Raw genomic sequence first — 56,809 nt, forward strand, 5'->3', positions numbered from 1 at the left:
GGCGTGTGATCGATAGAGAGCACGCCTCGCTGACTCGCGAGGGGCGAGTGAGCGAGTGTGCGAGCGAACGAGTCGGTTGGGGAGGGTGAGGCCGGGCGGGACTGATACGGTTTACTGTACGTCATTTCCGTCGCACCCGCGACCCGGGCGGCGGGTGCGCCGGTAAATCGGTACAGTAATCCGTATGAAAGGGGCCGGTGGGCTCGAGGAAGGCGGACGAAGTAAGCACCGCAACGAGCAACGCGAGTGAGGAGCACAACGAGTTCTCCGACTCGAGCACGCCGAGGGCTTTCTGGGTGCCCGAAGTCACAAACTCAGAAAATGTATAATTTGAAATAATATACAAAGCCCGATTATGTTTATTCCCGCCACGCTAGACTCACACCCGGTGTCGAACGGGACTCGAGGGCAGACCACCGCGGCGGTACGTTCGTATTCGCTGCAACGGGGAGTGGAATTTATATGTGTGCTGGCACACCTGATAGATATGCTTCCAGTGCTGGGCGACGCCAGTATCTATCTCCGTGTGTGTTCGTCGACGGTGATCGGGTGACGATGCGAGAGACCCTCCACAAGCAGGTTATGGCGAAACGAGAGACGCTTCGAATCTACGGTTACGGGCTCTGTATGGGGAGCGCCGACGCCCTCCCCGGCGTCTCGGGCGGGACCGTCGCGCTCTTGCTCGGCTTTTACGGCCGGCTGATCGCGGCGATCACCGCGCTCACGCCCTATCGCGCGGCCACCGTCTTGCGTGGTTACGATCCTGACAATCGCGAGCACGCACGCGAGGCGCTCCTCGAGATGGATCTGCAGTTTCTGCTCCCGCTCGGCGTCGGCATGGTAACGGCAGTCGCCCTGATCGCGGGCACCGTCTCCGCGCTGGCCGACAGCCACCCCATCGCCGTCTACGGCTTCTTTACGGGACTGATCGGCGCCTCCGCGATCGTTCTCGGTCGAAGTCTCGAGTTCTCGTCGCTCGAGCACGCCCTGGCGGGCGCGGCCGGAACCGGACTCGCCGTACTCGTCGCCAGCAACGTGATCCAGTTACCCGGCAGCGGCCCGACGCTGATCTTTCTGGCCGGCGCGCTCGCGATCAGCGCGATGGTTCTGCCCGGAATCTCCGGTGCGCTCATCCTCATCCTGCTCGGCCAGTACGAGTTTCTCGCGGGCGAACTGACGGCCCTCCTCGAGTCGCTGGGCGGACTCGCCTCGGGCAACGGCTCGCTCGCGGCCGTCCTCGAACCGGGAACGACCGTCACCGTCTTCGTGGTGGGCGGGTTCGTCGGCTTGCTCTCGATCGCTCGGGTCGTTCGGCGCGCCCTCGAGTGGCGTCGCCAGCTAACGCTGCTCTTTCTCGTCGGGCTAATCGCCGGCTCGATACCCGCGCCGCTGCACAACATCGCGGAGGTCCATCCCTGGACCACCGAGATCGCGATATCGACCGGTGCGTGGGCGCTGCTCGGCGCCGTTATGCTGTTCACGCTCGACATCCTCGCCGGCGGGTTCGACCCCGAATAACCGGCTCGTCTGTCGTCCGACAGTCACGGTTCCGAACACAGCGGCAGCGGAAAACGGTCGCGTCGCCGGCAGCGATCAATCGTGTCGGAAACTTCGCTGCCCCGTAAACGCCATCGCGATGCCGTGCTCGTCAGCCGCCTCGATCACGTCGTCGTCGTTGACAGAACCGCCGGGCTGGACGACAGCCTCGATACCCGCTTCGGCCGCCTCCTCGATGCCGTCCGGGAACGGGAAGAAGGCGTCCGACGCCATGACCGAACCCTCGGCGTCCTTGCCTTCGGCGTGTTCGTCGGCCTTCATCGCGGCGAGGCGAACGGCGTCGACGCGAGAGACCTGTCCCATGCCGATCCCGACCGTCTCCGTCCCGTCGGCGAAGAGAATACCGTTCGATTTCACGTGTTTGAGCGTCTGCCAAGCGAAGACCATCGACTCGAGTTCCTCGTCCGTGGGCTCTCGCTCGGTGACGACCTCGAGGTCGTCGACCGAGATCGACTGCAGGTCGCGTTCCTGGACGAGGCGGCCACCGACGAGCGGTTTCTCGGTGAAGCGTTCGGTTCGCTCGCCCAATTCGCCGACATCGAGTACGCGAAGATTGTCCTTCTCGAAGAGCACCTCGAGGGCGGCCTCACTGTAGCCGGGCGCGACGACGACCTCCTTGAAGGAGTCGACGATCTGCTCTGCTGTCTCGGCGTCACACTCGCGATTCAGGGCGACGATCCCGCCGAAGGCGCTCATCGGGTCCGTCGAGAGCGCCTTCTCGTAGGCCTCGGCGAGTGAGTCGGCGGTGGCACAGCCCGCGGGATTCGTGTGCTTGATGACCGCCGCGGCGGGCTCGTCGAACTCCTTGATCAGGTTCAGGGCGCCGTCGGCGTCGTTGTAGTTGTTGTACGACAGCGCTTTCGCACCTTCGTTCAACTGCTCGGCGTGGACGACGCTGGCCTCGTCAGTGGTGTAGTCGGCGTAGACCGCGGCGTCCTGATGTGGATTCTCGCCGTAGCGGAGCGTGTCCGCTCGATCGTCGGAGACGAGCCGTCGACCTGGCAGCCCGTCGTGATCTTCGTCACCGACCGTCGCCACGTCGGTCTCGACCGTGACCTCGCCTGCCTCGAGGTCGACGTCGACCGCGCCCTCGGCGAACCACTGCACCGCTCGCGGGTACGCGCGGAACTCCCCTTTGTAGAGGACGCGTTCTTTGAGACTCTCGGCGTCGTCGCCCTCGTAGACCGGAATCGGTTCCTGGGTGACGACCGGGCCGGCGTCGACCTCGGTCTCGACGACCGCGCCGTCGTCGTCGGTCGCGTCCGTCACGACGTGGACCGTACAGCCCGTCACCGAGACGCCAGCCTCGAGGGCGTCGCCCCAGGCGTCCATGCCGGGAAACGACGGGAGCAACGAGGGGTGGACGTTCAGCGTCGTCGGCACCGCCGAGAGGAAGGTATCCGAGAGGATGCGCATGTAGCCGTCGAGACAGACCAACTCGAACTCGTAGTCGGCAAGCGCCTCGAGGACGGCTTCCTCGTGTTCCTGACGGTCCATCCCGTCCTCGAGCGGAACGACCTCGGTCGGCATACCACGCTCGGCGGCGGCCTCGAGCACCGGCGCGTCCTCGCTGGTGGCGAGCACGACCGCGAGTTCGGCCCCGCCTGGCTGTCGATCCGCGATGTTCAACAGGTTGCGCCCTCGGTTGCCGGCCATCCCGGCGATTCGCGTCATAGACGTATGCCCAGCCGCGAGGACAAAAGCCGTTGCGGTCTCGAGTCCGTATATACCCACGTTCGTGCATCGATACTGCGCGAAAGGCGCGTCCAATAAGTCCGATATGCACGCTCGTGGGTCTGGCGGATCGCGGTTTCGATACCCCTTTTGCACTGGAACGGAACGAGACCGACAATGACCGATACGGATACGCTGTACGCCGTTTCGCCGCTCGATGGCCGGTACAGTTCTCGGACCGCGCCGCTGTCGCCGTACGCGAGCGAGGCCGCGCTCATGCGCGCTCGCGTTCGCGTCGAGGTCGAGTACCTGATCGCGCTCGCAGACCTCGAGGCGACCCCGCTCGAACTGACGTTAGAAGACCGCAACCACCTCCGGGCCCTCTACGAACACTTCGCCGAGGAAGATGCCCGCCTGATCAAAACACTCGAGACGGAGGGCCACGCCGGCTTCGAGGCGACGAATCACGATGTCAAAGCGGTGGAGTATTTTGTGCGCCACCGCCTCCCCGACGACAGCGACGCCTCGGCGTGGATCCACTTCGGGCTGACCAGCGAGGACGTCAACAACCTCGCCCACCGACTGCTCGTCCACGATGCCGTTTCCGAGGTGCTCCTGCCGGAACTCTACGACGTGCGCAATACCCTCGCCGAGATGGCTCGCGACTATCGCGACCTGCCGATGCTCGCCCGGACACACGGCCAACCCGCGACGCCGACCACCTTCGGCAAGGAACTGGCCGTCTACGCCGCGCGGCTGGGTCACGCAACGGGTCGCATCCGCACCGCGACCGACGACCTCCGTGGGAAGCTCGGCGGCGCGTCGGGCACCTACGCCGCCCACGTCGCGGCCTACCCCGACGTGGACTGGCAGACCGTCGCCGAGGAGTTCGTCACCGATCAGCTTGGACTGAAATTCGAACCCCTCACCACCCAGGTCAACCCCTGTGACGACCTCGCGGCCGTCTTCGATGCCGTCCGCGGGGCCAACGACGTATTGCTCGATATGGACCTTGACATGTGGCTCTACGTCTCCGATCGGTACCTCGGTCAGGAGGCCGTCGAGGGCGAAACCGGCTCCTCGACGATGCCCCACAAGGTCAACCCGATCGACTTCGAGAACAGCGAAGGGAATCTCTCGAAGGCCAATTCCGATCTCACCTTCCTCGCCGACTACGTCACCACCTCCCGGCTCCAGCGTGACCTCTCGGATTCGACCGTCAAGCGCAACATCGGCGCGGCCTTCGCCCACTGCCTGATCGGCTACACCAAAGCCGCCGCCGGCCTCGAGAAGGTCGTCCCTAACGATCACGTCATGCGCGAGGACCTCGAGTCGACGCCCGAAATCATCGGGGAGGCCGTCCAGACGATTCTCCGCCGGGAAGGCCAGGCAGACGCCTACGAGCAGGTCAAGGCCCTGACCCGCGGAAAGTCAGTTACGCTCGAGGACTTCCGCGACCTCTTCGACGACCTCGAGGTCTCTACAGATGTGCGTGAAGAGCTTCGCGAGTTGACGCCGGTGGGGTACACCGGCGTGGCCGACGAGTTAGTCGACGACCTCGAGTAAGCGCGGCGCCAGCAACCTGTCTGCCGACGGTCACCGGTATCATCCTGGCTGGAACGCCGATTCCGTCCGTCAGCCGACAGCCGCCCCGAGAAACGTGAAGGGCTCGGTAGGAGCGAGCTGATCGGATACGTCCCCGGCGAAGACGGTCGATTGGTCCGGGCCGAGCTGGAGTTGCTGGGTATCGGCCCCGGGTGAAAAATCGACCTCCTCGAGGTCGACCCAGAAGGCGTTGGGCATCAGGGCCGACTCGAAGTAGTAGATCAGGTCGTCGTGATCCGCGACCGTTCGCCACCGCGTCGAGGAGATGTGTGGCTCGTTCGGCGTACTGATGCCGTGGGGGACGGAAACGTTTCGGATGACGCTGAAGACGCTTGCCGTTGCCATCCGTCGATCCTCGACTTTCGGGATCGCATCGACGTAAAAGCGCGCCCTCGTGAATCGATCGGCCGGCCGATTCGTTCCCGGTAACATGACCGTGCCGCCGATATCGTTCCAGTACTCGGCCAGCGCGAGTTGCTCGTCGAACGTCGGCGAGTTGGTCATCACCTGATAGTCCCGGCTGTGATGGACGACGAGCTCGCCGTCGACGTACTCCATGATCGCGCTGTCGCCGGTCGCATCCGAGAGGGACAGATGAAGCGCCGCCAGACGGTCTTCGCCGGGGACCGAATCAGTGACGACGACGAACGCCTCGTCCCGGACGTGTTCGACGGCCTCGGCCACGGTCGCGAAGTTGTCGAGCATATACTGGGCCCACAGCGAGATCGAAATTGCGGGGGTCTCGCCGTCCCAGTCGGGATACTCGGACTCGGGCAACCACAGCAGGTTGGCTACCAAGCCGGCTTCGTTCATTCCATCGGTCGTGGCGACGTCGTACGCAGTTGCGACCACGCTGCCGTAGTCGGCCGTCCACGCCATCGATGCCGGTCCGACTTCGCCGCTGCGCTCGAGGCCTCGAGGCAGCGTCCAGACGTTGGTACCGATATCTCGCTTCCAGTCCATGGATCGGGCCGTAAGCACGCGCTCGCCGGTGCCGAGATAGACCAGTCGCGTACACATCAGGCTGGGACCTCCTCGGCCGCGAACGTTTCCCGGCGGGTATCTTCTTTGTCCGGCGAGCGGTTCGTCCGGATCACCTCGGGATCGTACGGTGCAAGGTCCTCGACGACGCGGTCTTGGGAGACCTCGTGAGCCAGCATGAACACCGCGGAGTGACCGGGTTCGATCGTGTCGGCCACCTCGTCGATGAAGTCGTCGTCGATGCCGACGTTGGCAAACTCGCCGGCGAGTGCACCCGAGCCGACTAGACTGTTTGCGTGTTTTACTCTGGCGTGGCCACCTTCATCACGGACGACGACCGCTGCGTCGTCGAGCTGTAACAACTCCTGTTTCTGGAGGTCGTAGAGATCGTCTCGAAGCTCTCCCGCGCCGTCCATCGAATCGAACGCGAGTACGATTAGCTCTTTCATCTGCAGTGGTTGCACACCGATACAGCTGTTAAATGTTTCACACGATGAGCGGGAAGACTGTGTTGATGAAGAGTCACCGAGATCAAACGACCACTGCGAACAACAGGACCGCGAGCCCGACCATCACCGTCGCGTGTTTCGCGCCGGCGCGAACGTCGCCCGTGCTCAACTGTCCGGCTATCAGCCCCGAAAGCACCCCCTGGACGAGCGTCGCGTGATAGAACAGCGTCGTGTAGGCCGCTCGGTCCGCCTCGGAGACGCCACCGAGTCCCTCGACGGCGGTCGCCTCGGCGGCCTCGCCGGCACCCGACGCCGGAAGGTTCGGCAGGAGATACGCCGACAGCACCGCGACGATAAACAGGAACACGAAAAAGGCCACGTAGACGACGACCATGTACTCGACCATCACCTGTGCGCGCTCGCGTTTGAGCCGCCGATCGGTGGCCGCCTGCTGGCCGGCGATCCGAAGCACCGTCGCGAGATTCCCGCTCGCGTTCATCGCTTCGGTGAGGACCGTGACCGCTCTCGAGACCGCTCGCGTTCGTACCCGGTGGTCGAACCGACGGAGTGCCGTCTCGAGGTCGGCCCCCCACTGGATGTCGGCCCAGACGCGGTCGAGTTCCGCGCTGAGCGGCCCCAACTCCGAATCCCGAACGTGATCGATCGCCAGTACGATCGACGTGCCGGCTTCGTTGACGCTCGCGAGACGGTCGAGCAGGTCCGGCACCGCCCCTTCGATGGCGTCGATGCGGCGACGATGAAGTTCGTAACAGATCGCGAACGTAGCGAGAACGAACAGCGCAGCGAGCGCGATGGTGTCGTCGATGGCAGCCACGTCGAACCCCTCGGCGGTTACCGCCGAGGGGAGTTCCCAGAGGACCACCACGAGTGCGATCGGAACGGTCATCGCGAGGACCAGGTTCGGGCGCTCGAGCAGCGTCTCGAGCGGGTTGCCGAGCTGGTCACGGGTGGCTCGGAGCCGTTTGTAGTACGCGAGGCGGTCGATCGTCTCTCGTGCGTGTTCGGGAAGAGCGCCCGAAGGGACGCCGCCGTCGGGCTGTGGCCGGTCCCGGCTGTCAGCCAGTCCGGGTGCGACGACGTCGGGTTCGTCGGTCGTGGCCGTTCCGGGAACGATCGAGTCGGTGACCATGCTCAGGTAGATGATGAACACCAGATTGCCAAGCGGCAAGATGACGTAGATGAGCGCCTGTAGCGGCTCGAACGTGCCACCGACGGCGATGCCGATGACGATGAGAATGGTGATCAGAAAGAGCGGCCCGGCGACCAGCACCGTCACGTAGGCTTCCGCGAGCGTCCCCAACAATCCCAGTACCTGCTCTTGCTGGGACTCGGCTTCGTCCTGGTAGTCGTGGTACTGGCGCTCGAGGAACGCAGAGAGGCTGTGGCCGCTCTGGAGGACGCTGACGAGGTTCTCGGTAAACTCGCCAAACTGCGAACTCGGCGAGTGCCGTCCCATTCGCTGGAGGGCGGTGACGACGTCGACGCCGAAGGTGTCCATGTGACGGACCGCGACCGAAAACTCCGCGGCGGCTTCGCCGTAGGTCTCTTCCTGACGGGCCACGATGTGGATCACTTCGGGAATCGACATCCCGCTTCGGGAGAGGGCGTAGACGAACGCGATCGTCGAGGGGAGTGCGGTTTCGATCCGGCTAGCACGGCGGTCGGCGATATAGGCGGGGTACCACCAGCGAAGCCAGTAGATCGCCGTCCCGACGATGGCACCGATCGTAAAACAGGCGACCGAAAAGAGGCCGAACAGTTCCCAGGCCGACAGCGCGGGGAGGCCACCGAGGTTCGCCAGGAACGTAAGCGGGCCGGGAAGCGCCGCCGCCAGCGTCTCGGGATCGATCGCGAGCACGAGCAGGACGGCCCAGATGAGATACAATCCGAGGATCGAACCGACGATCGCGGCCGTCCCGGCGTACAGCATCGTCTTCGAACCGTACTCGCGGTAGGTTACCGGCAGGTGTGCCGCCCGGAGGGCCTGCTGCCGCTGGGGATGTTCCCGGCGAAACTCGTCGATGTAGCCGCCGAAGATCTGAATCGACGCCCGCGTCAGAAGTCGATCGACGCCGGTGTGGACGGCCGCGAGGGCGATCGGCACGGTAAGACACGCGGCGACCACCAACGGGACGACGTTCGTCAGCGTCATTCGCCGATCGTCTCGAGGACACCGTCCTTGTCCGTGTAGTACTCGTTGACCAGCGCGGTAAAGCGTCGGTAGTCGGTGATCTCGTTGGCCCGGAGATACTCGAGAAACGCCTGCCGGTTCTCGAGTTCAGTCAGCAGTTCGGTCTGGTCCCAGCCCCGCTCGTCCCGGATCGCCGTCAGCAGCTGACTGCCCTGGGACTCGAAGCTGTCGGAGTCGCTATCCCAGGTGTAGGCCGTCGAGTAGTCGAGTTCGCCCGTTCGCTGGTCGATACCTTCGATCTCCGCGAGCACCTTGTTGCGCCGGACACGGCCATCCTCAAGTCGGGTGAGCGTCTGCACCGAGAGGATGTCGAGGCTCTGGACCATCGGCCGCGGGACGTTGATGGGTTCGTTCTCCAGGCGATTGATCACCGTCTGGACGGAGTCGGCGTGCATCGTCGAGTAGGTCGTGTGACCGGTGTTCATCGCCTGGAAGAGCGTGATCGCTTCCTCGCCGCGGACCTCCCCGACGACGATGTACTCGGGACGGTGTCGCAGCGCCGAGCGCAGGAGATCGTACATCGTGACATCGGTGCCCTCGTGGAGTCGCTCGCGCGTGACCGAGGAGAGCCAGTTGTCGTGATACAACTGGAGTTCGCGGGTGTCCTCGATCGTCAACACCTTCGACCGTGGCGGGATGAACATCGAGATGGCGTTCATGCTCGTCGTCTTCCCCGAAGCGGTGCCGCCCGCGAAAATGAGACTCTTGTTGTGCTCGATCGCCAGCCAGAGGTAGGCCATCTGCTCGACGCTGAAGGTGCCGTACTCGAGGAGATCGATCGGCGTGAACGGCTCGTCGGCGTACTTGCGGACGGTAAAGGCAGAGCCCCGTGGCGTTACTTCTTCGCCGAGTGCCAGTTCGGCCCGGGAGCCGTCGGGCAGGGTCGTCTCGACCATCGGATCGCCGATCGAGATGTGTCGCCCGGAGTGTTGGGCCAGCCGGACGACGAAGCGATCGAGCTCGTCCTTCCCGAAAGCGACGTTCGTCTCGATGTCGGTGTACTCCTCGTGGTAGACGAAAATCGGGAGATCGTAGCCGTCACAGGAGATGTCCTCGACGTGCGGGTCGTGCATGATCGGATCGAGCTGCCCGTATCCCCGGAAGTCCCGATGGATGACGTAAAATAGCCGGTAGAACGTCTGCATGTCGATCTGGGCACCGTACCGCTCGAGGTACTCCGTGATCGTCTCTCGCAGCAGCGTCTCGACATCGTCGGTCTCGCCCCCTCGGTAGAGCAACGGATCGCGAATGTCCTCGAACAGCGTCTCGAGGAGTGCCCGTTCGTCGGCCCGGAGCGTCGGTTCGACGACACGGTACTGGTGGTGATTCTGCTCGGGATCGTAGCCGATCGTCACGAACGCAAACGGCGCGTTAACCCAGTACCGATCGACTTCCTCGAGACCGTCGACTTCGTCGGATTCGACCAGTGGACCGTGACCGGCCGGATCGTACGCGACGACGTCGAGTTCGATCCCGCGAACCGCCTCGAGAATACGCCGAGCAGTTCGGTGGACGCGCTCGAGCGTCGTCGCCGGTGATCGGTCGCTCTCGGTGGCGGCGGTATCCGTCCGTGGGTCGCTGTATTGAGACATCGTCGTGCCCACACCGGCGGTTGTAGCGAGATATCGCGTCGGGGGCGTCTTAAATCGGGTGGCCAGATCGACGGCCGATGGCGTCGATTGGCCTGCCGGGGTGCGTTACGTTCATACGGTGGGAGCGCTTACCGCCGGTACGGAATGAGGCGCGAGCACTTTACGTTAGACGTTAGCAATGTCGACTGGGTCGAAACCGATGGCGAACCAAAAAAACCTGCCGTATCGATCGAGTTTACTGGCCCAGAGTCGATGCTTCGCGAGCGCCTCACCGGGACCGACGGCGACGTGCTCGCAGCGAGCGAAACTGATGTCGCGCTTCGACTTCAGGAGCCACTCGGGGACGATGCCGACGGCGTCGTCAGCGTCACGAACCGCATCACTGGCGAGTTCATTCTCGAGCTCAACGAGGCGGCCGACGATGTCTTGCAGTTCATCGCCGCCGCTCGCGGCTACGGCGAAAGCACGAACGACGACGATGGACGGTACGACGTCTCGATTACGCTCGAGGGCGCGGACGAGCCGTTCGTCAGCTACGACAAACAAACGTTTCTGGTCTACGACGAGGAAGGGAGTCTCCTCCGCCAGCACAGCCTGATCCCGAGCGGCGTCGAACTCTGAGACGGACTGGTGTCGTTCGATACCGGTGATCGCTCGAGCGAGTCCACCGATCACCGGAAACCGCGACACCAATCCGTACGATAGACTGCGATACCACGAGCCACGAGCCCGAATACGGCGCCAATACCCGATAGTTCGCTGCTGTTTCCAGCGGCTCGAACTCCCGGGGCGTTGGAACGGACCGGCAATTATAAGTGTTTTAGGCACCCCTAAAGAAAACTGTATGCCAGCGGAAGCCGGCGGGTCGACGATATCGAACGAACGGTTCGGCAGGACGACGACCAAGAAACCCACGGAAGCGTCGGTGACCAACGACGACATCGTCCTCGAGCTCGACGGCGTTGGTAAGGCTTACGGCACCGAGACGGTTATCTCCGACCTCTCCGTCTCCGTCCACGACGGCGAGATTCTGACCCTGCTCGGTCCATCCGGCTGTGGCAAAACGACGACGTTGCGCCTGATCGCCGGCCTCGAGAAGCCCTCGGACGGACAGATTCGCCTGCAAGATGTCGATGTCGCGGGGAACGGCCAGTTCGTCGCTCCCGAAAATCGCGGGGTCGGCGTCGTCTTCCAGGAGTTCGCACTCTTCCCGCATCTCACAGCCCGCGAAAACGTCGCGTTCGGCCTCAAAGAGTGGCCCGCCGAAAAGCGTGAGACACGCGTCACGGAACTGCTCGAGTTAGTCGGCCTGGCGAGTCACGGCGAACATTATCCCGAAGAACTCTCCGGCGGCCAACAACAGCGTATCGCCCTCGCGCGGTCGCTCGCACCCGAACCCGAGATGCTGTTGCTCGACGAACCGTTCTCGAATCTAGATGTCGACCTACGCGTCGAGATGCGCGAGGAGGTTCGCCGAATCATCAAAGAAGCCGGCGTCACGGCTATCTCCGTGACCCACGACCAGGAAGAGGCGCTATCGATCTCCGATCGGGTCGCCGTGATGAACGAGGGTGATATCGAGCAGATCGATCGCCCCGAGCGCGTCTTTCAGGACCCGAAATCGCGTTTCGTCGCTGGGTTTCTCGGCCACGCGAGCTTCCTCTCTGGTGCCGTCGAAGGCGACCACGTCGATACGGCGATCGGGCGCGTTCTCAGAGACGACGTCAACGGACTGGCCCACCACTACGACGGAACCGAGATCGACCTACTCGTCCGTCCCGACGACGTCACCGCCTACCCCGCCAGCACTCCCGAGTCGAACGGGCAGGTCGTCTACCGACGGTATCTCGGTCCCACCGTTCTCTACCGGGTCGAGCTCGATTCGGGCGAAACCATCGAGTGTATGCACAACCACTCGGATCGGATCGATCTCGACGAACGCGTCGCGGTCAGGGTGACCGCCGATCACGACCTCGCCTGGTTCCCCGCAAACCAGCGCGAGACGTCGACTCCCGACTCCGCCGACTGAGACGGGTCACTGCAAGTCAGTTCCGGTCCAACCACGACCGTCTGTGAGACGTGCCGTCCGTGGTCGCCGTCACCTTCGGACCCGCCGTCTGCTCGTGTTGGTAATGGCCAGCAGGAATACGTCCGACGTGCGAACCGCCGATTCGAGGGCATTTGAGAGCGTCCTGCACACAATCCTTAAGCCGAGACCGTGCTTACAGGTGAGCATGCACAAGGACGAACTTCTCGAGCTCCATGAAGAACTCGTCATCATCATGGAGTACTTTTCAGAGCGCGAGGAGGTCGACGAAACGCTCTTCGACCCCTACCGCGAACTCGACGTTGATCCCTCACACGTCCACAAATCGAAAAGCGAACACAAACACGCGGTTTTCGTCCTCGGGAACGCACTGGCAAAGGCAATGAGCGAAGACGAGTTCTCGAGTGCCGGCCGAATCGGGAAGCGAATGAAAGAACTCGCCGAAGACGCCGAGTCGAAGATCTGAGTTCGGCGACAGGAGTCGCTTGGCAGTCGAGGACTGGAATATATCTCGCGGACATCCTTCCTAGAATTCACCACGTTGGATCACTAGGCGAAACGTATTTGTTCCGGTCTTCGCTTGTTGAACTATGGACCCGCGCACGAAAGAGCGCGTCGAACAATGGGACTCTCGCCCGTTCAGTGACGGTTACGATGGGCTTTCTGATCTCGCTGATACTGGCTTTTCCGGTGCCCTCTGTGTTACTGACACGTGGCTGTTCATGCTCAACGGCCGCATCGTCGGCATCTTTGGCGGCGACATCGAAGACATCGACGGCGGTTCCGGCACCGTCTACCAGGCCCCCCACCCGTCGCTCCCGCTGTTGTGTTCGATGGAGGAACGCGGCGGCGAAACGCGGGCGCAATACTACACCAACGACACGCCTCTCGAGGAAGTCGACGATACCCTTCAGGACGGCTCGTTTACGGGCTACGTCGAGCTGAGCGAGAACGTCCTGAGTGGCGATTACTACGCCGTCTACTACGGCGGCCGACGCATGGCCGCTGCCTACATTGGCAATGCGGAACGCCTGATCACCGGCGAGGAGGCGTTCGATCGAGCGGCCGGCGAGGTCGGCATCTACACCGTCATCGACGTCGACATCGAGGTTACTGACGTCCCCTCGAGCGAGAGCCAGAGCGGATCCGGAGCGGCTTCTGGCACCGCCACGACGACCGATAGTGGAACCGATGCCGGCGTCGGACCGAGCGGTTCGACACCGGACGAGGGGCCAAACCAATCGCCACCCCGTGTCGACGATTCGCTCTCGGGCGTCGGCCCGACTGACTCGACCGACGACGGCCTCCACGCCGGGGACACGTCCGAACCCACCGCCGACCCGACGGCGTCCGGGATCGAACCGATCGATATCTCGGGGTCGAATCAGTCGTCATCCGAGGCGAAGTCGTCGCCAGACAACTCGATAGAGGGGATCACCGGCGGAGAGTCGCTCCTCGACGAGACCGACGACGAGGGCGTCACGACGAGTGACACACTGTCGACCGAACCCCACGACGACGTCGATCACGGTGGCAGTACTGACGACGAGACCAGCACCGACTACGACGCGTCTGGGAGTCCCGTCGAGGACCCGGACAGTGTCGACAGTCGGTCGACTGGATCGCCGACCGAGTCGGCCACCGACGAGCCCTCGAGCGCCGACGCCGAGACGCCCGACAGCGCCACGCACGCACAAGAATCGGCCGACAGCTCCGAGGGGCCGGCTGGTCAATCCTCCACGCTCGATCCGGACGAAGTCGAGGCGGCCGCCGCCGAACTCGAGGAAAGCGAAATCTCCTGGGACGAAAGCGAGGGGATGGTCGAGGCGGATCAGGGAGCGGAGACGGCCGAGGACCGGCGCGTCGGGCAAGGCGATGTCGAAGAGCCCACGGTCGCTGCGACGGAGACCGAGCAAACAACCGACGACGCGGCGGCGGATCGCTCGAGCGAGGACGAGGCCGAGAGCCAGCAACTCGAGAAGGAGTTCGACGCCGAAGAACAGTGGCGAGAGACCCGACGCATCCCGTCGATTGATCCGGAGAAAACGGCCGATCCCGACACCTCGCCAGCCGACACCGCCAATCCAGACGCCGAACCCGCCTCCGGCGGTGCAATGTATGCCGCGGAGACCGCCGACACCACGACCCCGACGGCCGAGGCGAGTGGCGATGCGGCTCGCCCCCAGCAGGGCCAATCGACGTCCCGCCAGTCCGATCGCGGATCGAGCAACAATCGTCGGTCGAACTCGTCTCAACGGGAACCATCGCCGTCGACCGACCGACTCCAGGCGCGTCTCGAGCGACTCGAAGACCAGCGCGATCAACTGGCCGAAACGGCCGAACAACTCGAGGCCGAACGCGACCAGTTACAGGCCGAAAAACAGGAACTGGCCGGCCGCGTCCAACAGCTGCAGGCGCGGATCGACGAACTCGAGGCCGACCTCGAACGTGCCCGCTCGGAGGAGGCGTCGGACATCGCCCAGGCGAGCACGCAGTTGTCGCCACGCGATGCGCTTTCGGGAACGAACCTGTTCGTCCGCTACGATTCGAAGAGCCAGCCGACGCTCAAGACGGCCCACGACGGCGACGCGGACCGCGAAGAGGTCGCGTCGAATCTCCGTCTCGAACATCACACCGAGTTCGACGAATCCGATGTCGCCGTCGCGGGCCAGGCCTACGAGCCGTTTCTCACGTCGACGATGTCCCACCGGTTCGTCGACTGGCTCACCGAAGTATTACTCTACGAGATTCGAGACACTGGTCACGCCAACGGACTGGGTGATCTCTACGACGCGATTCCCCGGATCGACCGGGCCGAACTCCAGTCGACGGTCTCGCTTGCGGAGGACGATACCGAGGACGTTCCCGACGAGGTGACCTTCGATGTTGTCGCCTACGACAAGATGGGGAACCCGCTCGTCCTCGTCACGCTGAACGATTCCCGCGAGCCGGCGACCAAGGAGATGCTCGCTGGCCTCGAGGAAGCCGCCTCCGCAGTAAAAGCGAACTACCCCGAACTCGCGGCAGCGATCGCGGTCACCTCGAGTTACTTCGAACCCGGCGCGCTCGAGGTGACCGAACAGGCCACGACGGCGAGTCTCCTGAGCCGGAGCTCGAAGTCGAGTTACGTCAATCTCTCGCGCAAGCAGGGGTATCACCTCTGTCTCGTCGAGTCCCGCTCGGAGGGATTCCACATGACCGTTCCCGAACTGTAACTCCCACATGGACGGCCGTACTGTTCGTTGCTGGATGCTGCAGGCGTCGAACCGACGATTTGTATGCTGATCGCAACTGGACGGAGACACGACGACAGTGTCGAACGCGAGCGTGACACGGCGTTCGATGCGACTACGAACGCCGTCGACGGGAACGCATCCCGTCAGCTACAGAGAGAATTAGCCTTCGATTTCGGCGACGTCTTCGATCTTCATACCCTCGAGTTTGTCGACGATGTCGTCGATCTTGCCGTCGAGTTCGTCGACGAACTCTGCGGTGCGTTCGGTCTTGATCGCACCCTGGCTCGATGGCTCGATGAGGTTTTCTTCCTCGAGAACGCGAAGCGAGTACCGAACCTTGTGATGTGGGTAGCCGGTCTCGTTCGACATCTTGACGATCCCGATCGGTTCGTTTTCGATGACCATTTTCAGGACCTGCAGATGTCGTTCCAGCATATCAACTTCCTTCTCAAGTCGGTCTATCATGGCATTTGTTAACTTGTCTTTGGGCCTTTTAAAAGTTACTCTCGCACGCTGAGACGACCACTCTCAACGCGGGATTTGTTCTTGATAGTAGTTAACGCTTCGGATCACGGCGACGTTTCCGACGGCGTCGGCCCGGAAGCGCCGAGCAGGTGTTCATATGTGTGTATATCTGGCGGTGTCGACGCCGTCAATACCGTAATCTGTTTATCGGCCCGGCAAGAATCCGGCGCTGTTATGACCGTCACAATCGTCGGGTCGCAACTCGGCGACGAAGGCAAAGGTGGCGTCGTCGATCTCTACGGCGAGGCCGCCGACGTCGTCGCCCGCTATCAGGGTGGCGACAACGCTGGACATACCGTCGTCCACGACGGCGAGACGTACAAACTGTCACTCGTGCCATCGGGCGCCGTCCGAGGGAAGGTCGGCGTCCTCGGCAACGGCTGTGTCGTCAATCCGAGAACGCTGTTCGACGAGATCAACACCCTCCAGGACCAGGGACTCGATCCGGACGTCCGGGTCGCAGAGCGTGCACACGTCATCCTCCCGTTCCACCGCGTGCTCGACGGCATCGAGGAGGAGGTCAAAAGCGAGGACGATCAGGAAGTCGGCACGACCGGCCGCGGTATCGGCCCCACCTACGAGGACAAGGCCGGCCGCCGCGGCGTTCGGATCGGCGATCTGCTCGAGCCCGAGGTCCTGCGCGAGCAACTCGAGTACGTCGTCCCCCAGAAGCGCGCGCTCGTCGAAGACGTCTATGGCGTCGATATCGACGACCTCGAAGATCCCGACGCGTTCGACGTCGACGCACTCTTCGAGGAGTTTCGGGACTTTGGCCGCCGACTCGAGGAAGAAAACATGGCCGTCAACGCCAGCGCATTTCTCACGGACGCGATGGCAAACGGCGAAAACGTGATGATCGAGGGCGCACAGGGGACGCTGATCGACATCGACCACGGCAATTATCCGTACGTCACGTCGTCGAATCCGACGGCGGGCGGTGCCGCAACTGGAACGGGGCTCAGCCCCGGCGTCATCGGCGACGGCGAGATCATCGGGATCGTCAAAGCCTACCTCACCCGGGTCGGCAGCGGGCCGCTCCCGACGGAACTCGGCGGCGTCGCCGGCGACACGCCGGGATACGACGACGACAGCGACGGCCCCGACGAGGAGCTCGCGACCTACATCCGTGACGAGGGCGGCGAGTACGGTACGGTCACCGGCCGGCCGCGTCGGGTTGGCTGGCTCGACATGCCAATGTTGCGCCACGCCACGCGCGTCAACGGCTTCACGGGTCTCGCTATCAACCACATCGACGTGCTGGCCGGTCTCGACAAGGTCCGTGTCGGCCACAGCTACGAACTCGACGGCGACGAACTGCTTACGATTCCGTCGACGACCGAACAGTGGCAGCGCTGTGAGGCGTCCCTCCGACCCTTCGACGGCTGGCCCGAGGTCGACTGGGCCGAGGTCGCGAACGAGGGCTACGACGCGATTCCCGAAAACGCCCGCACCTACCTCGAGTACGTCGCCGACGAACTCGATGTCCCGATCTACGCGGTCGGCGTCGGGCCGGGCCGCGAGGAGACCGTCGTCGTCGAAGACCCCCACGAGTAACCCAGCGCTGGCTCGAACCGCTTCGGAGCGTTCCCGAAACCTTTTGCTGATTGCCCTACGCCTACGTACCATGAAGGAGTCGTTGCTGGAGATCCTCCGCTGTCCGCTCGACAAACACGAACTGGAACTCGAGGACGCCGAGTACGACGGCGAGGAGATCGTCGAGGGCACGCTCGTCTGTCCCGAGTGTGGCGAACGGTATCCGATCGAAGACGGGATTCCGAACCTGCTGCCGCCGGACATGCGCGAGGAAGCACCGGCCTGATCGGCCAGATCGATCGTGCCCGGATCCGAGCTCACCGTCCACGTCAACCGCGACGCGACAGACACCCTCGATCCCGACGTCGAGACACTCGAGACACGCGGGTCACTCGCCGTCGAGCTCCACGGGCACGAGCGGCCGGCACACGTCCACTGTCGACTCGAGGGCGCCCTCGAGCGAATTGCGACGCTCGAGCAAACGAACTACTACATCGAACCCGGTAGCGTCACGGCCGTACCGATCCGGATCGATAACGGACCGATCGACGACCCGATCGAGGGCCGCCTCGAAGTCGTCACCGGATACGGCTCCGAATCGGTGTCGATCGATGTCACCGTCACACCCCCGCCACCTTCGGTCGACGTCGACGAGTCGCTGACCGAACCGCGTCGTGACCGGTCGAACCAGTCCGCAGCACCCGGCGTCCTCGAGGGTATCGACGGTGCGAGCGGCCTCGATCCGGCGACGCTCGCCGTCCTCGTGCTTGGGATACTCGCGGTCGCCGTGGGGACGGTCTCGGCGGCGACGATCGGCGGCGTCGTCGGCGTCGTCGGTGCCGTCATCGTCGTCGGCGGGGTCGGCGTTGCGCTGTGGATGTTGTTTGCCTGAGAACTATCGTGGAGCGACCGAACAACGAGTGGTGTGTTTATAATCTGTCGAGTGGACACGCTGCCCATGCGAATACCCAGTGTATACCTGAAAACCGCCCTGTTCACGGTGGTCGTTCCAGGAACAATCGCTGTCGGGATTCCATCGCTCCTGGCGAGATGGCGACCGCACCCACAACTCCCGATTCGCAGACGGACCGGGAACATTGCCGGCGGTCTCTCGCTGGCCGCCGGGGTTGCCCTGTACGCGCAGACGGTGTTTCAATTCGGGAAGGGTGACGGGACGCCCTCCCCGACCGACGAGCCCGACGAACTCGTCACCGATGGCAGCTACGCTCATTCGCGAAATCCGATGTACGTCGGCGTGCTGTTGATCATCCTCGGACAGGCACTCCGGCACCGGTCGGTCTCGATCCTCTGGTGGGGCCTCGGTTGCTGGATCGGGTTTCACAATCGAGTGATCCGATACGAGGAACCCCACCTGGCTGCAACGTACGACGACGCCTACGAGCAGTATTGTGAGCAGGTTCCTCGGTGGCTCCCCACGAGTCGTCGTTCGTAACCGATATCGAGCCCGCCACAGAGCACGTGGCGGGCGTCGGTATCGACGGGCTGGCTCCGTATCGACGTGTCGTTACGTTTTACCCCCACCAGCCCGAATCGAGGGTAATGACTGCCCAAACCGTCCAGCAGGGCGACCTCGTCACCGTCATCGGTCTCGAGGTCCACGTCCAGCTGGAGACCGACACGAAGATCTTCTGTGGCTGCTCGACCGAACAGACCGACGAGCCCAACGAGCACGTCTGTCCCGTCTGTCTCGGCCTGCCCGGCGCACTGCCGGTGCTCAACGAGGGTGCTGTCGAAGCCGCCGTCAAGATCGGCAAGGCGATCGACGCCGAGATCCCCGAAGAAACCCGCTTTCACCGCAAGAACTACTACTACCCCGACCTCCCGAAGAACTTTCAAATCACGCAGTACGACGAGCCGATCTGTGCCGACGGCGAACTCGAGGTGGCCGTCGAGGGCACCCGCCGGACGATCACGATCGAGCGCGCGCATCTCGAAGAGGACCCGGGCAGCCTCCAGCACGTCGGCGGCGGGATCGACACCGCCGACTACACGCTGGTGAACTACAACCGCGCCGGGACGCCGCTGATGGAGATCGTTACCGCACCGGACTTTCGCAGCCCGAGCGAGGTGCGGGCGTTCCTCGCCGAACTCGAGGAAGTCCTCGAGTACCTGGGGGTCTTCGACGCCGAGCGCGACGGCAGTCTCCGGATCGACGCCAACCTCTCGATCATCCCCGAGGACGAAATCGAAAGCGGTGATATCGACGATATCGGTTCCAGCGCCCTCGAAACGGCCAATCGCACCGAGGTCAAGAACATCTCGAGTCACAAGGGTGCACAGAAGGCCCTGGCCTACGAGGAAACCCGCCAGAAGAACGCGATCGAGCGCGGGCGCGCGGTCGAACAGGAGACTCGCCACTGGGACGAGTCCCGCGGCATCACGGTCTCGATGCGCTCGAAAGAGGAGGAAAAAGACTATCGTTACTTCGAGGAGGCCGATCTGCCGCCGCTGCGGGTCGCCGACTGGAAAGACGAGATTTCGATACCGGAACTGCCCTCGGCCAGACGCGAGCGATTCCAGGCCGAGTACGGCCTCGACGAGGAATCGGCCTCGAAACTCACCTCGACAAAACAGGTCGCGGACTTCTACGAAACCGTCGCCGCCGAGTTCGACCCCGACCTCGCGGCGACCTGGGTCGCCGACAACCTGCTGGGCGAACTCAACTACCGCGATATGGAGATCACCGACCTCGAGGGTCGCTTGAACGAGGTAACCCGCCTCGTCGAACTCGTCGCGACCGACGAAATTACGGCGAAAAATGCCCGTGAGACGGTCCTGCGCTCGATGCTCGACGACGAACGGACACCCGAGGAGATCGTCGACGCGGAGGGACTGGGCAAGACCGGCGAGGACGAGGTCCAGCAGGCGGTCGTCGAGGCGATCGACGAGAATCCCGACGCCGTTTCCGACTACGAATCCGGTGACGACGGCGCGATCAACTTCCTCGTCGGCCAAGTGATGCAAAAGACCGGCGGCAGCGCCGACCCCGGCGATGTCAACCAGCTACTACGGGCCGAACTCGAGGCGTAGTCGGCTTCCGGTACCCAGCGAATTATGAGGGACCACCGGTTGGCTACTCGACATGGATCGTATCACGTTGGGCAACGACGAGTTCGAGGGGCAAAACAACGCGTACGTGCTTCTCGACGAGGATCGGGACGACCTCGCGCTGCTCGACACCGGACTTTCGATGCCATCGATCCGCGAGGATCTTCGAACCGGTCTCGAGCGGCGTGGCTACGGATTTGCAGATGTCGACGAGATCGTGCTCACCCACCACCACATCGATCATGCGGGCCTGGCCGGTGAGATACAGGCCGAAAGCGACGCGACGGTGTACGTCCACGAGGCCGACGCCCCGCTCGTTGCGGGGGCCCAGGAGACGATCGACACGGTCGAACGACAGCGTCGCAAGCGCCTCGAGTCGTGGGGCGTCCCGGCCGATGCCATCGACCAACTCGAGACCTTTTTCGAGAACTCCCAGTACGCCCGCGGCGAGCCCGCCGACGTGACGCCGATCACGGACGGCGACATCCTCGAGGTCGGCGGGTGGCACCTCGAGACGATCCACACGCCGGGTCACGCCGCCGGTCTCTGTAGTTTCGATGTCCTCGAGCGCCCGGACTCGGCGGCGGTCGACGAAGCGTTCGTCGGCGATACCGTCCTCCCGACGTACACGCCGAACGTCGGCGGTGCTGACGTCCGCATCGACCGCCCGCTGGCGACGTATCTCGAGTCGCTCGAACGCCTCGTCGACCGCGGGTACGATCGGTTCTGGCCGGGCCATCGCGACCCGATCGAGACGCCGCGCGAGCGCGTAAAAACGATCGTCGACCACCACCACGAGCGAACCGATCGAGTGCTCGCCATCCTCCGAGAGCACGGTCCCTGTGACCCCTGGACCGTCAGCGAGCACCTCTTTGGTGATCTCTCGGGTGTCCACGTCATGCACGGCCCCGGCGAGGCCTTCGCCCACCTCGACCAGCTCCATCAGGACGGACGCCTCGAACGCGAAGACGGCGTCTATCACCTGCTGGCGGACGACCGCGACGGGAGGGCGCCATCCTGCCGTCGGTGACGATCAGTAGCGGCGTCCCCGAATCACTCGAGGAGACCGCCCTGATAGTCGGCGACGGCCTCGCGGAAGTCGTCGGGAACCGCGATCGGTTCTTCGCTCTCGAGGGAGACGGCGACGTGGGTCACCGTCCCCTCGGCGACGAGGGAGCCGTCCGCGCGTTCGATCCGGTGCTCGGAGGTGAAACTCGAGGTGCCGATCTCGACGAGGCGCAACCGATTACGGAGTTCGTCGTCGAACTCCGCCCCATCGCGGTAGTCGAGCGAGGCGCTGACCGTGTGGATCTGCCAGCCGTCCGCTTCCATCCGGTCGTACTCGTAGTCAATCTCCCGCAGGAACGCCGAAACGGCCTCGTCCTGATATTCGAGCCGCGAGCAGGTTCGGCCGAGCTACAGCTCGCGCAACCGCTCGAGATCGCCGCCATCGTGGCCACAGAACACCTGTGCGTCGTGGCGGTGCTCGAGGTCTTTGACGAGTCGAACGCTCTCTACCCAGTGGCGTTTACTCCAGAGCAACCCGCCGCCCATCGGGTGCTCGTCGGTGTAGTTCGCCCGCGAGTAGGCTAAATCGCCCGCGAGGACGATCGTCCCGACGGCCTCGAGGTCGAGTTTGACCCCGAGGAGTCCGGGCGTGTGGCCCGGCAGCCGCAGTAGCTCGAGATCCTCGACGGCCTGCACGCGGTCCCGATGGACGACCTCCCACGCGAGGTCGTGATCGAAATCCGCCGGCAGGTAGGCGACATCCCCCTCGTCGGTCTTGGCGCTGTAGTAGGCGTATTTCAGCTCGCGCTCGTGGACGTAGATCGGGACGTCCGTTCCCGCGAAGGCGGCTAGTCCGCCCGCGTGATCGAGGTGGAGGTGGGTCTGGATCACCGCGTCGATATCCCCGAGGGCGTAGCCGGCGTCGGCGAGATCGTCCTCGAGCGGCCGGAGACCGGTGTGTTCGAACGCCGCGTAGAGGTCGGCCGGCCAGTGGCCCGAATCGGCGTCGGGATGGGAACCCGTATCCCAGAGAATCGTCGCCTCGGGATGCTCGATGACGAGGTTGTAGACGGGACCATCTTTCATCACGGCGTCGGGGTTCGGATCGCTGGCAGTTCCCTGGACGGCGCCCTCGAGAATGTTGTTCACGTCCGTGGTGATCGTCCCGCGTTCGATCGGCGTGATCGTCGCATCGACCATGCGTCGACAAAGGCCGACAGGCGTTTATACGTGGCCACCGCCGCCGAGGCGGACCGCGACGACCGATACTGCTACTGCCGGCCATACTGCTATCCCCCATCGCGTCGATCGGATGACATGGTCAGCGCGTCGACGGTCGTGATCCTCGCCGGCATCGTCCTGTTGTTCGTCCCGATCCCGCCGATCGCGACGATCGGTGGCATCCTCGTCATCCTACTGGGTATCGTGCTCCGGGTGGTATTCGATCTGTGACCGACCACAGATGAGCCGGGAGACGGACCGCGTCCGCAACCGAGACACGACCCGTGGGTGGGCGTGTTAGGTCCACGACTTAAGCCGCCGGCACCGAACGCTCAGACATGACATCGCGACCCCGCGTCGCCGTCGTCGGCGCTGGACTGGCCGGACTCGTCGCCGCGCGTCACCTCGCGGGTGGTGGCCTCGAGGTCGAGGTCCTTGAGCGGCGGGCGACCGTCGGCGGCCGGGTCCGGACGCTCGAGCGGGACGGCTATCGGTTCGATCGTGGCTTTCAGGTTCTCTTTACCGCGTATCCGGCCGTACGGCGTGAACTCGACCTCGAGGCGCTCTCACTGCGTCGGTTCGCGCCGGGAGCCGTCATCGCGGGACCGAATCGTCGCTCGACGCTTGGCGATCCGCTTGGCGATCCCGCCGCGTTGCCGGCGACGCTGGCGAGCCGAAACGCGACGCTGGGCGACAAACTTCGCGTGGCACGACTCCAGTTCGAACTGCGTCGCAGGCCCCTCGAGACGGTCTTCGATCGGCCCGACGAGTCGATCGCCGCGTCGCTTCGCTCGCGGGGGTTCTCCGAGCGGTTTCTATCGACGTTCGTCGCGCCGTTCTACGGCGGCATCACGCTCGATCGGTCGCTGTCGACCTCGAAGCGCGTCTTCGAGTACACGTTCGGCGCGCTCGCAACGGGCGACATCGCAGTCCCGGCAGCGGGTATGGGTGCGATTCCGGCTCAGCTCGCCGACCACGCTCGAGACGTCGGGGCGACTCTCGAGACGGGCGCCACCGTCGAGTCGGTCGTCGACGGCGGGGACGACGAGGTCACGATCGAAACGGGCGACGGGAGCGAAACGGTCGACGCGGTCGTCGTGGCGACGGATCCGCCGACGGCCTCCCGGCTCACCGACGTCGACGCGATCCCGACCGACGGCCGCGGCTGTGTCACCCAGTACTATCGGCTGGCCGGCGACATCGACCTCGAGACGGGGCGGCGTCTCCTGTTGAACGCCGCCGAATCGGGGCCGAATCACGTCGTCCCACTCAGTCAGGTCGCGCCCGAATACGTACCCGGCGACGCGACCGTGCTCAGTGCGACGTACCTCGGAATCCCCGACGCCGACGACGAGACGCTCGCAGAACGGACCCGTCGAACGCTCGCGTCGTGGTATCCCGAACCCGTCGTCGACGAGTTCGAGTTGCTACACACCGACCGGATTCCGTTCGCACAGTTCGCGCAGCCGCCGGGAATCCACGATCGGCTGCCCGACGCTCGCGATCCGTCGGGGGCCGTCTATCTGGCCGGGGATTACACGCGCTGGTCGTCGATCCAGGGGGCGATGGCGAGCGGTCGCGACGCGGCCCAGGCCGTCATCGAGGACTGCTCGGAGTGACGGTTCGGGCGGCGTGAGGTAGACGGTCTGACTGTGTCACGTGGCCGACTATCCCGCGAGGGTGCAAAGAGGACGGGTCTAGAGACGTAGGGTAGTTCTCCCGGCACTTCTGCGTGGCTATATCGCCATAGAAACTGATAGTTACAACCGGTCGCGACACGCGCGCAGCTTCGGGAACCACAGCGACTCGTCGGTCGATTCGTCGTAGACCACGGGGTGAAACTGACCCGCGTCGACGACCAACGGCGACTGGAAGTCGGGGCCGTACATGCCGTTGACGGTTGCGCCACGCGCGAGTCGGGTAAATGCCGGCACCACGAGGACGTCGCTCTCGTCGTAGGTGGTCTGGCCGTAGAGGAAACACGGAACCTTTCGACCGTCGGCCGACAGCGCGGGATGGTCGTGGCCGACGACGTACAGTTCGGCGCCGGCCGTCGGTTTCTCGTGGCCGTGACAGACGACCGTCGTCTCATCCGCGAGCCGATATTCGGACTGGCGGTCGGCCTCGAGAACGTCCGCGAGCACCGTGTGCTCGAGCATCGCGTCGTGGTTGCCGGGCGTGACGACGAGCGTCGCGTCGTTTGCAGCGACGAGATCGGAGAGCATCTCGAGATCGTCCTCGACGCCTCGTGGAACGCGGTCGAACGCGTGTAACAGGTCGCCCGCGACGACGACCGTCGCGGGTTCGTGTCGTCGACACAGCGTCTCGAGACGCTCGAGCACGTCGCGACCGCCCTCAAGGGGTGCCTCGACGCTCGAGGCGGTTCCACGACCGAAGTGGAGGTCCGCGACGACGAGTGCGTCGGCTGCCGGGACGTAGACGCTTCGGGCGTCGAACGCAACGGGACAGTCAGGGAGGGGCACGGATTCGTCGGGCGCTCACTGGTTCGTCTGCCGGTCGGGTCTGGCCTCGCTCTCGCCGAGGGCCTCGAAGAGGTCGTACTCGGTGCCAGTAAGGACGTAAAGCACCTCCTCGAGGGGTGCGAGCACCTCGGGGAGGATCTTGACGACGAGGTAGGTGATAGCGACGAGGGCGACCACGGAGAGGGTCTGGGAGATGTAGTTGTGCGCGACGAGAAAGGAGACGCGGTCGGGCTGGGCGCCCATATACGTCGTCATCGCGGAGACGAGCCACTCCTGCTGGAACCAGCCATAGGGAGAGGCGAGCGCGATGAAGACGTTGCGAGCCAGGTTGAGAAACCAGATGACGCCGACGGCGAGTGCAAGCGCCGAGAGCTTGCGTTTCAGCGGCGCAGCCACCGACGCGATCAGCCCGCCGAAGATGGCCATGCTCCCGATGCCGGTACAAGCGAGGACGATGTAGGTCGTCCGGCCGGTGACGGTCTCGTCGGGATCGAAGTCGAAGCGGCTCTGGTAACCGTTTACGCCCTCGTTGATGCCGGGGCTGTAACCAAGCAACTCCATGCCGTAGTGGGCTTGTGCGGCGGTCGTCTCGATGAGCCACTGCCGGAAGATCGGAATCGTCTCGGCCGGCAAGTAGATGAGTCCCATGATCGCGACGGCTTTCGAAAGCAACAACAGGGACGATCGACCGCCGTAGAGCAGATAACCGGTGTAAACACACAGCGGCAACGCGGCCAGCGCCAAAATCGTCTGCAGCGGGCTCTGGGCGTCGAGGTAGTAGTACGGCACCATCGTCAGCCAGAAGACGCCGAAGACGACCCAGGCTCCCGCGGCGAGATACCGCGCCGGTGTCAGGTCTCCGCGCCACTGGAGGACGATCGCGGCGAAAAATCCCGCGATGGCGAGCCACGCGAGCGGATCGATCGGCTCCACGCTCGCGAGTGACGCCACGAGAACCGACGCCGTGGGCTCGAGCACGGCGGCCGTAACGGCGCTCGAGGAAGAAGTCACGGCAACCCCAATGGAGGACAGCATGTACACGGCAAAATCGATGGACGCTCGAGATATCAATCTGACGCTCTGTCCCAAACGCGTCACAGAACCGTTCCCATGCGATCCGCCGAGAAACGACCGAGCTACGGCGCTTCCAACAGCCCGTATCTGATGCGGTAGACGACCGCCCCGAGAATCGACCCGACGCCGAAACTCGAGACGGCAGGAGCGGTCCGATCACTCTTCGCGTTCGATCCGAGCGCTAGCGAGACGACGGTCGGCAGACCGCGTCCCACCACGCGACGGAGCTTCGAGCGACGAAGCGACCAGATGTCCCGATCACACAGGACGCGATAGCCGACTGCCCACGCCCCACCGAGTAGCACCCATCGCAGTTCCGCCGTCTCGAGGGAGACGGTGGTCACGTCCGAATCGATATCCAGCCACCGGTCGGCACCTACCAGCAGCCACAGCCCGACCGCGTGCACGACCAAATCGGCGATAGCGTAGGCTCTGTACGGGATCATGGTGTTCGTATCGTCCAGGTCGAATAAAAATGTGCGTGTAACGACGAGTCCAGCTACGGTAGAACGGCCTACAGTAGTCCGTATCAGTCGAAGAGCCCCGTCGAGAGGTAGCGCTCGCCGCTGTCCCAGAAGACGGTGACGACCAGCGGACAGTCCTCGACCGTCTCGCCGCCGTCCGGTTCCGGCGCGGATCGCTCGCCGTCGAACGCGCTCGGAACGGTCGGACACTCCTGGTCGGGATCGGCGATCTCCCGGGCGATTCGCTGGGCGACCAGACTGGTCGCGCCGCTGGATTGGCCCACGAGCACCCCCTCCTCGCGGGCGAGGCGACGACACTCCGCCTCGGCATCCTCGAGTTCGACCGTCTCGACGCAGTCGATCAGGTCCCGATCGAGGTTCTCGCTGACGAAACCCGGGCCCATTCCCTGGAAGTCGTCGTCGCCGGCCTCGCCCGTCGAGAGGACGGGGTTTTTCGCTGGTTCGACGGCGACGATATCGACGTCCGGAAACGCCTCGCGGAGTCGCCGACCGGTTCCCGACAGCGTCCCGCCGGTGCCGACGCCAGCGACGAAGGCGTCGACCTCGCGCTCGCCCACCTGTTCGACGATCTCTTGGCCGGTCGTCTTGTAGTGAGCCTCGGGGTTCGCCGGGTTGTCGAACTGGCCGAGTTGGATCGCGCCCTCGGCCTCGAGTTCGTCGGCCCGCTCGCGGGCGGCGGTCATATCGCCGTCGACGAGCTCGAGTTCCGCGCCGTAGGCGGCCATCAGCTGGCGGCGTTCCTCGGATTTGTCCGACGGCATGACGATCGTTAGATCGTAACCGCGCGCGGCGGCTACGAGCGCGAGTCCGATACCGGTGTTGCCGCTGGTGGGCTCGACGAGCCAGTCACCGGGTTCGATCGTCCCATCGCGTTCGGCCGCCCGGATCATCTCCATCGCCGGCCGGTCCTTGGCCGAGCCGCCGGGATTGAACGACTCGATCTTCGCTGCGACGGTCGCGCCCGCCGGTGACTCGACGGCGACGAGCGGCGAGCCGATGGTATCCAGGATGCTCCCGTTCATTGCCTGGGCCTACCGAGTCGAGACGTATACTGTTTGCTGTCCTGCACGGACTCGAGACCGGCCACCGACGCCCTCGAGTCGCCGGCCACAAACGATCACAGACCCCGAACGGTCTCAGAGCCGATGAAAAATATCATATATTAGTGTCATCAAGACAACGTCATGGTCCCCACCCCTCCATGCAGGCGACCAACGTCGACGAGCGTCCCCAAACCGATACGTCGTAGTCGACGGTGGGAGCGATGAGCCGAGCGTCGCTCACCCGTCGTGGGCTGCTCGCCGTCGGCGCGACGATCCCGTTTTCGGGCTGTCTGGGCATGTTGACGGGCATGGCAGGCAACAACGTCCCCTCGAGCGTGCCCGCCGACCTGACCCACGAGAGCCTCGGCGTCGCGACCGACGAAGACAGCATCGACATCGTGACCGATGGCGAATTGACACTCGTCTACTTCTTTGCGACCTGGTGTGGCCCCTGCGAGCCCCAACTCGAGACCCTCCACGAGATCCGCGAGGAGTACGATCCCGAAACGCTGTCGATGCGAGCGATCTCGCCGGAGGACGACGAGGAACTCGTCGCCGACTACTGGGCGGACAACGACGTCGACTGGCCGGGCGCCATCGATCCGGAATCCGACCTCCACTCCGAGTTCGGCGTCAGCGTCTATCCGTCGCTCGTCCTGGTCGACCCCGACGGCGATGTCCGCTGGTCGACCAGCGGCACCGCCGACTTCGACGAGATCACCGACCAGATCGATAGCGAACTCGAGTCGGCCTGACGATGTTGCCGGAGTTGCGACTCGGATTCGCCTTCACCGCGGGCGCAGCCACGTTTTTCGCCCCCTGTGCGTATCCAATGTTGCCCGGCTACGTCGCCTACTATCTCGGCGACGACGCCGCATCGTCGCGGTGGGCGACGCTGCTACAGGCCGGCTCGGTGAGCCTCGTCGCCAGCGCCGGCATGTTCGCGGTCTATCTCGGCATCGCCGGCGTCGCGGTCGCCGTTGGGACGCAATATATGGACCGACTCGTCCTGCTGGGTGCCGGTGTCGGCGTCGCGCTGATCGGACTCGGGGTCGCGATGGTCGGCGGACTGACCCACGGCCGACTGTTTACGTTGCAACTACCCGAACGCCGTCGCAGCCATCGCGGCTACTTCGCGTTCGGGGTGGTCTACGCCGTCGCAGCCGCCGGCTGTACCGCACCGTGGTTCGTCGCCGCCATCCTCTCGAGTCTCGGCAGCGGTCCGACGGCCGCGTTCGCCACGGTGGCTGCCTACGCCAGCGGCATGGCGACGATGCTCGTCGCCGTGACGATGTTGCTGGCCATCGGTCGCGAGTCGCTGCTTCGTCGGATCGTCCCGGACGGACGGACGCTCGAACGCCTCGGCGGCGGGCTGATCCTCCTCGCCGGCGTGGTGCAGCTGTACCTGTTTCTGTTCGAGTACGGCGGCCTCGCACAGCTCGGGTTCGCCTGATCCGTTCCACAAACGCGGGGTCGACCGTCCGTGAACCCTGCAGGGCTAAGTGCCCGCGTCACCGAGACGGACGTAATGAACGGCAACCGCTTCGGTCGCCTCTTTCAGGTGACCACGTTCGGCGAGAGCCACGGGGAGGCGATGGGCTGTACCGTCTCGGGCTGTCCCGCCGGCCTCGAGCTCACAGCAGACGAAATCCAGCGCGACCTCGATCGACGCCGACCCGGCCAATCGATGATCACCACCAGCCGGGGCGAACCCGACGCCGTCTCGATCAAGTCCGGCATCCAGGACGGCTACACGACCGGGACGCCGATCGGGATGGTCATCCAGAACAAGGACGCCCGCTCGGAGAAGTACGAACCGTTCATCACCGCGCCGCGGCCGAGCCACGGCGATTTCACCTACTCCGCGAAGTTCGGCACGCGAAACTGGGGTGGGGGCGGCCGCTCGTCGGCCCGCGAGACCGCAAACTGGGTCGCGGCGGGTGCCATCGCGAAGAAACTGCTGGCGCTCGAGGGGATCGAACTCAAAGCCCACGTGAACCAGATCGGTGACGTCGAGGCACCCGAGATCAGTTTCGAGCAGTTGCTCGAGGAAAGCGAGGAGAACGACGTTCGCTGTGCCCATCCCGAAACCGCCGCAGAGATGCAGGATCTCATCGAGGACTACCAGGAAGAAGGCGACTCGATCGGCGGCAGCATCTACTTCGAGGCCCAAGGGATTCCGCCGGGGCTTGGTGCGCCCCGATTCGACTCGCTATCCGCTCGGCTCGGCCAGGCGATGATGGCGATTCCGGCGACGACGGCCTTCGAGTTCGGCCTGGGTCGCGAGGCTCGCGAGTGGACCGGCAAGGATCGCAACGACGACTGGGCGTTCGATGATAGCGAGGCGCACCGCGCCTCGGATGACGAGAGCGGCGACGAGCCGCGAACGTGGGGCAACCCGACGCCCGTCGAGAACGACCACGGCGGCATTCAGGGTGGCATCTCGAGCGGCGAACCCGTCTACGGCGAGGTGACCTTACACGCGCCGACCTCGATCCCCAAGAGCCAGCAGACGGCCGACTGGGAAACCGGCGAGCTCAAAGAGGAACAGGTCATCGGCCGCCACGACCCCGTGCTCCCGCCGCGAGGCGTCCCGGTCGTCGAGGCGATGCTCGCGCTGACACTCGTCGACTTCATGTTGCTGTCGGGGCGGCTCAACCCCGACCGCGTCGACGACCAGCCCGGCGAATACGATACGGATTACCACCCGAGCAACCCACGCAACGAGTAGCTCGAGGGGTTTTGTACATTGGTTTGCAGAGATACTATAAGATACAGAACTAATACAACGCTTATCGAGGTCAGTATCTCACTCGTGGTCGTCGGCGCACTACTGATCGTCATGTACAGTGACGGTGCGTTCGAGGGCGCTGCAACGAGCACGATCTTGGCCTGGATCGCAGGACTCGGGTTCATCGTCTCAGGAGTGGTTTACGTCACTGGAAGGGTGATCGAAAGGGCGATCGAATAAACCGCGCGTCGACGACTCATACGGATTACTGTAACGATTTACCGGCGCAACCGCCGCCCGGGTCGCGGCTGGGCCGGCAATGACGTACAGTAAACCGTATCATGGTTCCCACCACAGGACAGTTGCCAGTCCGGATCGACACAACACCTAACCCCCTGTCGGTAGTTCGAAGCGTATGCAGGATTTTCACGTCCACTCGAACTACTCCGACGGCAGTTTTCTGCAGCGAATGGTCAACGCGGCCGAACGCGCCGGCCTCGAGGGGGTCGGCTTCGCCGATCACTGTGCGGTCTCCTCGCGCGACGGCATCAGGAAGATGCGACGGGCCTACGGCTTCAATCTCGATCTGACCTACGAGCGCCGCCGGCAGGCGATCGACGGCGTTCGCGAGAAATCGTCCATCGAGGTCTACGACGCCGTCGAGATGGACTACGATCCGCGTGACGAAACCGAGATCCGCGACTTTCTCGAGAGCGCCGAGTTCGACTACGCCATCGGTAGCGTCCACGGCGTCGACGGCAAGAACGTCCAGGTCCCCGCGAACTTCACGGCGTTGACCGACGACGAGCGAGACCGCGTCGTCGACGCCTACGTCGACCAACTCGTCTCGCTGATCGAGTCGGAGCTGTTCGACGTCGCCGCCCACGTCGACCTCCTCACCCGGACGCCGCCGCTCCGGGGCCGATTCGACGAGACCCAGTACCGCCGCGTCGCTCGCGCGTTCGCCGAGTCGCGGACGATCCCCGAGATCAACGCCGGCCGGGCCGTAACCGACGAGGAAATTCTCCACCCCGCCGAGCCGTTTCTCGAGGTGCTCGTCGAGCACGACGTCGCCTTTACGCTGGGAACTGATTCACACGCACCGACGGAGATCGGCCCTCGAGCCGATTTTCTGGCGGACGTGATCGATACCAACGATATCGACCCGACCGTGCCACCGAGTCTCGAGACGATGACGCGCCACTAATCCTGTAAGATAATCGAACAGTACCTGCGGACAATTATGGACGATTGTCCACACACGTTCATTAACGTTCATCAGAAACGGGTTCTAACCGGTCATTCTTCACGAAAGATCCTTGTCAATGTATAGCAAAGGCTTTAGGTCACGTAGGGCAAAATCCCGGTACGGTTGGCCACCGGCCACTGATTTACTATGAGCGACGACGAACTCATCTGGCGAATCGCAGGCGGTTCCGGCGACGGGATCGACTCGACGAGCCAGAACTTCGCAAAAGCGCTGATGCGCTCGGGGCTCGACGTCTTTACACACCGCCACTATCCATCGCGAATCCGTGGTGGCCACACGTACGTCGAGATCCGAGCCGCAGATCGGGAGGTACAGTCACGCGGGGACGGTTACAACTTCCTGCTATCGTTGGGCGACTCCTTCGCTCGAAACCCACAGGAAGAGGCCTACTACGGCAACGAGGAGATCAAACCCCTCTCGGAAAACCTAGACGAACTCCGCGAAGGCGGGATCATCGTCTACGACGAGGGATTGATCAGCGACGAAGATGTCGAGGCGATCAACCTCGAGGAGCGTGCCGAGGAGAACGACTGGCACGTCTTCCCGATGGATCTTCGCGGCCTCGCGAAAGAACACGGTCGCGAGGTCATGCGAAACACCGCCGGCGTCGGCGTCACCGCCGCACTGCTGGACATGGATCTCGAGCACATCGAGGACTTGATGGAAGACGCAATGGGCGATGACATCCTCGAGTCGAACCTCGAGATTCTCCACGAGGCCTACGATACCGTCAACGAGGAGTACGACTTCGAACACGAACTGCGTGCGCCGACGGGCGAACACGACAGCGAGCAAGCGCTGCTGTCGGGATCGAACGCGATCGCCTACGGCGCGATCGATGCCGGTTGTCGGTTCATCGCCGGCTACCCGATGACGCCGTGGACGGATGTCTTTACGATCCTCAGCCAGAATTTCCCCGACATGGGTGGCGTCTCCGAGCAGGTCGAAGACGAGATCGCTGCCGCTGCACTCGCCGTTGGCGCCAGCCACGCCGGCGTCAAGGCGATGTCCGGCTCCTCCGGTGGCGGCTTCGCGCTGATGAGCGAACCGCTCGGTCTCGCGGAGATGACCGAGACGCCGCTCGTGCTCGTCGAGTCGATGCGTGCCGGTCCCTCGACCGGGATGCCGACCAAGCCCGAGCAGGCCGACCTCGAGTTCGTCCTCTATACGAGCCAGGGCGACTCCCAGCGGGTCGTCTTCGCGCCGGGAACCATCGAGGAAGCCTACGAGCAAACCCGACTGGCCTTCGAGATCGCCTGGGACTACCAGATTCCGACGATCCTCATCTACGACCAGAAACTCGGGGGCGAGAACACGAACGTCGATGTCGACTTTTTCGATCGCGAACCCGCACCCGACCTTGGCTCGACGCTGACCGAGGAAGAACTCCGGGAAGCCGCACACGACAACTCCGGGAAGTTCAAGCGCTTCGATTACGAGAACGCCGAGGACGGCGTCGCACCGCGGTCGATCCCCGGCCAGAAGGGTGGCCGCTACCTCGCGACCGGCAACGAACACAGTCCGGTCGGCCACATCAGCGAAGATCCGGACAACCGCGTCGCCCAGATGGAACGCCGCCTCGAGAAACTCGAGAAGATCCGCGAGGAATTAGACGAGGAACGCGAGTCCAACCAGACCTACTACGGTCCCGAGGACGCCGAGTACGGCATCGTCACCTGGGGATCCTCCCAGGGTGCCGTCTCGGAAGCGATCGACCGCCTGAACGAGCAGGGCCACTCTGTCAAGGGGATCGGCGTCTCCGATATGATGCCGTTCGCCGAGCAGGAGGTCAGGGCGTTCTTAGAGAGCGTCGACGAGGCGATGGTCGTCGAGATGAACGCCACCGCGCAGTTGCGCGGGCTGATCCAGAAGGAACTGGGCCAGTACGGCGAGAAGATGACCAGCCTGCTGAAGTTCAACGGCAACCCCTTCGAGCCCGCCGAGATCGTCGAGGGCTACGAGGTCAATCTGGCCGACGAGGACCGCCAGCCAGACGCACAGGTACGAATCGAACCCGCTGCAGGTGACTGACCATGAGTGCATTCAACGCGATCGGTGAGGAACGAGAGATCGACCGGGACGAGTACACCCCCGGTGTCGAACCGCAGCCGACCTGGTGTCCAGGCTGTGGCGACTTCGGCGTGCTGAAGTCGCTAAAGCAGGCGCTCCCCGAGGTTGGCAAGACGCCCGAAGAAGTACTGACCGTCACCGGGATCGGCTGTTCGGGCAAGCTGAACAGCTATCTCGACACGTACGGCTTCCACACCATCCACGGGCGCTCGCTGCCCGTCGCTCGAGCCGCCAAACTCGCCAATCCCGAACTCGAGGTCATCGCCGCCGGCGGCGACGGCGACGGCTACGGGATCGGCTGTAACCACTTCATCCACTCGGCCCGGGAGAACCACGACATGACCTACATCGTGTTCAACAACGAAATCTTCGGGCTGACGAAGGGCCAGACCTCGCCCACGAGCCCGAAGGGTCACAAGTCCAAGACCCAGCCATCGGGGAGCGCGAAGACGCCGCTTCGTCCGCTGTCGCTGTCGCTGAACGCCGGTGCGAGCTACGTCGCCCGCACCGCTGCGGTCAACCCAAACCAGGCCAAAGAGATCATCAAGGAAGCGATCGAACACGACGGCTTCGCCCACATCGACTTCCTCACCCAGTGTCCGACCTGGAACAAGGACGCACGTCAGTACGTCCCCTACATCGACGTTCAGGACTCCGACGACTACGACTTCGACGTGAGTGACCGCGCCGAAGCCGCCGAGATGATGCGCGAGACCGAGGACGTCCTCAACGAGGGCACCGTCCTGACGGGACGGTACTACGTCGAGGAGGATCGCCCGTCCTACGGCCAGGAGAAGAAAGCCGTCGGCGAGTTGCCCGACCAGCCGCTGGCCGAGCGCTACTTCGACGACGACGCCGAGTGGGAGCGCAGCTACGACCTGCTCGAGCGCCACACCTGAGGAGTCGGGAGAGTACGGACGACCCAGCCATCGATTTTTTCATGACGAACCGATCACTCGCTGGTATCTGTGCCCCAGCCCTGGGCGAATCGCTTCGTCAGTTGGCTCAGGACGAGCAAGGCGACGAGCAGGCCGCCGAACAACATCGGCTCGTACCCCCAGTAGATCTGATAGAACCCATAACCGATAGTGACCAGTCCCATGAGCACCGCCGTCGAGCCACCCCAGCGGGAGACGTAGGCTGGGTCCACGCCGTCGTCGTAGTGGACGTGTAAGTCCGCACGCCCGCCCAGCGAGATGAGCAGCGCCGGCCCGAGGATCGCCAACCCGCAGACGATCCAAAAGACCCCCATGAGGAAATTGAAGTCGAACTCGAGCATCAGTTGGCGAAAGGGAGGCCGTCTGAATAAGGGCGACGATTGGACCCGCCAAGGCGTCGTCACGGCCGCGTACGACTGATTAACACGTCATGGCCGCCAACTGGTTACAGCCGATACGTGTCGGATCGGACGTGGTTTTCGGATACAAAAGATATTTTCCCGTCGGAACAAAACTAGTGGATATGAGCACTCAGGCGACGGAAGATCGTATCCTCCAGGTCTTAGAGGAGGACGCCCAGGCGTCCTACGCCGAGATCGCCGAGCGAGCAGACGTCTCCAAACCGACGGTCCGAAAATATATCCGAAAGCTCGAGGACGAGGGTGTCATCGTCGGCTACTCGGCCGATATCGACCCCAAGAAGCTCTCGAGCCAGACCATCGCACTGGTCGGCATCGATGTCGCCAGCGAACGCTACGTCGAGGCCACCCAGGCGATCCAGGACATCGACGAGGTCGAAGCCCTCTACAGCTCGAGCGGCGATCACATGCTGATGGCCGAAGTTCGGGCCGAAGACGGCGACTCGCTGGGCGAAATTATCTCTACCGTATTGCTCGAGATCGACGGCGTGACGGCGGCCCACCCCTCGTTTCTGCAGGAACGTCTCAAGTAACCGGCGTCTCTCGTTGCCTGTTCGCTCGCCGAGTTCGCGGCATTCGTCACACACGATCTTTTCACGGTCGCTCACGTATTCGGCTTATGCCGACCTACGATCGCCAAACGACCGTTCGAGCGCCGCTCGAGGATGTCTGGCAGTTCCACGCCCACGTCTCCGGTCTCGAGGCACTGACGCCGGGCTGGCTCGGGTTGCGCGTCGAGTCGATTATGGGACCGGACGGTGAGAGCGATCCCGAGGTGCTCGCGGTCGGATCGGAGGTGGCGCTATCGATCCAGCCCTTCGGCGTCGGGCCGCGCCAGCACTGGACATCGGAGATTCGCGAGCGAAGACGGACGGACGGGACGGCCTACTTTCGAGACGAGATGGTCCACGGACCGTTCGATCGCTGGGTTCACACCCACTCGTTTTTCGCCGATGGGGACCGAACGATCCTCCGCGACCACGTCGAGTACGAACTGCCGTTCGGTGCGCTCGGGCGGCTCGGGACACCGTTTTCGGGACCTGGATTCGAAGCCATGTTCCGCGAGCGTCACAAACGGACGCGGGCCTTCCTCGAGTAGGTGTCGCCCCGACGGCGAGGCGTCGTTCGTGGCCGTTCGACGTTCGAACCAGGGTTGTTTTAGTCGCTCGACAGCTACTGCAACTATGACGAATCGCGAGGGCCGGCTCGGACGACGACGACTGCTGGGGCTCCTCGGTGCAGGCGCGACCGTCGGCGCGGCCGGCTGTCTCGACGGGGACGGGACCGACGGCGACGGTGATGAACAGCCCGACGACGGCGACGACGATGAACGCGAGGTCATCACGCTCGAACACCCGGGCGACGAACCGATCTTGTTTACCGACAGCCAGAACTGCCAAGTGTGCAATATGACGCCGACACACTACTCGGACTGGCAGAGCCAACTCGCACACGAAGGCGGGGAGGGCGTCGTCTTCTGTACACCCGGCTGTCTCGGCGCGTACTACGTCTCGCCGACGGATCACAACGGGCCCGACTCCGACATCGTCGGGGTCTGGACGACGGACTACGAGACGGGCGACCTGATCGACGCGACCGAAGCCTCGTTCGTGATCGTCACCGACGATACCACCGTCGACGATCCGATGGGCCTGAATCCACGTCCATTCGCCGACCACGAGGCGGCCGTCTCCTTCGCCGAGTCCTGGGACCCTGAGGACCTGACCGAGGACGATATCGTCGACCTCGAGGAGATCGACTACGATATCGCTACGATCTACCGCGGTAATCGAATGCCGGTGGAGTGATGACTTGCCGGTGGAGTGACGACTCGAACGTACACGTCACCGGAAGATACCAGAAATAGTATGTGTTCTCGAACGAAGGAAGCGTAGCGTGAGAGCTGTCGATCTCGAGGTGACGCCGGTCGCCGCGCTCGTGTTCGCCATCTTCGCAGCCAGTACTAGCGCGATTCTCGTTCGCTGGAGTGTGGCACCGAGTTCGGTCGCTGCGTTCTACCGGGTAGTGTTTACGACGGCGATCGTCGCACCGATCGCCCTGGTTCGCTATCGCGAGGAATTTGGCCGGCTATCCTGGCGTGATCTGGGCGTTGCGATCGTCGCCGGAATCGCACTCGCGATTCACTTCGGCGCCTGGTTCGAGAGCCTGAATCACACGAGCGTCGCCGCGAGCGTCACGCTCGTCCAGAGTCAGCCGATCTTCGTCGCGCTCGGGGCTGCGCTCGTGCTCGGTGAACGGGTCTCGAGGGAGACCGTCGTCGGCATCGGCATCGCGATCGTCGGCGCCGCCGCGATGTCGCTGGGTGACGCCGGCCAAGCGCCGCTCTCCGACGCCACGATGTACGGAAACGCCCTGGCACTCCTGGGCGCGATCACCGTCGCCGGCTACGTGCTTGCCGGCCGGTCGATCCGCCAGCGCGTCTCCCTGTTTCCCTACGTCACCGTCGTCTACACGGCCTGTGCGCTGACGCTGCTCGTCGTCGTTGGCGTCCAGGGCCACGACTACGTCGCGTATCCCGCTCGCGAGTGGCTGCTCTTTCTCGGCATGGCCATCGGCCCCGGCGTCTTCGGCCACACCGTCATCAACTGGGTGCTGAAACACCTCGAGTCAGTCGTCGTCAGCGTCGCCTGGCTGGGCGAACCCGTCGGCGCGACGATCCTCGCGCTGGTCTTGCTCGCAGAGATCCCCGACGTGATCACCGTCGGCGGCGGACTCGTGGTGCTCGTGGGAATCTACGTCTCGACGATCGAACGTGAACGCCGACAGGCCACGACAGACTGACCGGTCGAGCGGTCGTGTCCTTCCGGAAGAATTTCACCACGTCCCGTCGTGTGCCCGCTCGTGAGCGACGCCGAGTACACGCTCGAGGACGAACTCCTGGCTCGAGCGCGAATTCACGCCCGCGAAGTCGTCGATGACCACGGTCTCGAGATCGACCTCTCGAGCGTGGAGTGGGACGTCTCGAAGCGAGCGACGCGTCGGGCCGGTGCCTGCCGGTGGGAAAGCGATCGGGAAGTCGCGACTATCGTCCTGACCAGACGAGCCTACGAGCGCTACGAGTGGCCCGAGTTCGCCGCCGTCCTCAGACACGAACTGGTCCACGTCTGGCAGTTCCAGCGTTTCGGCGAGGCCGGTCACGGTCCGCAGTTCCGCGAGCAGGCCGAACTGCTGTCGGCACCGCGTCACTGCCCGACGTTCTCGGAGCCTCGGTACGTCCTCCGGTGTCTCGAGTCAGGCTGTGACTGGCGAGCCCAGCGCCATCAAGCCTCCGAGCCAGTCAAGACGCCGGAGCAGTACCGCTGTGGCGTCTGCAGTGGCGAATACGAGGTCGAGCACGTCGAGAGCGGCCGTACCTGGACGACCGCTGGCGGGTTCGGCGGCGCGAAAGCGGCGCTTGGATCGCAGTGGTAGCCGACCAACCAGGGTCACGTTCCGTCGACAGCCACACCGCGGAACACTTATTCGGATTACGCCGTCTCTGTCTGCTATGGGAATACTCGATCTGATGCTCGGTCGCGCCGACCAGGGGAAACAGGGGGTCGAGGGCCACTCCTACGCGCTGCCGAAGGATACCCACGCGTTCGTCTCGCCGGTCGCCGTTCGTCGGGATGAGATCGAGGCGATGCAAACGCTGCTCGAGGCCGAGGCCACCGAGCCGTACCTCGAAGAGCGGACCGACGAACTTCAGGACGCGTTCGATAGCGTCTTCGAGGATCATGATATCGATGCAACAGCGTTTGCAGAGCGAAAGCAACACGTCCGCCGGCGAACCAAACCAGTAATCGAGAACTGGGACGAACAGGTACGAGCGGCAGTCGGCGTCGTCTACGTGACGCCCGACACGTACTCGACGCTTCGTTCGTTCGTCGAGATTTGTCGACGACGCGACGAAGACGAGGACGATCCGTTCGAACAGCCCGAATCGATCGCTGCTATGACACCGCTGCTCGGTCGACTCGAGGCCGCAACCGACGACCAGTACCGAGCGGTCGTCCATACGGACCTCCTCCCCGAGTGACCACGGCATCGGCGAGCGAGTCGAGCGTGTCCGGCGTGGCGAGATGTCGTATCGTAATTCGACATTAAATGGTGGGAACGAAACTACCCCGGCAGTCTCGATCATCGTGTCCAACCGTGGCCTCGAAACCGACAAGCTGGCACGGAGGAACGGCTCATACCGACTGCTGAAAGTCGTTACCGGCGAAACCGCAGGTGGGTTCACGGTCGCGCCGGTAAGTGATAGCAGCCCGTATCAATAGCCCTTTTCGTCGGTACTGTGCGTAGCCGATGAAAGTAACAAACTGTTAGTAACGAGTAGGCATTGCGGGCAGTCTACGACACCGAACCTGACACTGTGGAATCCATAGCTGAGTAGCGTAACGATGGTGACTGTTGACGGATACCACGGATAACTCCGGACTGGGTGGCAACGCCATCCGTGAGAGCATGACGACACGAAGAACTATGCTACGTGTAGCCGGGATCGTCGGCATTGGATCAATCGGGGGCGTCGGAACCGCGGCCGCGGGTAAAGACGGCAAGAGCGGACGAACCGAGAACAAAAAGAACGGACGAGACGGCCGCCGAAAGAAGGATTACCGACGGCGGAAAGCCGAGCCCGAGGAGAAAGCCGAGCCCGAAGGGGACAACAACGACCACCGGAAAAAGAAGGGGCGCAAGAAAGACCGTCACAAAAAGAGGGGAGACAAAAAGAAAGGACGCAAAGGCCGCCACAAAAAGACGCAAAAGGAAGACGAGGACGAACAAGACGACGAGCAGACCCTCGGTGAACGGATCCAACAGCGTGTCGACGAGAGACTCGAGGAAGCCGAAGAACGCCGGGAAGAGGCCTTCGTCGAAGCTGGACTTCAAACCGAAGACGAGGAGAAAAGAGACGGTCAAAAGAAAAAGAAAGGGAAGAAGAAGTCCTCTCGGCGGTAACCCGTCCCCGATTCCGATTTTTCTCTCGGTATCATACGGTTTACTGTACGTCATTGCCGGCCCAGCCGCGACCCGGGCGGCGGCTGGGCCGGTACATCGGTACAGTAATCCGTATCAGTGACCGCCCGATTCCGCACCGGTGTTCGGGTTCCCGAACCGCGTTAGGGCCTCGAGTTCCTCCTCGGCGACGTCCTCGAAGGCAGCTCGCGCGATAACACGGCGGTGGACCTCGTCGGCGCCGTCGACGATCCGGAACTGGCGGACCGACTCGTAGAAGTCCGAGATCGGAAGGTCCTTGCCGATGCCGTTCGCGCCACAACACTGTACCGCAAGATCGATCGCGTCCTGGGTCGCGTTCGCGGTGAATACCTTACACATCGAGACGGGAACTCGCGCTTGATCGCCGGCGGCGATGCGATCTGCAGCGTCTCGGATCGCCGTCCGAGCGACGTGCAGTTTGGTTTCGGCGTCGGCGATCCGGTGACGAAGCGACTGCTTGTCCGACAGCGTTGAATCGAATCCACGGCGTTCGCTCGTGTATGCTTTCGCGATCTCGAGCGAACGCTGTGCCATCCCCGAGTAGCGCATGCAGTGGGTGAGTCGGGCCGGTCCGAGTCGTTCCTGGGCGTGGGTAAATCCCCCGTTCAACTCGCCGAGCAGGTGCTCCTCGGGGACGCGAACGTTCTCGTAGCGGATTTCGGCGTGAGACGCGCCGCGGTTACCGCCACCCATATGCGGTACGTCACGCACGACGGTGACGCCGTCGGCGTCGGCCGGCACGAGAAAGAGCGAACACCCTTCGTAGGGATGGGCGTCCTGATCGGTCCGAGCGAGGACGATCAGGATATCCGCCTCGAGGCCCTGGGTGGTCCACCACTTGTGGCCGTCGATGACCCACTCGTCGCCGTCCCGTTCAGCGGTCGTCTGGATCATTTTCGGGTCCGAGCCGGCACCCTGCATCGGCTCGGTCATCGAGAATCCGGATTTGATCTCGCCAGCGACGAGTGGCTCCAGGTAGGTCTCCTTTTGGAGTTCATCACCGGCGAGTTCCAACAGGTGCATGTTCCCCTCGTCGGGAGCGTCGACACGCATCGCAACCTGGCCCAGGAGACTGCGACCTGCCTCTTCGAACGCTGGCAGGGCGTCCCGGAAATCGAGGCCCATCCCGCCGTATTCCTCGGGAATCTGGGGTGCGTATACGTCGTACTCGCGGGCCGCCTCCCGAAGATCGGCGACCGTCCCGCTCGAGACGGCCATACCGCCCGCCCGCTCGCGCTCGAGGGGCAAGACGACCTCTTCCATCAAATCGTGAGCGCGGCTCGCAACCGCCCGTGCTTGTTCTGAGTCGGCATATCGCATACGAACGCTACAAACGTTGGCGACGTAAGCACAGTTGGGAACTCCCACCAGAGTGGAACATGGTAAATATATTTATATCCGATTCCTGACGATATAAAACACCGCCGTATGCTGGGCACGGACGATGGGCTAGTAACAACGACACTCGTGAAACCATCTAAATTCCATATAAGTATTCTATATTTGATGTTAGAGAAGGAGGAAATAAATATATTTCTAATAGATATGACCATTCAGAATGCTCTCGGTCCATCCAGGTGTGCTGGCTAAAATCGGCCATCTGCGAATCGCACCGGATTATCAGAGTTGGTAATCGGCACCTGAATTTTTTGAGGGGTGACTGTTTGGTTGAATCCAATGGCTATTGACGAGGCCGACCAGTCGGATGCCGGGGATTTTTCCGAGGGCACGGCAGCCGACGCAGCGTCGGAGGGCGATCATGACCCCCACGGCGGGACGGACTCGAAGCCGTCCGTCAGCGTGGGTGAATATACGTGGGCAGATTTTATGGACGAATACGGACACGGCGAGGAGGTATCCGACCTATATGCTTCGATACCGGAACCCTCCGACCAGCTCGGACTCGACACCGACGAAGGCGAGGCCCCGAGAGTACCACGTGGCGACGACTGGCAGGGCGTAAATTTCGACCCTACCTCCTATCTCGGATTTCATCCTGACGACCTCGAGACGACCCTCGTGCCCGCCGCCGGTTCCGCCGCGAAGACACTCGAGGACCGATTTCTCGAGTACGCCGATCCGGCGACGACGCCGGTAGTCAAAGACGTTTGGACGTGGGAACACTACAAGTGGGAGTACTACTACGACGAGGACGGCTCCCGACCGCGAGATAGCAACGGCGAGGTCGTCCCCCACGACGGGGAAGACGCACTCGGATTCGATCCAGACACCATCGAAAACCAGCTGTCTGCTGCCGACGACGTGGCGATGGCACTGGACGAGGTCGTCGAGGACCGGACCGTCACCATTCAGGACGACTTCGACGAAGACGCGTTCTTTGCCAACGCCGACGGGACGACGACCGTCGCCAACCGCTACGATCTCGAGAAAGCCGTTCCCGACGCGAAGAAAGTGCACTTCCGGGAGGTCGAGCGTTACTGGGTGAACAAACCCTACGCCTACGTCATCATTTTCCATTCGGAGAAAGAAAACGAGAAGAAGTACTACGTCGTCGAACCGTATCTCAACGAGATCGAAACGGAGCTCAAGGAGTTTCTCTCCGGCAAACTTCGAACGGCGATCAAGTACTCCGAGGAGGGGATCAAACGGAAAGCCAAAGAGGACGGACGCCGATCGGTCATCGAAGACGAAACCAGGCGCCTGTTAAAACGGTATGATCTCTTCGAGACGGTATCGGGAACGTCCAGCGGAGGGCTACTCGAATCGTTCAGATCGATCCTCGGCGCCGCCACCAGTGACGATGACGACGACGAGCCGGCCGATCTACAAGGAATCGAGGCCCGTCCCGAACCGATCATTCTGGCAGAAGACTCCGATACGTTGAACGAGTATCAGGTCGAGAAGCTGCTCTACCTGCTCAAACGGAACTTCATCGGCTACGAACGGATCGACGGCATCAAACACGACATCAACGTCGAGGACATCTCCTGTGACGGCTACAATTCGCCGGTTTTCGTCTATCACTCCGAGTACGAACAGATCATCTCGAACATCTACCACGGGAAGGACGAACTCGACGACTTCGTGGTCAAACTCGCACAACGATCCGGGAAGGGGATCAGCAAACGGCTCCCACAAGTCGACGCGACCCTGCCCGACGGCTCGCGTGCGCAGTTAACCCTCGGCAAGGAAGTTTCCGACCACGGGACGAACTATACGATCCGGCAGTTCAAGGACGTCCCGTTTACCCCGATCGATCTCATCAATTGGAACACGTTCAGCCTGGAGGAGATGGCCTTTCTCTGGCTCTGTATCGAGAACCACAAGAGCCTGATCTTCGCCGGCGGTACCGCGTCCGGGAAGACAACCTCGCTGAATGCCGTCTCGCTGTTTATCCCGAGCAACGCCAAGATCGTCTCCATCGAGGACACTCGCGAGGTCGAACTCCCCCAGCGCAACTGGATCGCAAGCGTCACTCGACCATCGTTCTCCGACGACGAACAGGGCGATGTCGACGAGTTCGACCTACTCGAGGCCGCGCTCCGACAGCGCCCCGACTACATCGTGATGGGTGAGATCCGCGGTGAAGAAGGTCGAACCCTGTTCCAGGTCATGTCGACCGGCCACACCACCTACACCACGTTCCACGCCGACTCCGTCGACGAGGTTCTCAAGCGATTCACCACCGATCCGATCAACGTCTCGAAGACGATGTTCACCGCGCTGGATCTCGTCTCCATCCAGACCCAGACGCGAGTTCAGGGCTCGAAGGTCCGCCGAAACAAGTCCTTGACCGAGATCAACCACTACGAGGCCGAACACGACGAGATCAACGTCCAGGACGTCTATCAGTGGCAAGCCGAAACCGACGAGTTCCTCAAAATGGGGGACTCGAACACCTTAGAAGAGATCCGATTCGACCGCGGATGGAACCGCGACAAACTCGAGGAAGAGCTCTTCAAGCGGGAAGTCATTCTCGCGTATCTCATCAAAAACGGACTCAACACCTACGCCGAAGTCGCCGCGACGGCCCAGGCCTTCATCAACGATCCCGAGACGATCCTCACGCTCATCGCCAACGGCCAACTCGAGGCGAGTCTCGAGGACCTCAGAGAGATGGAAAGCGTCCTCATCGATGTCGATCCCGAAAAGGAAGCACTCGTTCCACGTCCCGATGCGACGACGGAAACGTACAATCTCTCGATGGACATCCTCGAACGAGCCGAAGAATCGCTATTCGACGAGTATCGCGGGAAGGTTCCAAGTGGTCTCGGGAGCGCACTCGGTGCCGTCGACGCCGACGACACCGTCGAAGTTGGTTCGGAAGACGGATCGGTGGATTTCGATGGGACGTTCGACGACGACGGCTGGGAGTTCGACGAAACGAGCACGTTCGGTGCCGACGGCGAGTCGACTGGCGACGAACCTGCCTGGCTCACCGACGACGAGCCGGCTGACTCGACCCCGGTGCCCGCCGACGCATCCACACAGGCAAGCGAGACGCAACCAGCCGCGGAAGTGACGACAGACGCGACGACGGCCGGTGAATCGACCAGCGGGGATCCACCCGAAGACGAGCCGATCGATGGACTGTTCGACGATATGGGCGACACCCTCGAGACGCTCGACGGCTCACGGCCTGTCGATACGTCGGGGTCGACATCTACGGACGGCGATTCGATGTTCCCGGACGGCAAACTCGAGACGGTGTTCGATCCGGACGGTGACGACGAGTCAGCTCTCGAGGAACCCGCCACCACTGACGGTCACGATGGCGAATCAGGATCGAACCCGACGCCACCAGTGGACGACCAGTCCGACCACGATGACGAGTCGATCTTCGGTGAGAGTACTGGTGGCCCATTTAGCGACGACTCGATCGACCTGAGCGAGGAGGGATCGCTGTTCGAGGGCCGCGAGACCAGAGACGACGACTCGATTTTCGGTGGTGAGGACGAGCGTGGCGAGGACACCGAGGGTCAGGAGCAATGAGTCTACAGACAGACGATCGACCGGCTGCAAGCGGCGTCTCGGCTGGCTCCGACACGCTCGGCGAGCTCTTTTACCCGCTGTACAGTCACCTGTTTAGCGACGATAGCGAGTTCGTCGCCGACGTCGAAATCAAACTCGCACAGGCACGAATGACCGATACCGTCGAACTCTACCTCTCTCGAGCGATCGGTATCGGGTTCATCAGCGGACTCGCACTGTGGCTGCTTGGGCTGTTGCTCGGCTACGGCCTGTTCGGGACCGGCATCGTCCGGATCAACCATATCATCGGCATTCCGGTCGGCAGCGATGCAGTGCTCGAGTTCATCGAGACCGTCCGCGTTCCCGCCGTCATCGTCGGTATCGGTCTCGTCTTCGGCTCGATCGGGTTCGCGCTCGGGTTCGGTTCGCTGGTCGCTATTCCATACTCACGTGCCTCGGCTCGCAAACGCGAGATCAACATGCTCCTGACCGACTCCGTTTCGTTCATGTACGCGCTGTCGGTCGGCGGGCTGAACCAACTCGAGATCATCGAGGCAATGTCCGAGGCCGACGATACCTACGGCGAGGTCGCCATGGAGTTTCAAAGTATCGTCAAAGAAACCGAATACTTCGATGTCGACTACCGGACGGCGATCCGCAAGCAGGCGATCGAGACGCCCAGTGACGAACTGTCGCAGTTTCTGACCGACATGCTCTCGATCATCAACAGCGGCGGTGACATGGAGAGCTTCCTCGAGGACAAAAAAGAACTCCACATGCGGACCGCAAAACAGGAGCAGGAACTCACCCTCGAGACGCTCGAGTTGTTCGGCGAGATGTACATGACGCTGTCGCTGTTCCCGCTGTTGTTGATCATCATCATGGTCGTCATGCAGATGATCCCGGATGCGACCGTCTCCAACGAGATGCTGTATATGACCGTCTACGCGCTGATTCCGCTGATGGGGATTGGCTTTCTCGTCCTCGTCTCGACGGTCAAACACGACGAGCCCGGCGACGGCTATCTGACGATGGACGACAGCGATCATCGTGTCCAGCGCGAACGGGGAGAGAGCGGGCTGCTCGATCTCGGGCTCGTCGAACAGTTCACCGGCGAACACAGCGTCTTCGATCGCATCAAGAGTCGCGAGGGGACCCACGAGACGGTCAACGTCCTGAAACAGCCACACATCTTCTTCCGGGACAACCCGCTGTTTACCCTCGCACTGACCGTGCCCATCTCGCTGGTCGTCGTCGTGATGGCGATGGTTTCGGGCTCCGCACCGCTGTCGTGGGACGACATGATCGCAAACCCGATCTGGGGCACGGTCATCTACGTCTACGTTCCGCTGTATATCATCGCGATTCCGCTCTCGATCTTTCGCGAGTGGAACGTGCGACACCGAAACGCCGTCGTCAGCCAACTCTCCGAAGACCTGCGCAAACTCTCGAGTGCCAACGATACCGGCCTCACGCTGCTGGAGTCGCTGCAGGCCGTCGCGGATACGACGAGTGGCAAACTCGCCCGCGAGTTCGAGTTGATGCACACCAAGGTCAACTACGGGACGAGTCTGAAAGAGGCGCTCATCGAGTTCAACAACAAGTATCACATCCCACGACTCGCCCGCTCGACGCGGCTGATCACCGAAGCTCAGGAAGCCTCGAACCAGATTTCGGACGTGTTACGCACGGCCGCCCGGGCCAGCGAGAATCACGACGATATCGAACGCGAACGCAAATCCCGCACCCGCATGCAGGTCGTGATCATCATCATGACGTTCATGACCGTGCTGGCGGTGATCGCCATCCTCCAGACGCAGTTCATCGAGACGATGGTTGGCCTCGAGACCGGCGGCGGCGAAGACATCGACACCGGCGGCGCTGGCGGCGGCCAGATGGCGGACGCGGACATGACCGAAAATATCGATGTCCCGATGCTGTCGGTGTTGTTCTTCCACGCGATCACGATCCAGGGGATCATCTCGGGGCTCATCTGTGGCTACATGCGAGATGCGGACATCCTGAGTGGCCTGAAGTACGTGATCGTGCTGTCGACGATTGCACTGGTCGGCTGGACGCTGGTCGCCTAACATGACCCAGGGAACACAACGAACGGTTTCGATCGGGTTCGACCCCCGCGCCCAGACGAATCAGGACTTCGTCATCGGTATCGGCGTGTTCATCATCGCGGTCGCGTTCGTCTTCACGACGATCCCGGACATCGTCGGCGTCTACTCGGGCACCAGCGACAGCGGCGATGTCGCACAGGTCGATCGCGTCGCCGGAACGGTCCTCGAGAACGAATCGCTCGAGACGGGGACGCCCAACCAGATCGACGGTGAAGGATTCAACCAGACGTTCGTCCAGGAGGGCCTCGACAACAGCTCGCTCGGGTTACGCGCCGACGACGGCTACCGCTTCGACCAGATCAACGTTACGATCGAACCGCTCGAGCGCGAGGGTGGCCAGCCACGACCGCTGAATTTGAGCGGCGACGGGGATCCGCTCGCAGCAGGCGATAGATATGACGACCAGTCTGCGGTAACGGCGACCCGAATCGTGACGGTGACCGACGTCGACGACGACGAATACCCCGATGTCGACTCGGAACACCCCGTGAGACTCGTCGTGAGGATGTGGTAACATGTGGGGGACAGATCGGTTCGGCCGGGACGAAACTGACCGCGGACAGGCCTACTCCCTCGAGGGCTTCGCCGCCGCTGCGGTCGTCCTCTTTGCCCTGCTGTTTGCGATGCAGTCGGTGGTGATCACGCCGGGGACGGGCGGGGCAGTCGATCGAACCTCGCAGGCCCAGATCCAACAGGAGACTCAGGATGCGCTTGTGGTTGCAGCGCATTCGAACGAGTCGGATCGCGGTAATCTCTCCGTCCTTGTGCACGACTGGGCCGACGGTGATATCGAGGAGTCGATGGATATCGACGATTTCGAGGACGAGTACACGTTGGGCTACATACTCGAGACCCACGTTGCAGCACCGTCCTATCCCAACGGCTACGAGGTGGAGTTTACCTATCTCAATTCCTCGGCTGACGGAGACGTAACCACCTCAGACCAAAACCGATCTATCGGCTCGAATATCACGGACCAGAGTGCAGTAACAGCGAGTTATACGATCCCACTATTCGATGAGACAGAACACGTTCCCGAATACGACGGTAGTAGCGAATCGATTCACAACATTGTGGAGGTGCGCGTAACAGTATGGTAACCGAGAGTACTCGCGATCGAGCGCAGGTGATCCTCATCGGTGCGATCGTTATCGCGTTCGTGATCCTCGGCGTCGTCGTCGTGTTGAACGGGTTGGTTCATACGGAGGAAGTGTCCTCGAGTTCGACAAGTCAAAGTACCACCGATTTAGCTGTCATAGAGTATGAACTTGAACAGGGTATTGCAGGATTAGGAAATGAGACTGTTAATTTGGGCGAAAATGATGATTTAGCATCTGCAATTGAAGATGCAGATGACGAACAGGATATGAGAGATATCTTTGACTTTGATGAGCCGGAGGACTGGAAAGACAGTGAGATTATCAAAGATGATTTTTCTAACGACTTTAAAAAAAGTAAGTCTTCTAGTAGAGGAGTAGTTACGAATATCACTGCTGTAGATACGTCCGTAACGATGGAGGGCGGGTCAAATATTAATGTTCCCGCAAATGAAGATAGAAACGTAATTGATTCAGATGACGAATTTCTTGGAAGAGTATTTGAATTCAAGATCGATTTTACAGGGAACCAGGAGTTGGATCTCAATATTGAAAATGGAAATGGTGAAACAGTAACCGTAGAGGTTGATGGTAACAACGATGAAATACGGATCAGCAACGGTGATAATTGCAATAATGTCGACTTACATCAAGCCGAAATTGATTTTGTATCTGGTGAACTTAATAATGTAGAAGAGTCATGCGATCTTGATGTTATAGACATTGATTCGTCATACAATGAGATACACATGGATAACAGGGGATCAAGTATAGATGTTGATTTTATTGGAATCGCCGGTTCTAATGACCTAAGTAGCGATTTCGAAATTCCGTGGATCTTGGAGATCATATATTCATACGATACCGAGAATATAGAATCGAACAGGTCTGTGGAAATTGATATGTACAGTGAGTTATTATGAATGATCGTGCCCTCTCCACTGCGGTCACCCACGTCCTCACGATGGGCATCACCACCATCCTCATCGCGATGTTGCTCATGAGCACCGGGGCGATGCTCGAGGGCTATAGCGATCGAAGCGCCGACCGGGCGCTCGAGACGGTCGGCGAGCGCGTCGCCGGCGAGATCGAGCGGACGGATCAGCTGGGTGGCGACGACGGTAACGCAACCGTCACCACAGAACATCCGCGGACGGTTGCGGGATCGGCGTATACGATCGAACCGCTCGAGACCGACGAGTGCGGGGAGAATACGTTCCTCGAGCAGGGCCAAAACTGTCTCCGGTTGAGTGCAACTGGGGCCAACGCCGAGAGCTACGTCCCCGTCGCGAACCGGACGGCGATGAACACCAGTAGTTCGGCGACGGGCGGGACGATCGTAATCGAACACGACGGCGAGGCGGAGGAGATTACACTCAGATGAGAGCCAACAGCCCCATCCCCGACACGGGGACGATGGACGAGCGGGGCGTTAGCGAGGTGCTGAGTTTCGTCCTGGTCTTTGGCATCATCCTCTCGTCGGTCGTCGTCGTCGGTATGGTCGGCTTCGATTCGATTCAGAGCTATCAGCAACTCGAGCAACAGGGCAACGCCGAGCGAGCGATGAACGCCTTCGCGGACAACGCGAACGACATCGTCCGATACGACGGGGTCAATCGCCGCGCGGGTGACCTGACGCTCCGGGAAGGAGTGGTCGATCCGGGTGCGAGTGGCTCAGAGATGAACGTCTCCGTACACGACGGCGGCGACGAACTGTGGAACTCGTCGGGGACGTACGGCGACGATATCGGCGCGTTCACCTACGAGTCCGAGTCGGGGACGATCGCCTACGAAGGTGGTGCCGTCTTCCGGGAAGCCACCGATGGCACCAGCGTCATGCGGACTGATCCGATGGTCACCTGCCGCGACGACGACATCGCGATGCTTTCGCTCGTCGTAATCAACGAGAGCGAGCAGTCGATTCAGGCGACCGACACCGTCGCGTTCGACATTCGAGAGAACGAAACCAAGAGCACGCGAACCGTATTCGACGATGCGGATACCCTCACGGTGTCGCTAAACGGGGACGACGGACACGAATCGGGGTGGGAGATGTACTTCGAGCACAACGGGTGGGACGAATCGTCCAACGAGTGGTCCTGTGAATCAGTCGAGCGCGTCTCTGTCGACATCGTCGAAGTCGATATCAGCTATCCTGAAATCGGCTGATCCTCAATCGGTGTCCTCCCAATCGCCGGTGAGCATCGCTCGCAACCCGGCTCGAGACGCGAGCGCCTGCACTCGTCGCCGATGTGTGTCGAGGTCACCGCCGGCCTCGAGGTAGAGTCCGTTCGAGAGTCCTCGCGGATCGTCCATCGACGAGCCATCGTCACGTGTTGGCTCGTCGTTCAGGATGGTCCGATCACCGTCCTCGGGTCGCCAGGGAACCCTGATTCCGGAGAGGCCACGCTCGAAGAGATACTCCGCAGTCTGGACGAGTGCCCCGTCCGAACTCGAGTGACCGATCGCGCCGATCGAGCCGCGCTCGTTGAAAAAGCGGACGACGTACTCGCTGTTGCCCGTCTCAGTCGCTGTGGTCGCCGATGGCTCGACCTGATCGTCAGCCAAGCTGTCGTCGCCAGCCGCCGAATCGGCGCCGGGAGACGATGTGGTCGCATCCGCATCGGGAACGTGGGTCGTCGGGTTGGCGTCGGAACCACTCGAGGCTGTGCTCTCGGCCGAGGGGCTGCCCTCGTCGTCGGCCGAATCGTCGGGCGCCCCATTCGATCGGTAGCTCGAGCCAGCCGGCGACGAATCGGCGGGTTCGATCGCCGTCGTGTACTCGTCAGTCGTCCCGTCGGTAAACTCGAGGGCGACATCGGCGGGTTCGGGGTGGTCGCCCTCGCCCCGGACGAACGAGACGATCAGTTTGTCGAGGAACCGTTCCGTCGCCGACTCGAATTCGCTGTCGTAGGGCTCGCTCTCGTCGGCGTGGTCCTGGAGCGTCGAGCGGATCGACTCGACGAGCGAGTTACGCTCGGTCGCGAGCTGTCGAGCGACGAACGCGCGGTCGTGATACTCGAGATGAGAGTCGAGCGAGCGGCGGGTGAAGTGGTCGATCGAACGCTCGTGGTCGGTGAGTGTGGTGTGGTGACATCCCAACCGATCGATGTCCATCGTTCCAGCGAGAAAGAGGAAATGCCGTCCGTTCGTGTAGATTGCTCTGTCGACGCCGGTCCAGGCCATCGCCTCGAGCAGGGCGGCCGCTCGAGATTCGGCAAGCGAGTCCTCGAGGGGTTCGACGGCGACGAAGAGAGCCGGGACCGAGTCGATCGAGAGGACGTACTCGAGGTGCGTGTCGTCGACGGCGACATTCGTCCGACAGGCGTTCGTATAGACGTTCCATCCGAGGGCGTCGAGAAACGGGTCGACGAAGTGCGCGCGCGTTTCGCAGGCGGTCGTCGGCGGGGCCGTCTCGAGGAGGCGTCGAGTCCGGCTGACGTACGGGCCGAGGTCGGGACCGGTCATCTATCGGTAGTATTCGGGCGATGTTCATGTAACGGTCGGTGAATCATCACCACGCGAAAGACCGTCTCACTCGCGGCAATAAATGCGAAGCCGCGCGTCTTCGACAGCGAAGGCCGATTGTAGGTTCGGTGGGATCGTTTCGGCCTTGCCAATGACGAGGATACCACCCGGTCGAAGCGACTGCGCGATGACCTCGAGCATGGACGCTTTGTAATCGTTGTCGATGTAGATGAAGAGGTTTCGACAGACAACCAGATCGAATCCGGATTTTGGCTCGCCGTTGATCAGGTCGTGGCGTTCGAACGAGACGGGACGTTTCACGCGGTCGGTAACGTGGTATGCCCGGTCGTCGACATCGATGTACTGGTCGTGGTCGTCGAGAAAGTCGAGTTGATCGCCGATATCGACGGTTCGGGATTCCTCGTAGACGCCGCGTCGTGCGGTCTCGAGTGCGGGTCGGCTGATGTCGGTGCCCAGAACCTCGACGGTATCGGCCTCGAGTCGCCGGTCGTCGTGGACGAGCATCGACAGCGAGTAGGCTTCCCGCCCGTCTGCACACGCTGCAGACCAGATGCGTATCTCGTCGGTTTCGTCCTCGAGGTGACGAAGTACCTCCCGGATGCCGGCCCAGACATCCGGATTGCGAAAGAATTCGGTGACGTTGATGCTCATCGACTCGAGCAGCGCCGTCTGTTCGTCGGCGTTCCGCCGCAGCAACCTCGCGTAGTCGGCGTACCCGTCGCGTTGGGTTCGGCGGATGCGCGAGGAAATGCGACGATCGAGATAACTATCATTGTAGTGACTCGTCGCAAAGCCGAGTTCGTCTTCGACGAAGGTGAGTATGTCTTCGAATGCGCCGTCGGTCACAGTCGGTTCACTCCGTGGTCGGCCTCGTCGGCAGCCTTGACCACGAGTTCACCCGTCCCAGGCGTAAACGTCACGGTTCGACCGTGTTCGCCACCGATGTCTTCGGCGACGATCGGCACGCCGAGTTTCTCGAGTTCGTCTCTGGCCGCGACGACGTTTCGGTGGCCGACGCCGTCGCCGAAGCTTTCGAACTCGAACATGTCGCTGCCGCCTGCGAGTTTCGCTTCGACGCTCGTGTAACTCGCGCCGCGTTCGACCATTCGCCGTAGCAGTGCCCGGATCGCCGTGTCAGCGTATTTTCCGGGTTTGCGGTCGCTGTTTGCCATTGCATCACCGTCCGGTAACATCGCGTGGGCGAGACCGCCAATTTCGGTCTCCGGATCGTACAACGCGATAGCGAGACACGAGCCAAGCCCGTGAGAGGTGAGTGTATCGCCACCATCGCTGACGGCCAGTTCGGAGATACCGACCTTGACCGGCGACGGTGCGCCCGGTTCGCTGCCGTAGGTCTTCATGATTGGTCGATTTCTTGGAATTCCGCAGTCGTCGGCGCGTCCTCGATTCGATCGGTGTCGAGATCGTTCAACGCGCGCTCGAGGTCGGATTCGTCGGGGATCGCATACACTTCACAGTCGAATGCCTGGCCGTCGGCGACGACGACCGTGTCGAAGACGAAGGCATACTCCTGGTGTTCGCCGAGTTGGATGATAACGGGATCGACGGCTGCCGTCCCCATATCGTGGATGAATTCGGGGGTCGAGTGATCGATCGTCGTATCCAGAACGTTCGCCCAGCCATCGAGAAAGCCACTGGCCATGATGTTGCCCAGTTCGGTGATCGCGCTGCGGCCCATCTCGTCGAACTCGTCGGAGTCGACCGACATCGGTACCATCGCGTCGACGATCTCGTGGGCCGAGTCCTCGTCGAACAAAAACAGCAGGTAGCCACTCGGGATGCCGTCGAATTCGAACGCGACGCCAACCAGTTTTTCGTCCGGTACCTGCTCGGAAATCGCCTCGAGCGAGACGAAGTTCAGCCGCCGGATGTCGACGCTCGTCTCGATACCGGTCAGCGTCGTCGCGGCTTTGGCCATCTCCTCGGCACCGCGTTCGGCCATACGGTCGAAACCGTCGAGTTTGTCGTACTCGATACCGTCGCTGGTCCGGAGACGGTCTAACAACGTCGCCATCGAATCCCGCGTCGGAAACAGGAAATGATCGAACTCGATTTCGGCGTCGAGCGTCTCGATCCGGCTCTGAAAGAGCAACGCAAGATCGTCGTCTGTCGGGGCGTCATCAACATCGTCGACGAACGGACCCGCCGAATCACCCTCGACGAACTCCGGCGTCGACATATCGATGACCGACTCCAAGACGTCCGCCCAGCCGTCGATGAACCCGCTGTTCATCACCTGTCCGACCTCCGTGACGGCGCTTTTGGACATCTGGTTGAACTCGCTCTCGTCGGCATCGATATCGCCCTCGAGATGCGATTCCGCGAGTAATGCGTCGACGATTTGCCGGGCATCGCCGCGGTCGAAGACGACAATCGAGTGGCCCTCGATTGCACCGCTCAGACCGACCCGAACACCGACGTTATCCGACGAATCCGCCAAATCCCGACGTATCTCTCGGCCGCGCATGAAGTTCAACTTCGTGACACCGACTCGCGTCTCGACGTCGGTCATGTGGGTGAGTCGGCCTGCGGCGAGTCCGGTCCCTTCTCGAGCCATTCGGTAGAACGTCCCGAGCGTATTGACATCGAGTTTCATGTCGTCTGTATGTCGATATCGTTGACCATTTCGACGAACTCTGCCAAGTCCGGAAACGCGTATATTTCGGCCTCGATCTGATAGCTCGGCACCGTCAGATCCGAGTCGAAAAACAGGGCCAGATCGTCGTCGCCGAGGTTTGCCGTTCGGGTGACGACCTCCTCACCCGGTGCGTAGACGAGTTGCGGTGCCGCGACATCGATCACCATCCCGAGGACATCCGCCCAACCGTCGATGAAGCCACTGGCCATCATGTTGCCCATCTCCTCGACGGCGCTACGGGCCATCTTGCCGGAGACATCGGACATGTCGTCGACGACATCGTTTAACATGATCGCCGTGATCTTCTTGGCACTCGCTTCGGGGAACAACACGAGGATGTGGCCGTGTGGCGGATCGAGCAACCGGACGCGGACACCGACGCGCTTGCCGGGTTCCAGTTGGGAGCCGATATCGTCGACATCGATGAAGTTCGTCTTCGTGACCTCCATCTGGGCGTCTTCACCGGTCAGTTTCCCCATGTTATCGGCAACGCCGTTCGTGCCAACTTTCGCCATCTCGTTTATGAAGCTCAGCTTCCGGATATCGACCATCAACGTCATCGCTGCCTCCGTTGGTGTTGGTGTTTGATCATAGTGTTGTCACATCTAGAATGGTTACGACCTCGCCTCTACCACGAACCGTTGCACCACTGATACCGGGAATATCGCGCATGAATCCTTCGAACGGTTTGACGACGACCTCCTGCTGGCCACGGACGGAGTCACACTCGAGCGCAACCGGACGAACGTCGTCGCGAATCCGTACGAGCATTCCGTTCTCGGCGTCGCTCGATGGTGTCTCGAGTTCGTCGGCCAGCGAAAGGACCGAATAGCGTTCGTCGCCGACGGCCAACACGGATTCGCCATCGACGGTCTCGGCTGCCTCGACCGGTTCGACGTCGTGAACAGCAGTCGTCGGGATGCCGAACTCCTCGCCGCCACACTCGACGAACAACACGTCGTCGATCGCGAGCGAGACCGGCAGCGTCATCGTGACCGTCGTTCCCGATCCAGGCTCACTGTCGACCGAAATCGTGCCGTCGAGTTCCGTTACCGTCCGTTCGACGACATCCATTCCCACCCCGCGACCGCTCACGTCGGTCACTTCCTCGGCTGTCGAGAGGCCGGGATGGAAGACGAGTTCGAACGCCTCGTCGTCCGACAGCGACCGCGCTTCGTCTTCGGTGATGACACCGGCGTCGACGGCTTCGGCGGTAAGCTGATCCGGGTCGAGACCGCGGCCATCATCGGAGACCGTGATCGTCACCTGATCGCGTGTGCGGGTCGCTCGCACCTCGATCTGTCCTTCGCGTGGCTTGGTGGCAGCGTCGCGCTCTTCGGGTGGCTCGATGCCATGATCGACGGCGTTTCGAACCAGGTGAACCAGCGGATCCCGGAGCCGATCGAGGATCGTTCGATCGATTTCGACATCGGAACCACGGATATCGATGGCAACCTCTTTGTCCTGTTCACGGGCGACATCTCGAACGACGCGTGGCAGCCGGTTCGTCACCGTTTCGACCGGGACGAGCCGAACGTCCATCACCGTTCCCTGGAGATCGGTCAACAGATCCTCGAGATCGTCGAGCTCCGTATCGATCGCGTCCAGATCGAGATCGTTGTCGACGGCGTGACGAAGCCGGACGCGGCTCGTTACCAGTCCTTCGACCAAGTTGAGCAAGTCGTCGATCTGTTCGACATCGACACGGACCGACTGGCTCTCGTTCTCGATCGTCTCTTCGTCGTCGCGGTCGATCGAATCGGGAACAGTAAGCTCGGGAATCTCGAGATCAGGCTCCTCGACGACTGTGACGAGTTGCTCGTCCGCAGCCGTCGATTCCTCGTCTTCAGAGCCTGTCTCGGCCGTATCGAACCATTCCTCGTCCTCCAACGACGTCTCGTCGAGGGCATCGGTACCGAAGGTTTCTTCGAAGGAGTCCCCGGAGTCGTCCTCGAGATCGAGCAGTTCGACTGGATCGTCTTCGACCGCCTCGGACGAAGGCGGCGCGTCCGTCCCCTCGAACTCGGTTTCGGTCGCCCCCCTACTCGAGCCCGCTGGCGCCGACGCCGTCCCGTCCGATTCGGTCGAGTCGCTCGAGTCCCCGAGTTCCTCCGGATCTGACTCTTTCGTGGCGTCGTCTCGAACGGTCCAGTCGTCGACACCACCAGCCTCGGACGTATCGAACGAGTCGGCAGTCTCCTCGAACGAATCATCGAAGTCGGTCTCGGACGTATCGAACGAGCCGGCAGTCTCCTCGAACGAGTCATCGAAGTCGGTCTC

At 62.4% G+C, this 56,809-nt stretch carries 54 protein-coding genes and 1 pseudogene; 35 read left to right on the forward strand and 20 right to left on the reverse strand.

The window, feature by feature from the left end; translation table 11 throughout:
- The first annotated feature begins 555 nt into the window (after positions 1-555).
- Positions 556-1,518, forward strand: coding sequence for a DUF368 domain-containing protein (locus D8Y22_RS20095; protein ID WP_141466424.1), 963 nt, complete (start codon positions 556-558; stop codon positions 1,516-1,518).
- A gap of 75 nt (positions 1,519-1,593) precedes the next feature.
- On the opposite strand, the gene purH is transcribed toward D8Y22_RS20095, so the two are convergent.
- Positions 1,594-3,231: a bifunctional phosphoribosylaminoimidazolecarboxamide formyltransferase/IMP cyclohydrolase gene (gene purH, locus D8Y22_RS20100; RefSeq protein WP_141466425.1), complete on the reverse strand. Its 1,638-nt coding sequence runs from the start codon at positions 3,229-3,231 to the stop codon at positions 1,594-1,596.
- A 177-nt stretch (positions 3,232-3,408) separates the two neighbouring features.
- Here purH and purB point away from each other — a divergent pair, with 177 nt between their 5' ends.
- Complete coding sequence (gene purB, locus D8Y22_RS20105; RefSeq protein WP_141466426.1) at positions 3,409-4,797, forward strand: adenylosuccinate lyase; 1,389 nt, start codon at positions 3,409-3,411, stop codon at positions 4,795-4,797.
- A gap of 69 nt (positions 4,798-4,866) precedes the next feature.
- Here purB and D8Y22_RS20110 read toward each other — a convergent pair whose 3' ends face one another.
- From D8Y22_RS20110 to D8Y22_RS20125, 4 genes are all read right to left on the reverse strand, one after another.
- On the reverse strand, positions 4,867-5,856 hold the full coding sequence (locus D8Y22_RS20110; protein ID WP_141466427.1) for a linear amide C-N hydrolase: 990 nt from the start codon (positions 5,854-5,856) through the stop codon (positions 4,867-4,869).
- Positions 5,856-6,266, reverse strand: coding sequence for a DUF1269 domain-containing protein (locus D8Y22_RS20115; RefSeq protein WP_141466428.1), 411 nt, complete (start codon positions 6,264-6,266; stop codon positions 5,856-5,858). The genes D8Y22_RS20110 and D8Y22_RS20115 overlap by 1 nt, the downstream gene beginning before the upstream one ends.
- Before the next feature lie 82 nt (positions 6,267-6,348).
- Positions 6,349-8,439 carry a type II secretion system F family protein gene (locus tag D8Y22_RS20120; RefSeq protein WP_141466429.1) on the reverse strand — a complete coding sequence of 697 codons (2,091 nt, stop codon included), beginning with the start codon at positions 8,437-8,439 and terminating at the stop codon, positions 6,349-6,351.
- Entirely contained in the window at positions 8,436-10,070 is a 1,635-nt protein-coding gene (locus D8Y22_RS20125) for a type II/IV secretion system ATPase subunit (protein ID WP_141466430.1), read from the reverse strand. The genes D8Y22_RS20120 and D8Y22_RS20125 overlap by 4 nt, the downstream gene beginning before the upstream one ends.
- 144 nt (positions 10,071-10,214) lie before the next feature.
- On the opposite strand from D8Y22_RS20125, the gene D8Y22_RS20130 reads away from it, so the two are divergent.
- From D8Y22_RS20130 to D8Y22_RS20145, 4 genes are all read left to right on the forward strand, one after another.
- Positions 10,215-10,691, forward strand: a complete 477-nt coding sequence (locus D8Y22_RS20130; RefSeq protein WP_141466431.1) for a DUF5793 family protein — start codon at positions 10,215-10,217, stop codon at positions 10,689-10,691.
- Between the two features lie 223 nt (positions 10,692-10,914).
- Entirely contained in the window at positions 10,915-12,099 is a 1,185-nt protein-coding gene (locus D8Y22_RS20135; RefSeq protein WP_141466432.1) for an ABC transporter ATP-binding protein, read from the forward strand.
- A gap of 205 nt (positions 12,100-12,304) precedes the next feature.
- Complete coding sequence (locus D8Y22_RS20140; RefSeq protein WP_141466433.1) at positions 12,305-12,583, forward strand: UPF0058 family protein; 279 nt, start codon at positions 12,305-12,307, stop codon at positions 12,581-12,583.
- A gap of 124 nt (positions 12,584-12,707) precedes the next feature.
- A complete protein-coding gene (locus tag D8Y22_RS20145) occupies positions 12,708-15,332 on the forward strand; it encodes a DUF7527 domain-containing protein (RefSeq protein WP_141466434.1) in 2,625 nt (874 codons plus the stop codon).
- Positions 15,333-15,512: 180 nt separating this feature from the next.
- Here D8Y22_RS20145 and D8Y22_RS20150 read toward each other — a convergent pair whose 3' ends face one another.
- Complete coding sequence (locus D8Y22_RS20150) at positions 15,513-15,818, reverse strand: hypothetical protein (RefSeq protein ID WP_006181938.1); 306 nt, start codon at positions 15,816-15,818, stop codon at positions 15,513-15,515.
- A 234-nt stretch (positions 15,819-16,052) separates the two neighbouring features.
- Here D8Y22_RS20150 and D8Y22_RS20155 point away from each other — a divergent pair, with 234 nt between their 5' ends.
- From D8Y22_RS20155 to D8Y22_RS20180, 6 genes are all read left to right on the forward strand, one after another.
- The gene (locus D8Y22_RS20155) at positions 16,053-17,432 is read left to right on the forward strand and encodes an adenylosuccinate synthase (RefSeq protein WP_141466435.1); all 1,380 of its coding nucleotides are present in this window, start codon (positions 16,053-16,055) and stop codon (positions 17,430-17,432) included.
- A gap of 70 nt (positions 17,433-17,502) precedes the next feature.
- On the forward strand, positions 17,503-17,697 hold the full coding sequence (locus tag D8Y22_RS20160) for a methytransferase partner Trm112 (RefSeq protein ID WP_141466436.1): 195 nt from the start codon (positions 17,503-17,505) through the stop codon (positions 17,695-17,697).
- A 15-nt stretch (positions 17,698-17,712) separates the two neighbouring features.
- Positions 17,713-18,303 carry a DUF7524 family protein gene (locus D8Y22_RS20165; RefSeq protein ID WP_141466437.1) on the forward strand — a complete coding sequence of 197 codons (591 nt, stop codon included), beginning with the start codon at positions 17,713-17,715 and terminating at the stop codon, positions 18,301-18,303.
- Positions 18,304-18,369: 66 nt separating this feature from the next.
- The gene (locus tag D8Y22_RS20170; RefSeq protein WP_141466438.1) at positions 18,370-18,864 is read left to right on the forward strand and encodes a methyltransferase family protein; all 495 of its coding nucleotides are present in this window, start codon (positions 18,370-18,372) and stop codon (positions 18,862-18,864) included.
- 107 nt (positions 18,865-18,971) lie between these two features.
- Entirely contained in the window at positions 18,972-20,462 is a 1,491-nt protein-coding gene (gene gatB, locus D8Y22_RS20175) for an Asp-tRNA(Asn)/Glu-tRNA(Gln) amidotransferase subunit GatB (protein ID WP_141466439.1), read from the forward strand.
- Positions 20,463-20,514: 52 nt separating this feature from the next.
- The gene (locus D8Y22_RS20180) at positions 20,515-21,510 is read left to right on the forward strand and encodes an MBL fold metallo-hydrolase (protein WP_141466440.1); all 996 of its coding nucleotides are present in this window, start codon (positions 20,515-20,517) and stop codon (positions 21,508-21,510) included.
- 23 nt (positions 21,511-21,533) lie between these two features.
- Here the strand turns inward: D8Y22_RS20180 and D8Y22_RS20185 are convergent.
- Both D8Y22_RS20185 and D8Y22_RS20190 read right to left on the reverse strand, forming a co-directional pair.
- Positions 21,534-21,863: pseudogene (locus tag D8Y22_RS20185) on the reverse strand (acyl-CoA thioesterase); the annotation flags it as partial.
- A gap of 33 nt (positions 21,864-21,896) precedes the next feature.
- Positions 21,897-22,688 carry an N-acyl homoserine lactonase family protein gene (locus D8Y22_RS20190; RefSeq protein WP_141466442.1) on the reverse strand — a complete coding sequence of 264 codons (792 nt, stop codon included), beginning with the start codon at positions 22,686-22,688 and terminating at the stop codon, positions 21,897-21,899.
- Between the two features lie 117 nt (positions 22,689-22,805).
- Here D8Y22_RS20190 and D8Y22_RS20195 point away from each other — a divergent pair, with 117 nt between their 5' ends.
- Positions 22,806-22,940: a transporter gene (locus D8Y22_RS20195; protein WP_141466443.1), complete on the forward strand. Its 135-nt coding sequence runs from the start codon at positions 22,806-22,808 to the stop codon at positions 22,938-22,940.
- Positions 22,941-23,047: 107 nt separating this feature from the next.
- Complete coding sequence (locus D8Y22_RS20200; RefSeq protein WP_141466444.1) at positions 23,048-24,328, forward strand: NAD(P)/FAD-dependent oxidoreductase; 1,281 nt, start codon at positions 23,048-23,050, stop codon at positions 24,326-24,328.
- Positions 24,329-24,469: 141 nt separating this feature from the next.
- Here the strand turns inward: D8Y22_RS20200 and D8Y22_RS20205 are convergent, their stop codons facing one another.
- The 4 genes from D8Y22_RS20205 to D8Y22_RS20220 all read right to left on the reverse strand — a co-directional run bounded on the left by D8Y22_RS20205 (position 24,470) and on the right by D8Y22_RS20220 (position 27,773).
- Positions 24,470-25,192 carry a metallophosphoesterase gene (locus D8Y22_RS20205; protein ID WP_141466445.1) on the reverse strand — a complete coding sequence of 241 codons (723 nt, stop codon included), beginning with the start codon at positions 25,190-25,192 and terminating at the stop codon, positions 24,470-24,472.
- A 15-nt stretch (positions 25,193-25,207) separates the two neighbouring features.
- Entirely contained in the window at positions 25,208-26,227 is a 1,020-nt protein-coding gene (gene artA, locus D8Y22_RS20210; RefSeq protein ID WP_141466446.1) for an archaeosortase A, read from the reverse strand.
- Between the two features lie 101 nt (positions 26,228-26,328).
- Positions 26,329-26,712 carry a hypothetical protein gene (locus D8Y22_RS20215; protein ID WP_141466447.1) on the reverse strand — a complete coding sequence of 128 codons (384 nt, stop codon included), beginning with the start codon at positions 26,710-26,712 and terminating at the stop codon, positions 26,329-26,331.
- Positions 26,713-26,795: 83 nt separating this feature from the next.
- A complete protein-coding gene (locus D8Y22_RS20220; RefSeq protein WP_141466448.1) occupies positions 26,796-27,773 on the reverse strand; it encodes a PLP-dependent cysteine synthase family protein in 978 nt (325 codons plus the stop codon).
- Positions 27,774-28,015: 242 nt separating this feature from the next.
- Between D8Y22_RS20220 and D8Y22_RS20225 the strand changes: the two genes are divergently transcribed.
- The 7 genes from D8Y22_RS20225 to D8Y22_RS20250 all read left to right on the forward strand — a co-directional run bounded on the left by D8Y22_RS20225 (position 28,016) and on the right by D8Y22_RS20250 (position 34,764).
- Positions 28,016-28,549, forward strand: a complete 534-nt coding sequence (locus tag D8Y22_RS20225) for a TlpA family protein disulfide reductase (protein WP_141466449.1) — start codon at positions 28,016-28,018, stop codon at positions 28,547-28,549.
- Positions 28,550-28,551: 2 nt separating this feature from the next.
- On the forward strand, positions 28,552-29,247 hold the full coding sequence (locus tag D8Y22_RS20230; protein WP_141466450.1) for a cytochrome c biogenesis CcdA family protein: 696 nt from the start codon (positions 28,552-28,554) through the stop codon (positions 29,245-29,247).
- A gap of 75 nt (positions 29,248-29,322) precedes the next feature.
- Entirely contained in the window at positions 29,323-30,525 is a 1,203-nt protein-coding gene (aroC, locus tag D8Y22_RS20235) for a chorismate synthase (protein WP_141466711.1), read from the forward strand.
- Positions 30,526-30,609: 84 nt separating this feature from the next.
- Positions 30,610-30,765 (forward strand): hypothetical protein, encoded by a 156-nt coding sequence (locus D8Y22_RS22605; protein ID WP_174811934.1) that lies wholly within the window; start codon positions 30,610-30,612, stop codon positions 30,763-30,765.
- 175 nt (positions 30,766-30,940) lie between these two features.
- On the forward strand, positions 30,941-31,732 hold the full coding sequence (locus D8Y22_RS20240) for a PHP domain-containing protein (protein ID WP_141466451.1): 792 nt from the start codon (positions 30,941-30,943) through the stop codon (positions 31,730-31,732).
- Positions 31,733-31,921: 189 nt separating this feature from the next.
- Positions 31,922-33,826: a 2-oxoacid:acceptor oxidoreductase subunit alpha gene (locus D8Y22_RS20245; RefSeq protein ID WP_141466452.1), complete on the forward strand. Its 1,905-nt coding sequence runs from the start codon at positions 31,922-31,924 to the stop codon at positions 33,824-33,826.
- A gap of 2 nt (positions 33,827-33,828) precedes the next feature.
- Entirely contained in the window at positions 33,829-34,764 is a 936-nt protein-coding gene (locus D8Y22_RS20250) for a thiamine pyrophosphate-dependent enzyme (protein ID WP_141466453.1), read from the forward strand.
- A gap of 53 nt (positions 34,765-34,817) precedes the next feature.
- Here the strand turns inward: D8Y22_RS20250 and D8Y22_RS20255 are convergent, their stop codons facing one another.
- Positions 34,818-35,144 carry a hypothetical protein gene (locus tag D8Y22_RS20255; RefSeq protein WP_141466454.1) on the reverse strand — a complete coding sequence of 109 codons (327 nt, stop codon included), beginning with the start codon at positions 35,142-35,144 and terminating at the stop codon, positions 34,818-34,820.
- Between the two features lie 182 nt (positions 35,145-35,326).
- On the opposite strand from D8Y22_RS20255, the gene lrpA1 reads away from it, so the two are divergent.
- The 7 genes from lrpA1 to D8Y22_RS20290 all read left to right on the forward strand — a co-directional run bounded on the left by lrpA1 (position 35,327) and on the right by D8Y22_RS20290 (position 40,184).
- On the forward strand, positions 35,327-35,755 hold the full coding sequence (gene lrpA1, locus D8Y22_RS20260) for an HTH-type transcriptional regulator LrpA1 (RefSeq protein WP_141466455.1): 429 nt from the start codon (positions 35,327-35,329) through the stop codon (positions 35,753-35,755).
- Between the two features lie 86 nt (positions 35,756-35,841).
- On the forward strand, positions 35,842-36,321 hold the full coding sequence (locus tag D8Y22_RS20265) for an SRPBCC family protein (protein ID WP_141466456.1): 480 nt from the start codon (positions 35,842-35,844) through the stop codon (positions 36,319-36,321).
- 85 nt (positions 36,322-36,406) lie between these two features.
- Positions 36,407-37,030 (forward strand): nitrous oxide reductase accessory protein NosL, encoded by a 624-nt coding sequence (locus D8Y22_RS20270; protein ID WP_141466457.1) that lies wholly within the window; start codon positions 36,407-36,409, stop codon positions 37,028-37,030.
- A gap of 88 nt (positions 37,031-37,118) precedes the next feature.
- Entirely contained in the window at positions 37,119-38,024 is a 906-nt protein-coding gene (locus tag D8Y22_RS20275; RefSeq protein ID WP_141466458.1) for a DMT family transporter, read from the forward strand.
- 60 nt (positions 38,025-38,084) lie between these two features.
- A complete protein-coding gene (locus D8Y22_RS20280) occupies positions 38,085-38,654 on the forward strand; it encodes a SprT family zinc-dependent metalloprotease (RefSeq protein ID WP_141466459.1) in 570 nt (189 codons plus the stop codon).
- A gap of 76 nt (positions 38,655-38,730) precedes the next feature.
- Positions 38,731-39,261: a hypothetical protein gene (locus tag D8Y22_RS20285; protein WP_141466460.1), complete on the forward strand. Its 531-nt coding sequence runs from the start codon at positions 38,731-38,733 to the stop codon at positions 39,259-39,261.
- A 374-nt stretch (positions 39,262-39,635) separates the two neighbouring features.
- The gene (locus tag D8Y22_RS20290; protein ID WP_217350914.1) at positions 39,636-40,184 is read left to right on the forward strand and encodes a hypothetical protein; all 549 of its coding nucleotides are present in this window, start codon (positions 39,636-39,638) and stop codon (positions 40,182-40,184) included.
- A gap of 114 nt (positions 40,185-40,298) precedes the next feature.
- On the opposite strand, the gene D8Y22_RS20300 is transcribed toward D8Y22_RS20290, so the two are convergent.
- The gene (locus tag D8Y22_RS20300) at positions 40,299-41,543 is read right to left on the reverse strand and encodes an acyl-CoA dehydrogenase family protein (protein WP_141466462.1); all 1,245 of its coding nucleotides are present in this window, start codon (positions 41,541-41,543) and stop codon (positions 40,299-40,301) included.
- 357 nt (positions 41,544-41,900) lie between these two features.
- Between D8Y22_RS20300 and D8Y22_RS20305 the strand changes: the two genes are divergently transcribed.
- From D8Y22_RS20305 to D8Y22_RS20335, 7 genes are read left to right on the forward strand one after another with little or no spacing between them, the layout of a single operon-like run.
- A complete protein-coding gene (locus D8Y22_RS20305) occupies positions 41,901-45,176 on the forward strand; it encodes a type II/IV secretion system ATPase subunit (RefSeq protein WP_141466463.1) in 3,276 nt (1,091 codons plus the stop codon).
- Positions 45,173-47,245, forward strand: coding sequence for a type II secretion system F family protein (locus D8Y22_RS20310; RefSeq protein WP_141466464.1), 2,073 nt, complete (start codon positions 45,173-45,175; stop codon positions 47,243-47,245). Before D8Y22_RS20305 ends, D8Y22_RS20310 begins: the two co-directional genes overlap by 4 nt.
- Position 47,246: 1 nt before the next feature.
- Positions 47,247-47,798: a DUF7287 family protein gene (locus tag D8Y22_RS20315; protein WP_141466465.1), complete on the forward strand. Its 552-nt coding sequence runs from the start codon at positions 47,247-47,249 to the stop codon at positions 47,796-47,798.
- A 1-nt stretch (position 47,799) separates the two neighbouring features.
- Entirely contained in the window at positions 47,800-48,384 is a 585-nt protein-coding gene (locus D8Y22_RS20320; protein WP_141466466.1) for a DUF7288 family protein, read from the forward strand.
- Positions 48,378-49,304 (forward strand): hypothetical protein, encoded by a 927-nt coding sequence (locus tag D8Y22_RS20325; protein WP_141466467.1) that lies wholly within the window; start codon positions 48,378-48,380, stop codon positions 49,302-49,304. Before D8Y22_RS20320 ends, D8Y22_RS20325 begins: the two co-directional genes overlap by 7 nt.
- Positions 49,301-49,765: a DUF7266 family protein gene (locus tag D8Y22_RS20330; protein ID WP_141466468.1), complete on the forward strand. Its 465-nt coding sequence runs from the start codon at positions 49,301-49,303 to the stop codon at positions 49,763-49,765. The genes D8Y22_RS20325 and D8Y22_RS20330 overlap by 4 nt, the downstream gene beginning before the upstream one ends.
- Complete coding sequence (locus D8Y22_RS20335) at positions 49,762-50,550, forward strand: DUF7289 family protein (RefSeq protein WP_141466469.1); 789 nt, start codon at positions 49,762-49,764, stop codon at positions 50,548-50,550. Before D8Y22_RS20330 ends, D8Y22_RS20335 begins: the two co-directional genes overlap by 4 nt.
- Positions 50,551-50,553: 3 nt before the next feature.
- Here D8Y22_RS20335 and D8Y22_RS20340 read toward each other — a convergent pair whose 3' ends face one another.
- The 6 genes from D8Y22_RS20340 to D8Y22_RS22610 form a co-directional block, all read right to left on the reverse strand.
- Positions 50,554-51,849 (reverse strand): hypothetical protein, encoded by a 1,296-nt coding sequence (locus D8Y22_RS20340; RefSeq protein ID WP_141466470.1) that lies wholly within the window; start codon positions 51,847-51,849, stop codon positions 50,554-50,556.
- 66 nt (positions 51,850-51,915) lie between these two features.
- A complete protein-coding gene (locus D8Y22_RS20345) occupies positions 51,916-52,716 on the reverse strand; it encodes a CheR family methyltransferase (RefSeq protein WP_141466471.1) in 801 nt (266 codons plus the stop codon).
- On the reverse strand, positions 52,713-53,231 hold the full coding sequence (locus tag D8Y22_RS20350) for a chemotaxis protein CheD (RefSeq protein WP_141466472.1): 519 nt from the start codon (positions 53,229-53,231) through the stop codon (positions 52,713-52,715). The genes D8Y22_RS20345 and D8Y22_RS20350 overlap by 4 nt, the downstream gene beginning before the upstream one ends.
- The gene (locus D8Y22_RS20355) at positions 53,228-54,487 is read right to left on the reverse strand and encodes a chemotaxis protein CheC (RefSeq protein ID WP_141466473.1); all 1,260 of its coding nucleotides are present in this window, start codon (positions 54,485-54,487) and stop codon (positions 53,228-53,230) included. Before D8Y22_RS20355 ends, D8Y22_RS20350 begins: the two co-directional genes overlap by 4 nt.
- Complete coding sequence (locus D8Y22_RS20360; protein WP_141466474.1) at positions 54,484-55,089, reverse strand: chemotaxis protein CheC; 606 nt, start codon at positions 55,087-55,089, stop codon at positions 54,484-54,486. The genes D8Y22_RS20355 and D8Y22_RS20360 overlap by 4 nt, the downstream gene beginning before the upstream one ends.
- A gap of 28 nt (positions 55,090-55,117) precedes the next feature.
- Positions 55,118-56,809, reverse strand: a 1,692-nt coding sequence (locus tag D8Y22_RS22610; protein WP_174811942.1) for a chemotaxis protein CheA, incomplete at its 5' end; no start/stop codon positions are given.

The organism is Salinadaptatus halalkaliphilus (genome assembly GCF_006543045.1).
In the GTDB taxonomy this organism is placed as follows: domain Archaea; phylum Halobacteriota; class Halobacteria; order Halobacteriales; family Natrialbaceae; genus Salinadaptatus; species Salinadaptatus halalkaliphilus.

Excerpts from the sequence above, each read along its gene's own strand:
- gatB (WP_141466439.1), top strand. The coding sequence starts at position 18,972 with ATGACTGCCCAAACCGTCCAGCAGGGCGACCTCGTCACCGTCATCGGT.
- purB (WP_141466426.1), top strand. The coding sequence starts at position 3,409 with ATGACCGATACGGATACGCTGTACGCCGTTTCGCCGCTCGATGGCCGG.
- D8Y22_RS20150 (WP_006181938.1), bottom strand. The coding sequence starts at position 15,818 with ATGATAGACCGACTTGAGAAGGAAGTTGATATGCTGGAACGACATCTG.
- D8Y22_RS20245 (WP_141466452.1), top strand. The coding sequence starts at position 31,922 with ATGAGCGACGACGAACTCATCTGGCGAATCGCAGGCGGTTCCGGCGAC.
- D8Y22_RS20330 (WP_141466468.1), top strand. The coding sequence starts at position 49,301 with ATGAATGATCGTGCCCTCTCCACTGCGGTCACCCACGTCCTCACGATG.
- D8Y22_RS20135 (WP_141466432.1), top strand. The coding sequence starts at position 10,915 with ATGCCAGCGGAAGCCGGCGGGTCGACGATATCGAACGAACGGTTCGGC.
- D8Y22_RS20130 (WP_141466431.1), top strand. The coding sequence starts at position 10,215 with ATGAGGCGCGAGCACTTTACGTTAGACGTTAGCAATGTCGACTGGGTC.
- D8Y22_RS20120 (WP_141466429.1), bottom strand. The coding sequence starts at position 8,439 with ATGACGCTGACGAACGTCGTCCCGTTGGTGGTCGCCGCGTGTCTTACC.
- aroC (WP_141466711.1), top strand. The coding sequence starts at position 29,323 with ATGAACGGCAACCGCTTCGGTCGCCTCTTTCAGGTGACCACGTTCGGC.
- D8Y22_RS20300 (WP_141466462.1), bottom strand. The coding sequence starts at position 41,543 with ATGCGATATGCCGACTCAGAACAAGCACGGGCGGTTGCGAGCCGCGCT.
- D8Y22_RS20250 (WP_141466453.1), top strand. The coding sequence starts at position 33,829 with ATGAGTGCATTCAACGCGATCGGTGAGGAACGAGAGATCGACCGGGAC.
- D8Y22_RS20180 (WP_141466440.1), top strand. The coding sequence starts at position 20,515 with ATGGATCGTATCACGTTGGGCAACGACGAGTTCGAGGGGCAAAACAAC.
- D8Y22_RS20270 (WP_141466457.1), top strand. The coding sequence starts at position 36,407 with ATGACGAATCGCGAGGGCCGGCTCGGACGACGACGACTGCTGGGGCTC.
- D8Y22_RS20350 (WP_141466472.1), bottom strand. The coding sequence starts at position 53,231 with ATGAAGACCTACGGCAGCGAACCGGGCGCACCGTCGCCGGTCAAGGTC.
- D8Y22_RS20145 (WP_141466434.1), top strand. The coding sequence starts at position 12,708 with ATGGACCCGCGCACGAAAGAGCGCGTCGAACAATGGGACTCTCGCCCG.
- D8Y22_RS20230 (WP_141466450.1), top strand. The coding sequence starts at position 28,552 with ATGTTGCCGGAGTTGCGACTCGGATTCGCCTTCACCGCGGGCGCAGCC.
- D8Y22_RS20225 (WP_141466449.1), top strand. The coding sequence starts at position 28,016 with ATGAGCCGAGCGTCGCTCACCCGTCGTGGGCTGCTCGCCGTCGGCGCG.
- D8Y22_RS20200 (WP_141466444.1), top strand. The coding sequence starts at position 23,048 with ATGACATCGCGACCCCGCGTCGCCGTCGTCGGCGCTGGACTGGCCGGA.
- D8Y22_RS20360 (WP_141466474.1), bottom strand. The coding sequence starts at position 55,089 with ATGACGTTGATGGTCGATATCCGGAAGCTGAGCTTCATAAACGAGATG.
- D8Y22_RS20255 (WP_141466454.1), bottom strand. The coding sequence starts at position 35,144 with ATGCTCGAGTTCGACTTCAATTTCCTCATGGGGGTCTTTTGGATCGTC.
- D8Y22_RS20195 (WP_141466443.1), top strand. The coding sequence starts at position 22,806 with ATGGTCAGCGCGTCGACGGTCGTGATCCTCGCCGGCATCGTCCTGTTG.
- D8Y22_RS20340 (WP_141466470.1), bottom strand. The coding sequence starts at position 51,849 with ATGACCGGTCCCGACCTCGGCCCGTACGTCAGCCGGACTCGACGCCTC.
- D8Y22_RS20320 (WP_141466466.1), top strand. The coding sequence starts at position 47,800 with ATGTGGGGGACAGATCGGTTCGGCCGGGACGAAACTGACCGCGGACAG.
- D8Y22_RS20335 (WP_141466469.1), top strand. The coding sequence starts at position 49,762 with ATGAGAGCCAACAGCCCCATCCCCGACACGGGGACGATGGACGAGCGG.
- D8Y22_RS20140 (WP_141466433.1), top strand. The coding sequence starts at position 12,305 with ATGCACAAGGACGAACTTCTCGAGCTCCATGAAGAACTCGTCATCATC.
- D8Y22_RS20215 (WP_141466447.1), bottom strand. The coding sequence starts at position 26,712 with ATGATCCCGTACAGAGCCTACGCTATCGCCGATTTGGTCGTGCACGCG.
- D8Y22_RS20325 (WP_141466467.1), top strand. The coding sequence starts at position 48,378 with ATGGTAACCGAGAGTACTCGCGATCGAGCGCAGGTGATCCTCATCGGT.
- D8Y22_RS20110 (WP_141466427.1), bottom strand. The coding sequence starts at position 5,856 with ATGTGTACGCGACTGGTCTATCTCGGCACCGGCGAGCGCGTGCTTACG.
- D8Y22_RS20095 (WP_141466424.1), top strand. The coding sequence starts at position 556 with ATGCGAGAGACCCTCCACAAGCAGGTTATGGCGAAACGAGAGACGCTT.
- D8Y22_RS20220 (WP_141466448.1), bottom strand. The coding sequence starts at position 27,773 with ATGAACGGGAGCATCCTGGATACCATCGGCTCGCCGCTCGTCGCCGTC.
- artA (WP_141466446.1), bottom strand. The coding sequence starts at position 26,227 with ATGCTGTCCTCCATTGGGGTTGCCGTGACTTCTTCCTCGAGCGCCGTT.
- D8Y22_RS20355 (WP_141466473.1), bottom strand. The coding sequence starts at position 54,487 with ATGAAACTCGATGTCAATACGCTCGGGACGTTCTACCGAATGGCTCGA.
- D8Y22_RS20155 (WP_141466435.1), top strand. The coding sequence starts at position 16,053 with ATGACCGTCACAATCGTCGGGTCGCAACTCGGCGACGAAGGCAAAGGT.
- D8Y22_RS20190 (WP_141466442.1), bottom strand. The coding sequence starts at position 22,688 with ATGGTCGATGCGACGATCACGCCGATCGAACGCGGGACGATCACCACG.
- D8Y22_RS20310 (WP_141466464.1), top strand. The coding sequence starts at position 45,173 with ATGAGTCTACAGACAGACGATCGACCGGCTGCAAGCGGCGTCTCGGCT.
- D8Y22_RS20285 (WP_141466460.1), top strand. The coding sequence starts at position 38,731 with ATGGGAATACTCGATCTGATGCTCGGTCGCGCCGACCAGGGGAAACAG.
- D8Y22_RS20305 (WP_141466463.1), top strand. The coding sequence starts at position 41,901 with ATGGCTATTGACGAGGCCGACCAGTCGGATGCCGGGGATTTTTCCGAG.
- D8Y22_RS20240 (WP_141466451.1), top strand. The coding sequence starts at position 30,941 with ATGCAGGATTTTCACGTCCACTCGAACTACTCCGACGGCAGTTTTCTG.
- D8Y22_RS20315 (WP_141466465.1), top strand. The coding sequence starts at position 47,247 with ATGACCCAGGGAACACAACGAACGGTTTCGATCGGGTTCGACCCCCGC.
- D8Y22_RS20265 (WP_141466456.1), top strand. The coding sequence starts at position 35,842 with ATGCCGACCTACGATCGCCAAACGACCGTTCGAGCGCCGCTCGAGGAT.
- D8Y22_RS20125 (WP_141466430.1), bottom strand. The coding sequence starts at position 10,070 with ATGTCTCAATACAGCGACCCACGGACGGATACCGCCGCCACCGAGAGC.
- D8Y22_RS20170 (WP_141466438.1), top strand. The coding sequence starts at position 18,370 with ATGCGAATACCCAGTGTATACCTGAAAACCGCCCTGTTCACGGTGGTC.
- lrpA1 (WP_141466455.1), top strand. The coding sequence starts at position 35,327 with ATGAGCACTCAGGCGACGGAAGATCGTATCCTCCAGGTCTTAGAGGAG.
- purH (WP_141466425.1), bottom strand. The coding sequence starts at position 3,231 with ATGACGCGAATCGCCGGGATGGCCGGCAACCGAGGGCGCAACCTGTTG.
- D8Y22_RS20160 (WP_141466436.1), top strand. The coding sequence starts at position 17,503 with ATGAAGGAGTCGTTGCTGGAGATCCTCCGCTGTCCGCTCGACAAACAC.
- D8Y22_RS20115 (WP_141466428.1), bottom strand. The coding sequence starts at position 6,266 with ATGAAAGAGCTAATCGTACTCGCGTTCGATTCGATGGACGGCGCGGGA.